This is a genomic window from Pigmentiphaga sp. (assembly GCF_033795525.1).
GTDB lineage: Bacteria > Pseudomonadota > Gammaproteobacteria > Burkholderiales > Burkholderiaceae_B > Pigmentiphaga.
Map to the genome: position 1 here is coordinate 55,854 of NZ_JARYGM010000009.1, position 54,675 is coordinate 110,528.

Below are 54,675 nucleotides of genomic sequence, written 5' to 3' on the forward strand. Positions count from 1 at the left end.
GGCGGTGAAGATCCGCGGCAACTTGAGCACCAACGACGGGGAAATCGCCGTCAACTGGGCATTGGAAGGCCACGGCATCATTTTGCGCGCCGAATGGGATGTCGGCCGTTATTTGCGGAGCGGACGCCTGGTCCGCGTCATGCCCGATTTCCACGTGCCGGATTCCGACCTCTATGCGGTCTATCCCCCGCGGCACCAGCTCGTCGCGCGTGTGCGGGATTTCGTCGAGTTCGTCGCGAAGGAATTTTCGAAGCAACGGCACTCGACCTGAAGCAGTCACAACCCGCCTGATTGGCTACGGCCGGCGTCCCCGATGGGGACACCGCGGCCTTCCTCGTACCTTCAACCCCGCGTGCCTGCGCCCCACCCGCGCATCAAGTGCACGTCCAGATGGAGAGAACTTCGTGAGAATCGTCGACGTTCGCGCAAAAACAGTGCGCGTGGAAACCAATATGTTCAATGCCCGCGGTTCGCGGGTGAACTCTGCCGCAACGGTGGTCGCAGCCATCACCGACGTGATCCGCAATGGCAAGCCCGTTATTGGCTTCTCGTTCAGTGCCACGGGTTTCCAACCCCCCACCCATCAGCTCAATGAACGCTTCATCCCCAAGCTGCTCCAGATGGGAGAAGAGGAGCTCGCGATCGACCCCCGGTACTTTGACCCAGCGGCGACGCTGAAGGCCCTGAAGAAGAACGAAAAACTGGGCGGCGATGGTGAGCGGGCCACCGCGATAGGCACCCTCGAATGCGCGGTATGGGACGTCGTGGCCAAGCTCGCCCAGGTGCCGGTTTATCGACTCGCCGCCGACCGGTATCGCGGCGGCCGTGTCGCCGACAAGGTCGAGTGCTACGTCGGCGGCGGCTGGTATAGCCCAGACAAGAACGTGAAGGATCTGAGCGATGAAGTGCAGAAGTACCTCGACATGGGTTATCGCACGGTCAAGATAAAGGTGGGTGGTGCTCCCCTTGTCGACGACCTCAAGCGGGTCGACGCCGCCTTGGCCGTCGTGGGCGACCCGGCACGCCTGGCCGTCGACGCGAACTCAGGGATAGCGCCCGGGCGCCTGCCTGAATTCGCCCAAGCGCTGAAGAACTACGGGCTGCGCTGGTTCGAGGAGCCTGTTCATCCGAACGACTACCAGGCTAATGCCGAGTTCATCGCCATGTACGGGAACCCCGTGGCGACCGGCGAAAACCAGTTCTCGTTCGAAGAGCTGCGCAACCTCGCCCGCTACGGCGGCATGCGCCCCGGGACCGACATCCTGCAGTGGGATATCCCTCATGCCTATGGCATGCACGAGGCCGCCAATATCGTGCGGATGCTGGCCGAATTCGGCTGGTCTACCGCCTCGATGGTGCCCCACGGCGGCAATCAAATATCGCTGAATGCTTCGGCCGCCTTCGGTTTCGGCGCATGCGAATCGTATCCCGATGTATTCGGCGTGCTGTCGGGGTATGCGGACGACCTCGAGGTGGTTGATGGCCATATCGCCATCGGCCAGTGGGAAGGGTTCGGCTTCGAGGGCCAAGCCGCCCTGTTCGCCAAGATGAGAGAGCTGGTTCCCGAGTATGACTGATATGCGGGCACGCTTGTGCCTCGCTCCTTCCAGCCATGCCACCACGATACAAGGAGACAAGAAATGAGGAGTGATCGAGCGTTTTCCCCGGCCCGGCGCACGCTTCTGGCCGCCGGTGCCACCACCTTGGCCAGCGGACTGGGACTGCGGCACGGCCCAGCCGAGGCCCAGTCGGCCAGCTACCCTGGCCACCCTATCACCATGGTCGTGCCTTTCGCCCCCGGAGGGGCGACCGACGTGCCCGCGCGCATCATCCAGCCCAAGCTCGGCGAAATTCTCGGGCAGCAAGTCGTTGTCGATAACCGCGATGGTGCGAACGGCATCATCGGACTGAATCAGGTGGCGCGCGCCAAGCCGGACGGATACACGATTGCGCTGACCAACGTAGGGTCGATGGCGGTCAATGAGCATATCTACAAAGACATGCCGTTCAAGCCGCTGACCGACTTGGCCGCGGTCAGCCTCGTTTGCGACATCCCCGGGATCGTGGTGGCCAGCAAGAAGTTTCCGCCCAACAGCATGGCCGAACTGCTGGCCTACATCAAACAGAATCCGGGCAAAGTCACTTTTGCTTCGCCTGGCGTGGGCAGCGTCAATCGGCTTCAAGTGGAAGAGCTGGCGCTCAGCCATGGCTTGCAACTGCTGCATGTTCCCTACAAGGGCGGCGCCGGTCCCATGACGGATCTTATGGCGGGCCGCATCGACTTCATGTTCCTGGCCCTGGCGACCGGCCTGCCCCAGATAAAAGGCGGACGGATTAAGGTCCTTGGCGCGTCCACGCGCCAGCGGCTGCCGCAATTGCCTGACGTCCCCACCCTGGCAGAGCAGGGGTTTCCCAAGAACGTCACGTCCTCGTGGCAAGGGGTGTTCGTGCCGGCTTCTACGCCGGCCCCCGTCATCCAGACGCTATACGACGCACTGGTGCGAACGGTGAACGATCCAGGTGTTCAAGCGGCCATGGCGGAGGCCGGCCTCATTCCCGTCACCAGCGCTTCGCCCAAGGCGTTCCAGGACTTCGTCGCTGCCGACAGTGCCAAATGGGGCGATGTCGTCCGGCGTGCGAACGTGCGCGCGGAGTAAGCGCATGGCCAAACTCAGGGTGACGGTTGCCACTACGGTGACCGACCGCACGCAGGCTATCCTGGACGGCCGCATTCCGATCAATGGTTGTGACGTCATCCCGCTGCCGGGCGGAGCGCAGGATATCTTCCGGCGCACGTTGAACGACAAAGCATTCGATATTGCCGAGCTATCGATGTCGAGCTACCTGGTCGCAGCCTCGCGAGGCGACCAGGACTACGTGGCGATCCCCGTCTATCTGTCGCGGGCATTCCGCCACTCATCGATCTACATCCGCAAAGATCGGGCCATTGCATGCGGAGCGGATCTGGCGGACAAGCAGGTCGGCGTCATCCAGTACCAGCAGACGGCCGGGCTATGGGTTCGCGGCATCCTGCGCGACGAGCACGGGCTGGACACGGCGCGAGTCCGCTGGCGTACCGGTGGACTGGACGTCCCCTCTACCGCCGGCGAACGGACCCGCATTCAACCGCCGCCAGGCATAGACCTGCAACCGATAGCGGCACACAAGACATTGAACGGCATGTTGATCGCGGGAGAGCTGGATGCGCTGATTGTGCCGCCCGTACCGGCTTCGATGCATACGCACCCAGAATTGGTGGGCCGTCTTTTTCCCGACCACGTGGCGGTCGAACAAGCCTATTTCCGTCGAACCGGCATTTTTCCCATCATGCACACCGTGGTGATTCGCCGCGAACTCTGTGAAGCGTACCCTTGGCTGCCGAGGGAGGTCTACGATGCCTTCACCACCGCCAAGGCGCAGGCGCTGACCGAGTTGGGGCAGGCCAATATCAATCGCGTTGCGCTGCCTTGGATTGCGGCGGATACGGCCCGCGCCCGCGAGGTCATGGGCGACAGGATGTGGGCCTATGGATTGACTGCCAGCCGGCACGAACTTGACGCCATGCTGCGCTACTCGGAAACGGACGGCCTGCTTTCGCGCACCATGAAGCCGGAGGACCTGTTTCATCCCAGTACCCACCGGCTTGCCGACCGCCATTAGGCTTTGATGTCGAAGCCGCCCGCATACGCAGCCGCGTCGCCGCCGTCCCAAATCTTGCCGTCGATCAACCGGCTCGACCGCTTGGTGTCGGCCGGCACGGCGACACCAAGCTGCGAGGCCGCTTCGCGATACAGGTCGAGCCGGTTGATGGCCCGCGCCACTGCCAGGTAGTCCGGCTCGTCCCGTAGCATGCCCCAGCGCCGGTACTGCGTCAGCAGCCACATGCCGTCCGACAGGTAGGGGAAATTGGCCTGGCCGTCGGCAAAGAAGCGTATGCCGGGGGCGCTGCCGTCCGGTGCCTTCTCCGGCAGCAGGCGCGAGGCGATGACCTCGCGCGGGGCGTCGACGAAGTCGGGCAGCGCCAGCCAGGAAGCCGCTTCTTCCCGGTGGGCGGGAACGTCGAGGTAGCGGCATGCCTCCAGCAGCGCCATGATGAGCGCTCGCGCCGTATGCGGATGGCGGTCGGCGAAGTCGCGGGTGCAGGCCAGCACCTTCTCGGGGTGGTGAGGCCAGACCTCGGAGGTCAGCGCGACGGTAAAGCCCTTGCCTTCGCTTTGCGCCAGCGCGTTCCAGGGCTCGCCCACGCAATAGCCGTCCACGTCGCCGCGACGCAGCGCATCGGCCATCTGGGGCGGCGGGATGACGACGCTGCGCACGTCGCGCAGCGGGTCGATGCCGTACGCGGCCAGCCAGTAGTAGAGCAGCATGGCGTGCGAGCCGGTCGGGAAAGTGTGCGCAAAGGTGTACCGGGCTTCCGATCCGTGGATGAAGCGTGCCAGGGACGCGCCGTCGCGCGCACGGGAAGCCAGCGCCTGCGACAGGGTGATGGCCTGGCCGCCCTGGTTGAGCGACATCAGTATGGCCATGTCGTGCCGCGGGCCGCCCAGGCCCAGCTGTATGCCGTAGCCGAGTCCGTACAGCGCATGCGAGGCATCGAGCTCGCCCGTCAGCAGCTTGTCGCGCACCGCCGCCCACGACGGCTGGCGCTGCAGAATGATTTCCAGCCCGTACTTGCGGTCATACCCCTTGGCCACCGCGATCACCAGGGGGGCGCAGTCGGTCAGTGCAATGAATCCTACGCGCACCTGCCGCTTTTCCGGCGCATCGGATCCGGCGACCGCGTGGCCCGCAGGCGTCGTGGAAGGAGAGGAAAGGGACATCGGGAATTCTCCGGTCGTTAACCCAGCAGGTCGGACATCGACAGCAGCTGCCGCGCGACGTCTCCCAGCTTGGCGCCTTGCTTCATGGCCTGGCCGCGCAGCAGCTCGAAGGCCTCGGTCTCGCTCAACCCGCGCTTGTCCATCAGCCAGCCCTTGGCGCGGTCGATATCCTTGCGGTCGGCCAGCTGCTGTTCGACATCCGCCAGCCGGCGGCGCAGCTTGTCCTCCTCGTCGAACCGGGCACAGGCCACTTCCAGGATGGGCGCCAGCTTGGCCGGCGCCATGCCGTCGACCACATAGGTCGTGACGCCGGCCCGGACCGCGGCGCGGATGATGGATTGGTCGGCCACGTCGGAGAACATGACCACCGGGCGCGGTGCGGCGGCATTCATGACCGCCAGCTGTTCCAGCGTGTCCCGGGTGGGCGATTCGGTGTCGATGATGATCACGTCGGGCCGTTGGGTCTCGACCGCATGCAGCAGCGCGCGGGCGTGCGCGACGTCGGCCATGATCTCGTAACCCGCGCGCTGCAAGGCCTCGCGCAGCTCGGCGATGGGCTTCTCGGTATCGTTGACGAGCAGGACTCGGGGCATGGGTCTGGTTCAGGCAATCGCCGGTAAATCCGGGGCGGGCGGCGCGCCGCCTCTCATGCAAATATAGCGCCCCGCGTCTCGCCGCGTGCGCGGCGGCGTGCCGCCGGCCGTCACGCGGCCTCGCGCCGGGCAGGATGGCTTTGCTTGCGGTACAGGAAGTCGATGACCGCCGCCCGGCAGGCATGGTAGTGCTCGTCGTCCGCCAGCGCGACCCGATGCCGCGGCCGCGGCAGGCGCACTTCGAGGGTCTCGCCTATGGTGGCCGCCGGTCCGTTGGTCATCATGACGATCCGGTCCGACAGCAGGACCGCTTCGTCGACATCGTGCGTGACCATAATGACCGTGCTTTTCGTCTTGGAGACGATCTCCAGCAGTTCGTCTTGCAGGTGGGCGCGCGTCAGCGCATCCAGCGCGCCGAAGGGTTCGTCCATCAGCAGCACGTCGGGCTCGATGGCCAGGGCCCGCGCAATGCCGACGCGCTGTTTCATGCCTCCGGATATTTCATGGGGCAGCTTGTGCTCGGCGTGCCCCAGCCCCACCAGCTCCAGCGCCGCCAGCGTGCGTTCCCGCAGCCGCGCCTTGCTTTCGCTGGCGCCGAACACACGTTCGACGCCCAAGTGGATGTTCTTGTAGCAGCTCAGCCAAGGCAGCAGCGAATGGTTCTGGAAAACGACCGCGCGGTCAGGGCCCGGGCCGTCGATCTCCCGGCCGGCGCACAGCAGCACGCCCGAGGTGGGGCGGGTCAGCCCTGCGACGAGATTGAGCAGGGTCGACTTGCCGCAGCCGGAATGGCCGATCAGGGATATGAACTCGCCCTTGGCGACCGCCAGGTCGATGTCGCGCAGGGCCACGAAATCGCCCTTGCGGGTCTTGAACACCTGGCCCACGTTTTCAATGCTGAGGAATCTTTCCATGAAGCGCTCCCGGGTTCAGTCGGCGTAGGTGAATCGCTTGACCAGCTGGGTCAGCATCCATTCCAGGATCAGGCCCACCGCGCCGATCACGAAAATCGCGATAACGATGTGCTCGACCTTCAGGTTGTTCCATTCGTCCCAGAGCCAGAAGCCGATACCCACGCCTCCGGTCAGCATCTCGGCGGCCACGATCACCAGCCAGGCGGTGCTGATGGAGAGCCGCACGCCCGTCAGCATGTAGGGCAGCACGGCGGGGAACAGCACCCGCGTCATGATCTTCCATTCCGACAGCTTCAGCACCCGGGCGACGTTCATGTAGTCCTGCGGCACGCGCGACACGCCGACCGCGGTGTTGATGATCATCGGCCAGATCGAGCAAATGAAGATGGCCCAGATCGCCGCCAGGTTGGCGGCCTTGAACAGCAGCAATCCAAGCGGCAACCAGGCCAGTGGCGACACCGGCCGCAGCAGGCTGATCACTGGCGAGACGACGGCGCTGACCGCGGCGAAGCGGCCGATGATGAAGCCCGCGGGAATGCCGACCAGCGCGGCCAGGCCGAAACCGATCGCGACCCGGCGCAGCGACGACAGCAGGTTCCAGCCTATGCCCTGGTCATTGGGGCCGTTGTCGTAGAAGGGGTCCGAGAACAGTTCCAGTGCGGCGCGGCCCGTGACGCCGGGCGAGGGGATCTCGGGAATGGCATTGGCAACCAATTGCCATCCCAGCACCAGCAGCGCAAAGCCCAGGCAAGGGCCCGCCACCGTCTTGACCAAGGTTTCCCAGAGGCTGCGCCAGTCGAGCCGCGCCAACAACGGCGGGCGGCTTGCGGCGGCCGGCGGAGTGGCGCTTGCGGCGGCGGAAACGTTGGCATGCAGGTCGATGACCTCGGCGACGGGCGTCGCCGCGGGGGCGGCGGTGGGAAGGGAGCGAACCGTGGCGGTCATGATGAGACTCCTGGGCGCAAGGGCTTAGGAAGCGTGGATCTTGAAGCCGTCGGCGTAGGCGGCGGGATTCTTGCCGTCCCACACCACGCCGTCGATAAGTTTGGACGAGCGCATCTCGGAAGCGGGGAGCGGTACACCTGCCGCGCTTGCCGCCTGCCTGTAGATGTCGATGCGGTTGACCTGCCGGGCCGTAGCCAGGTAGTCGGGATGGCTCTTGAGCAGGCCCCAGCGCTTTTGCTGGGTCAGGAACCACATGCCGTCCGACAGATAAGGGAAGTTGGCTGCGCCATCGTTGAAGAAGGTCATCGCGTGGGCGTCGTCCCAGGTCTTGCCCAATCCGTCGGCGTAGCGGCCCAGCATGCGGTCCAGGATTACGTCGAGCGCGGTGTTCACATAGGACTTGGCGGCAATGGTCTCGGCTGTCTTGCGGCGGTTGGCTGCGGATGCATCGATGAACTTGCCGGCTTCCAGCACCGCCGCGGTGACCGCGCGGGCGGTGTTGGGATAGCGCTGTACGAATTCCGCCGTGGTGCCGAGGACTTTCTCGGGATGGTCGGTCCAGATGGCCTGCGTGGTGGTGGCGGTATAGCCGATCTTGTCCATGATGGCGCGCGCGTTCCACGGCTCGCCGACACAGAAGCCGTCCATGTTCCCCACCCGCATGTTCGCCACCATCTGCGGCGGGGGGACGGTGATCACCTTGGCATCGCGCATGGGGTGGACGCCGTAGGCGGCCAGCCAGTAATAAAGCCACATGGCATGGGTGCCGGTCGGGAAGGTCTGCGCAAAGGTGTAGTCGCCTTTCTCGCTTTGCATCAGCTTGGCCAGCGAGGCGCCGTCGCGCGCTCCTTTTTCCTTCAGCTTGTTGGAAATGGTGATGGCCTGGCCGTTGTTGCTCAAGCTCATCAGCACCGCCATGTCCTTGCGCGGGCCCGCGACGCCCAATTGCACCCCATACAGCAGGCCGTACAGGACATGGGCCAGATCGAGTTCGCCGTTGACCAGCTTGTCCCGTACGCCGGGCCACGAGGCTTCCTTGACCGGCGTGATCTTCACGCCGTGCTTCTTGTCCAGTCCCAGCGCCGCCGCCATCACGACCGAGGCGCAGTCGGTCAAGGGAATGAACCCTATCTTGACGTCGGTTTTTTCCGGCGCGTCCGATCCCGCGGCCCACGCGCCGGCGCGCACCAGGGGATCGACCAGGCTCATGATGCCTGCCGCCGCACCGGTGCCCAGCAGCTTGCGACGCCGGTTGTCGGGGCCAGCCGGTGCGGGGGAGGCTGCCACGGCGGGCAACGCGTCGTTCGAGGTGTTCAGTTTCATCCGGCGCTCCAGGCAAAAAAAAACGTCCCGCGCGTCCAGGGCCAAGCCTTGGTCGCTGCGGAACGTCGTTGTTCCTACCACTGAGTTGTCTGCCGGCCTGCGTTGGCCGGTGATGCGCTTCAAGCAATAGGTGTGCCATTTGCAGAAAGAACGGGCGGTGGGCGGAATAACTCGTTTCTGATCAATGACTTGGAGATGCATGTCCACGTCCGCGAGCCGCCCCGCCGGCGTGCATCGGCCCCATCGGACGCGTCCAACCTTGTGCGCCGCACCAAGCAAGTGCCGCGGTGCCCCAGGCGCGTCGCAGCGGGCCGCAGCGGCGATCGGACACGGTAAACTGTCCGCCATGCGTATCCGTCCCGACTCCGCGGCGTTCGTGCTGCTTCTGGCTGCTTTGTCCGCGTTGCCGGCTCTGTCCACTGACATGGCGCTGCCCGCGCTGGCGGCCATCGGCGCCGATCTCGATGTCCCGCCTTCCAGCGCGGCGCTTACCCTCAGCCTGTTCCTCGCGGGTTTCGCCATCGCGCCGCTCGCTTATGGTCCCCTGGCCGACCGCTACGGCAGGCGGCCCATCGTCCTGTTCGGCGGCGTGCTGTTTTCGGCGGCCAGCGCGGCCTGTGCGCTGGCGCCCAACCTGGCCTTGCTGCTGGCGTTCCGGGTCCTGCAAGGCGTAGGCGCCGGCGCGGGCTCGGTCATGGCGCTGACCATCGTGCGCGACTTGTTCCAGGGCCACATTGCGCGAGCCCGGCTATCGTACGTCGCCACGATGCGCATCGTCGCGCCCATGATCGCCCCGACGCTGGGCAGCTGGGTCATGTACTTCGCGGGATGGCGCTCGATCTACGGCGTCATGGCGCTGGCCGGCCTGGCCTCGACCTTGGCGGTGTATCTCGGCATGAGCGAAACGCGGCCAGCCGGTACCATCGCGGCCCGCGGGACGGTGGGTTCCCTGCTGCGTACGTACATGCGGGTGCTGCGCAATCCCACCTGCCTGGGCAACACGCTGGTCAACGCATTGACCTTCGGTTGCCAGTTCGCCTACATCACCGGTTCGCCGCTCTTGATGATGCAGCTGCTGGGCATGTCTCCCCAGGCATTCGGCGTGGTGTTCGCGATGACAGCATTCGGGATCATGGCGGCCTCGCTGATCAATGGGCGCCTGAACGCGCGCGGCGTGGCGCCTCACAAACTACTGTCCACGGGCCTGGCCTTGTCCAGCTCGACCAGCGTGTTGCTCGCGATAATGGGGTTCACCGGGGCGCTCTCGGCCTGGACCCTGGTGCCGCTGCTGATGATCAACACGTTCTCGTTCGGCATGATTGCGCCCAACGCTTCGCATGCGGCGGTCGAGCCGCTGCCTGAAGTGGCCGGCGTTGCGTCGGCGGTGGTCAGCTGCGTGATGATGGGGGTCGGCGCGCTGTCCGGCGCCCTGGTGACTTTCCTCTACGACGGCCACAGCGCCCGCGCCATTACCGGCATCATGGCGGCCTGCGCGCTGTCGGCGCTGGCCATCTACGCGTTCTGGGTACGCCGCCTGCCGGCGCCCGCCCCGCGCGGGGCCTGATCAGCGCAGCACGAAGCCGCCGACCTTGCCTTCCTGCAGGTTCAGCGTGCCGATCAAATCGTCGCCGCCATCCTTGAAAGTGATTTTCCAGAGCGAGAACTCGTACGCTTGCTGGCGGTAGTCCCCCAGCCGCTGCACTTGGTAGCCCGCATGCAGGCGCGGGCCCAGCTGCGCAGCCACGGCGTCGAACTGCCCGCGATCGAGCTTGGCGAAATCGCTGCTGCCCACGGCTACGAACTGCTGGTAGTTCTTGGCTTCGATGGCAGACAGCAGGGTCTTGAGCATCCGGGTTTCCGTCTCCACGGCGGCCGGGTCGGCTGCCGCTGCCAGCGGGGCGTGAAGTACGGCGGCGAGCGCCAAGCCAATAATCGCATTGCGCGGGATGCTCATGCCGTCTCCGTGGATAGGGGGGTTGCGGGCTGTGCCGCGGCGATGCTGCGCAGGCAGTCTTCGGCGCCGCCATGGACGAGGGTGACGCTGCACGCCAGCATGAGGTTTACGCTCAGCCCGAAATCTTCGACGCGGAAGCCGTGGTCGTCGGCAGGGCTGCCATCGGGGCCGACGTGCGTGGCCACGCGTTGGATCAGCTCCCGTCCGTCCTCAGTATAGGCCCACACCTGTTTGCCCCGGGCCGCCGCATAGCCCACCTCGAAGGCGGTGCCGGAGTCGGGCTCGTGGCCGCGGAACGGTGCAAGGTTCGCCATGACGATGTCGGCCCCGTCCAGCAGTTGCAGGTTGGCGCGGTAGATAGCGTCCGCGGCCTCCTTGCCCGCGCCGCGGGGAGCCGGCGTATCGAGCGGGAACAGGCCCTCGAACCCATGGCGGGCGCAAAGCTGCTTGAGCCGTTCGCCGTGCGCCTGGGCGTCGGCCCGGAAGACGTCCGGCCCGGCAAGGTAGATCTTCATGGCGCCGTGCCGGGTGTGGGTATCAGGCCAGCACGCCGGCGTCGGCCAGCAACTGCTTGAGCTCGCCCGTTTCGTGCAGTTCGGCCAGGATGTCCGAGCCGCCGACGAACTCGCCCTTGATATAGAGCTGCGGGATGGTCGGCCAGTTCGAGAATTCCTTGATCCCCTGGCGCACCTCGTCGTCTTCCAGCACGTTGACGGTGGTCACCTGCCGCACGCCGTTGGCCTTGAGCAGCTGGATGGCCCGGCCGGAAAAGCCGCACTGGGGGAACTGGGCGGTGCCTTTCATGAACAGCACCACGGGATTCTCGGTAACGGTTTGTCGAATGAAATCTTGGACGTCGCTCATGGCGATCCTCGTACGGAAAGAAAGGTGATAGGTCGATTATAGGTATCCGCCGGAAATCCGCTCGATGCCCGCCAGGTCGCGCCGGCTGCCGACGCCGCAGAGTCCAGCCGCCGTCAGCAAGTCGCGCACCTGCGCCGCCTGGTCCCAGCCGTGCTCGACCCACAAGGCGCCGCCGCGGCGCAGCCACGCCGGCGCGCCCGCCACGATGGCCCGCAACGCCTGCAAGCCGTCCGCGCGATCCGTCAACGCCGTGGCAGGTTCGTAGCGCAGGTCGCCCTGGGATAGGTGGGCGTCATCCGCGGCGATGTAGGGCGGGTTGGATACGATCAGATCATAGATGGGAGCCGCATCGCGATGCTTCAAGGCCTCATACCAGTCGCCCTGGTGCAGCGCGACCGCCGCGCCCAGCCGGTCGGCATTGGCGGCGGCCACGCCCAGGGCGTCCGGGCTCAAGTCGGTGGCCTCGACCCGGGCGTCGGGCCGGGCCAGCGCGATGGCGATGGCAATGGCGCCGCTGCCCGTGCCCAGGTCCAGGACCCGCGGCGCCGGCCGGTCGCGCAAGTCCGCCAGCGCGGTTTCTACCAGCAGTTCCGTTTCCGGGCGAGGAATCAGCACTGCCGGCGTTACCTGGAAAACGTGGCCCATGAACTCGCGCTCCCCCAGCAGGTAGGCCATGGGCTCGCCCCGCAGGCGCCGGCCGGCCCACTCCCGGAAGACCGCGACCCGTTCGTCCGGCAGCGGATCGGCGTCGTGGGCAATAAGCCAGGCACGGTTAACGTCCAGCGCCCGCTCGAGCAACATGCGCGCCTCCAGCCGCGGCAATCCGCAGCCCTCGATCAAGTCGCGCGCGCAGGCCGCCATGGTCTTCAGTCGTCGCCCAGGGCCGCAAGCAGCTCGGCCTGGTGTTCCGAAGCCAGTGCCGAAATCAGCTCGTCCAGGTCGCCATCGAGCACGTTCTGCAGCTTGTACAGGGTAAGGTTGATCCGGTGGTCGGTCACCCGGCCTTGCGGGAAGTTATAGGTACGGATGCGCTCGGACCGGTCGCCCGACCCGACCAGGCTCTTGCGATGCGCCGCTTCCTTGGCCTGGCGCTCGCGCTGCTCCTTGTCCTTGATGCGCGCGGCCAGCACTTTCATGGCCTTGTCGCGGTTGCGATGCTGCGAACGGTCGTCCTGGCATTCGACCACGATGCCCGTCGGCAGGTGGGTAATGCGCACCGCCGAGTCCGTCTTGTTGATGTGCTGCCCGCCCGCGCCGCTGGCCCGGAACGTATCGATGCGCAGTTCGGCGGGGTTGATCTGGACCTCGGCCACCTCGTCCGCCTCGGGCATGATGGCCACCGTGCACGCAGAAGTATGGATGCGACCCTGCGTTTCGGTGGCCGGCACCCGCTGCACGCGGTGGCCGCCCGACTCGAACTTCAGCCGTCCGTAGGCGCCGTCGCCGGCAATGCGCGCGATCACTTCCTTGTAGCCGCCGAGCTCGGACTCGCTCATGGACATGATTTCCACTTGCCAGCGATTGCGCTCGGCATAGCGGGTGTACATGCGCAGCAGGTCCCCGGCGAACAGCGCGCTCTCGTCGCCGCCCGTGCCCGCGCGGATCTCCAGGAACAGACTGCGGCTGTCGTCCGGGTCGCGCGGGAGCAGCAAGATGCGCAGGTCGCTCTCCAGCTCCTCCAGCCTATCCTTGCCCGCGCGCAACTCTTCCTCGGCCATGGCCTTCATGTCCGGATCGTCCAGCATCTGCTGGGCCGTATCCATGTCAGTCTCGGTTGCCACGTATTGCCGGAAGCCATTGGCTACCGGCTCGATCTCAGACCGTTCGCGCGAGAGCTTGCGGAAGGTATCCATGTCGCCGGCGGTTTCGGGCGCCGCCAGCAAGGCGTCAAGTTCGGCGAGGCGTCGAGTCAGCTGCTCGAGCCGGGACCGCATCGATGCTTTCATATCAAAATTTTCCAGAGCGCTGCTTGCAACGCGCTGCGCGCGGATCGATCGAATCGACCCTGGGCACGGCGGGTCCGGCTTTGCCGGTCCGCCAGTGCCGCCCCCTCGACGGGGCGCGCGAAACGCGTAGGGGTGGGCTCAACTTTTTCGCGACGAGAACAGGCGCGGCAACCAGGCCAGCAACTGTTGGCGGTCGGCGCCTTCGCTATGGTTGAGGGCGGACAGCGGGCCATGCAGGTATTTCTGGGTCAGCCCGTGCGCCAATTGTTCCAGGACCTGTTCCGGGGCATCGCCCCGCGCGAGCGCCTTGCGGGCGCGTTCCAGCTCGGCCTGCCGCATGGCGTCGGCCGCCTGATGCAGGTCGCGGATGACCGGCACGATCGTGCGCGTATCCATCCAGTGCATGAAATTCTGGACCCGCGTCTCGATAATCGCCTCGGCCTGCACCACGGCGGCCTTGCGCGCGTCGGACGCGTTCTGGACCAGCCGGCCCAGGTCATCCACCGAATATAGGTAGATGTCGTTCAGCCGGCCCACCTCCGGTTCGATGTCGCGCGGCACGGCGAGGTCGATCATCACCATGGGGCGATGGCGGCGCGTCTTGGTGGCGCGTTCGACCATGCCCAGCCCGAGGATAGGCAGCGAGCTCGCCGTGCTGGACACCACCACGTCGAACTCGGCAAGCTTTTCGGGGAGCTCCGACAGGCGCATGGCGCCAGCCGAGAACTTCGAGGCCAGGCTCTCGGCCCGTTCCACCGTGCGATTGGCCACCACCATCTTCTTGGGATGATGCGCAGCCAGGTGCGTCGCACAGAGCTCGATCATCTCGCCTGCGCCGATCAGCAGCACATTGACTTCGGCCAGGTCGCCGAATACCCGTTCGGCCAGCCGCGCCGCGGCCGCGGCCATCGACACCGACTGCGCGCCGATTGCCGTTTGCGAACGGACTTCCTTGGCCACCGAGAACGTGCGCTGGAACAACTGGTGCAGCAGGGTGCCCATCGCGCCCGCTTCCTCGGCGGCGCGTACCGCGTCCTTCATCTGCCCGAGGATTTGCGGCTCGCCCAGCACCATGGAATCCAGGCCGCTGGCCACGCGGAACGCGTGCCGCACGGCGTCGTGGTGCATGTGGCGATACAGGTGCGGCTGTAGCGACCTGCTGTCGAACTCGCGATACTCTGCCAGCCAGGCCGGCAGGTGCTCGGCCACGGCGGGTTCTGCCGCACAGTAGATTTCCGTGCGGTTACAGGTGGACAGGATGGCCGCTTCCCGCACCGCCCCGCCGAAGGCCGACCGCAGTCCCGCCAGGGCCGGGCGGACCAGCTCCAGCGGCAGCGATACCCGTTCCCGCACCGAGACCGGGGCGGAAACGTGGTTCAAGCCAAAAGTAAGAACGTCGACGGACATGGGCAGAAAAGGCCACGAATGGAGGGCCACCCACCATTATAAGGGCTGGGGAGGGTGGAGGGTGCGACGCGGGGTCGCGTGGGACAGGTGGCGCGTAAACCCTGATTGTCCAGTTAGAGACGACCGGTCTAGTATTGCGCCATGACAACGCATGACCTTTTTTCCCGCCCCGGCGCTGGCGCCGGTCTATCCGAGCCTTCCTCGCCTGCAAAGCCGGGGCGCCGCGGCCGGCGGGCCAGCGGCGCGGCAGTGTCCGACACCCGCATGGCGCTAGTGCGTTGCGGGACCGAGATTCTGACCGAGCAAGGATTCCACGCCACGGGCATCGAAGAGGTGTTGAAGCGGGTAGGCGTCCCTAAGGGTTCGTTCTACCACTACTTCGAAAGCAAGCAGGCCTTCGGCCAAGCCGTTATCGACAACTACGCAGAGTATTTTGCGAAGAAGCTGGATCGGTTGTTTGGCGATACTTCGCGTCCTCCCATCGAGCGATTGAAAGCGTTCGTCGAGGAAGCAACGCGCGCGATGGAGCGCTATCAATTCCAGCGCGGTTGCCTGATCGGCAATATGGGGCAGGAACTGGCAGGCTTGAACGACGATTTCCGCGCCAGGCTCGAGTCAGTGCTGCAGTCATGGCAGGCGCGGGTGGCCGGCGTGCTGGCCCAGGCGCAGGATAGGGGCCAGCTCTCGGCCGACGCGGACGTCAACGCGATCGCGGAGTTTTTCTGGATCGGTTGGGAAGGCGCGATATTGCGGGCCAAGCTGACGCGAAGCGTGGCGCCTCTCGATCGATTTGCAAACTTGTTTTTCGACCGGATTTTGCCTTCGTAGACCTCGCGGCCTAAGAAGGCGCTTGAAGGCAGGGAAGAGCCGCGGATCGCTTTGGCGATCCGAGCGGGGACGTGTTTTGTTTTTTATAGACGACCAGTCTATTACTGGAAGGTGAAATGTTCAAAGCACTGTGGCTGGAAAAAACTGAATCGGGGACGCAGGCTTCGCTGCGCGAATTGGACGATGCCCTGCTGGGCGAAGGAGAGGTAGAGGTACGGGTAGAGTGGTCCACCTTGAACTACAAGGATGCCCTGGCCATTCTGGGGCGCTCGCCCGTGGTCCGGAAATTTCCCATGGTTCCGGGCATCGATTTCGCCGGTACCGTGGAAAGCAGCAGGCACGGCGAGTTTTCGCCGGGCCAGCGGGTGGTGCTCAACGGCTGGGGACACGGCGAGGCCCTGTTTGGCGGGTTGAGTACCAAAGCCCGGGTGCCTGCTGCGCATTTGATCCGCCTGCCTGATTCGCTGACCACTCGCACGGCGATGGCGATCGGGACCGCCGGCTATACGGCCATGCTGTGCGTGTTGGCGCTGGAGCGTCATGGCGTCGAGCCGTCGCAGGGCGATATCCTCGTCACGGGCGCGGGTGGCGGCGTGGGCGGCTTCGCTACGGCCCTGCTGGCGCGCAAAGGGTATCGCGTCGTGGCTTCCACCGGCCGTCCGGAAGAGGCGGACCGGCTCAAGCGCCTGGGGGCGGCGGAAATCCTTCATCGCGATGAGCTTTCCCAGCCAGGCAAGCCCTTGCAGAAAGAGCGATGGGCGGGCGTGATCGACTCGGTTGGCTCTCACACGTTGGCCAACGCCTGCGCGCAGACGCGCTACCGCGGAACGGTGGCCGCCTGCGGCCTGGCGCAGGGCATCGACTTTCCTGCCACCGTCGCCCCGTTCATCTTGCGTGGCGTGACGTTGGCGGGCATCGACAGCGTCATGGCGCCGCCGCCGGAGCGGTCGGCCGCCTGGGCCCGGCTGGCGACCGACCTGGACGCTTCCGTCATCGCCGACATGGCGACCGAAGTGCCCCTTGCCGCAGCCATCGACGGCGCTCGCGACTTGCTGGAAGGCCGCGTTGCCGGCCGACTGCTCGTGCGTGTCGAGTAGGAGATCGACGATGCTTGCGACACTGATAAGTGGCGAGCGCGTGCGCAGCGGGCAAGAGCTGGAGCGTCGTATCAAGCGCGCGGCGGCGGGTATTCGCGCACTGGGGCTCGGCCGCGGCCAGACGATCGCCATCCTGATGCGCAATGACTTCCCTTTCATCGAGATAAGCCTGGCGGCTGAGCGTGCCGGCGTGACGGCCGTACCGATGAACTGGCATGCCTCGGTCGACGAACTGCAGTACATCCTCGAAGACAGCGAAGCCCGCGCAATCTTCGCGCATGCGGACCTGTTCGAACGCGTCAGGGACCGCCTGCCGCGGGCATGCCATGCCGTGGTGGTCGAAGTGCCGGCCGAGCTCGCTGCCAGCCATCGGATCCCCGCCGAGGCGCAACGCGCGCCGGAGGGACTGGCGGAATACGAACAGTGGCTGGTCCATAGCGACGAAGACGTCGCGGACCCTATGCCGCCCGCGTTCCGGCTGCTCTACACGTCAGGCAGCACCGGCAAGCCCAAAGGCGTCGTCCGCGCGCGTGGGTCCGAAGCGCTGACCGAGCAGTTCGCGCGAACAGGACGACTGGCGCACGGGCTCGAGATACGCCCCATTCGCGCCGTGATGACGGGGCCCCTGTACCACTCCGCACCGCATACGTATGCCGCCAATTGCGTCCGCCATGGCGAACTGCTGGTGTTGCAGCCCAAGTTCGATGCCGGAGAACTGCTCGATCTTATCCAGAGGCATCGCATTTCCCATCTCCACGCGGTGCCGACCATGTTCAAGCGATTGCTGAGCCTGCCCGAAGAGAGGAAAGCGTCTTTCGATCCTTCGTCGCTGCGCGCGGTCGCGCACGGTTCGGCGCTGTGCCCGGTGGATATCAAGCGGGCAATGATCGAATGGTGGGGGCCGGTGTTCATGGAGTACTACGCGGCCACGGAAACCGGCATCATCACTGCTTGCACATCGGAGCAATGGTTGGCTCATCCCGGGTCGGTAGGCGTGCCGCCAGGGGGCGTCCAACTGAAGATCGTGGCGGATTCGGGCGAGCCGCTCGGACCGGGCGAAACCGGCGAGATCATGGTGCTGAGCGACGTCGCCCCTCTGGTGTCTTACCGCAATCAACCGGAAGCGAACAGCGAGCTCAAGCGCGGCGAATGGGTCACGCTGGGCGACATCGGCTATCGCGATGCCGATGGTTTCCTGTGGATCTGCGACCGGAAGAAGGACATGGTGATCTCCGGGGGGGTGAATATATTCCCCGCCGAAGTGGAGGAGTGCCTGATCGCCCATCCGGAAGTGCGGGACGGAATCGTTTTCGGCATACCCGATCCGGACCTGGGCGAAGCCATCGCAGCGGTCGTGGAACCGCGGCATCCCGGCGCAGTTGGCCAAGAAGAGCTGCGGGAGCATGTCCGCACCCGCCTGGGGACCCTGCGAACACCGAAACAGATCCATCTCGTCGAACAGTTGCCGCGCGAAGACAGCGGCAAGCTGGCACGGCGGAAGATGCGCGCCGCGTTTCTTGCGGCAGGACCGGCGGAGTGAGATGAGCATGGACGCCGGGATCTACATCGTCGGCTATGCCGAAACGCCCGTTGTCCACGCGTCGGGGCGCAGTGCATACGAGCTGGCGGGAGAGGCATTCGCACAGTTGCTTCAACGCACCGGCTTCGACAAAAACCGCATAGACGGCTTTTGTGCGACGGCTGCACTGAGCGAGGCCACCAATCCCTTCCACACCGCATATCTTGCCGAGATCCTCGGTCTCGAGGTGGATTGGCTGCAGACGAGCAGTATGGGCGGGTCATCGTTCCTGTCGGGGGTGGCTGCCGCTGCGCATGCCATTCGGGCCGGCCAGTGCTCCGCCGCAATGGTATTGGGCGCCGATGCGCCGAGTACCGAAAACTCGTCGGAATACCGCGGCTATCGGGCGGAGTTCCAGAATCCTACCGGCCTGGTCCGTCCGCTGGGGGCGTTCGGGCTGCTGCAGAACATCTACCAAAGCCGACATGGCGATCCCGGTGAAGCGCTGGCGCGCATCGTCGTGACGCAGCGCCGGAACGCATTGTTGAACGAGCACGCCTGTACCAAGCTCAAGCGTCCGCTCACCGTTGACGATTACCGGCACGCCCGCCTGGTCTCCGATCCGCTGCGTTTGTTGGATTCCGTGATGTTCTGCGACGGCGCCAATGCCATCCTGATGATGGACGAGCGCACGGCCAACCGGCATGGCTTCGTCAAAGGGGTGCGCATCGCCTCATATGCAGAACGCACGAATCACCGGGCCACGGATCCGACTCCCGATCCGCTCAGCACAGGCTTTGAAATAGCCGGGCCACGTGCGCTGAGCCAGGCGGGTCTGCGTACTGGCGATCTGGACATGCTGCAGCTGTATGACGACTTTTCCATCGCGCTGCTGCTGCAGCTCGAACAAATCGGCTTTTGCGCCGAAGGCCAGGGGGCGGATTTCGTCATGTCGCACGACTTCGGACCGCAGGGGGATTTGCCGATCAACACCGGCGGCGGGCAATTGTCCGTCGGCCAGCCGGGCCTGGCCGCCGGCGGATTGTCCTTGGTGGAGGCGGTCAGGCAGATGTACGGCGAAGCCGGTTCGCTGCAAGTTTCCGGAGTCTCCAACTGCCTCGTTACCGGGATCGGCGGCATACCGCATGCGCGCAACTGGATGATGAGCAACGCGATGGTGCTAGTGAAATGACCGCTGCCGCAATAGACAGGCCAGGCCGGGGCTACCGCTACTTCGACACCTCGCCTTATTGGGATGGGCTGGAATCCGGGCGGCTCGTCCTGCAGTACTGCTGCGACACCGGCCGGTTCCAGCATTTCCCCCGACCCGTCAGCGTTTACACCGGCTCGCGCAATCTGGCGTGGCGAGAGGTCTCCGGAAGCGCAACGCTGACCGCATGGACAGTTGCGCGCACGGTGGCGCCGGCGGGTACGCAAGAACCGCTGGTGCAGGCATTGGTGGATCTGGACGAACGGGTACGAATGCTCGTTCTTCTAGCCAGCGTTACCCATTCGGACCTACGCGCGGGCCAACGCCTGCGCGTCCGCCGGGACCTGATGGCAGAGCGTCCAAGGGTTCCGATCTTCTCGCTGGATCGTTGAGCCAGCGCAACCAGAACACGACAAGGAACAGGAGACAACATGGAAGCAAGAACTTCCGTCGACAGGAATCGGCGGCGTGCCGTACTTGGAATTACCGGGCTGGCCACCGGTTTGCTGCCTGGCTGGGGCAACGCGGCTTCGGCCCACGACTACCCGTCACGCGCCATCAGGCTCATCAATCCATACGCCGTGGGCTCGCCGGTCGACGTTGTCGCGCGCATCATCGCCCAAAAGCTCGACGCCGCTTGGAAACAGCCCGCCGTGGTCGAAAGCCGAACCGGAGCCGGAGGCACTGTCGGCGCAGCGTTTGTCGCCAAGTCTGCCGCCGACGGTTACACCCTGCTGGTCAGCGTGCCGACGCCGCTGACGGTCGCCCCTTGGTTGTTCAACAAGCTACCCTACGATCCCAAAACCGATCTCGTGCCGGTGTGGGGGGTGCTGTCCGGGGGATTGGCGCTGGTCGTACGCAAGGACTTTCCTGCGAACAATCTGGAAGAGTTCATTGCCTACGTCAAGGCCCATCCCAACGAAGTCCGGTGCGGTTCGGCCGGCATAGCCAGCCCGCAGCATCTGGCGGCCGAGCTTTTCATGTCGCGTACCGGAACCCGGATGATTCATGTCCCCTACCAGGGTGCCGTGCCGGCAATGACTGAACTGATCGGAGGCACGCTGGACGTGATGTACGACGCAATCGGGCATGTGACGCCCTATGTGCGTTCCGGCAAGATCAAGGCGTTGGCCATGCTGCGTCCCAAACGTTCGCCCTCCCTGCCAGACCTGCCTACCGGTGCCGAACAAGGGCTGACCGGCGTCGAGCCCCCTGGCTCCGTGGGCATCTACGCCCCGCGCGGCACGCCGGCCGAGATTCTGCAACGGCTGGAAGCGACCGTAGCGAAAGGGATGGACGACCAGGAAACCAAGCAGAAGCTGCTCGACATGGGAATGACCATCGACTATGTGCAGGGCAAGGAATTCGCCGACCTGATCGTCCGCGAACGGGAGCTTTTCGGGGACATCATCAAGGCCGCCGGCATTTCTCCGCAGTAGCAGGAAATCCGAGGCCATCCGCGTGCCAGGGCCCTTCTGGCGCCGGAAGGCCCGGGGAGCCGCCCCTTGCAAGGCCAAAAAAAAGTATGTAATATCCTGCGTTCTCTGCTGCTGGTGAACGTTGCGTTGTGCAGCAGCGGTGCAGAAGTACACGGCCTGGTAGCTCAGTTGGTAGAGCAGCGGATTGAAAATCCGCGTGTCGGTGGTTCGATTCCGCCCCAGGCCACCAGAATTCTGCAAGCAGATCAACGCCTTAGGCACCAAGCGGCCTAGGGCGTTTTTCTTTTCCGGCACGCTCAAACACGAAACCGACACGGTGCTGCGCGCCCACGTCGTGAGTTGGCTGCTGCGCCCATCTACTTGCGCTGACGCAGGTACTCCTTCTCCGTCTCCCGCACCAAGTCCGCAGCGGACACCCCGAGTGCCTGGCCGATACCTATCAAGGTCGTGATCGTCGGCTGCCTGATGCCTCGTTCGAGGCGCGACACGAACGTCCGGTCAACGCCCGCCTGAAAGGCGAGCTCCTCCTGGGACACGTTCTGCTCCGACCTGTGCCGTCGTAGAACCTCCCCGAATATCTGCCCGATGTCCGCAATCTCCGCCCTCGCCATGTGCGAAAGACTGCTTTTCTTGTAGCCTATAGTCCACGGCCTATAGGCACGGTGCCCATAGGCACATGAGGCGCAAAGCCAATAAAGACGCCGCCCACGACATCGCAAGGAGCACAAATGACAAGAACGCCCCGCAAGCTCGCCCTCGCATCGATCCTCGCCCTGGCCGCACTCGCCGGCTGCTCCACGACCTCAGGCACCGGCCCCAGGGTCAGCCAGAGCGGCTTCGACGGCGCCCGCATCGTCACCATCAACCCGCACGGCAACGCCTGCAAGTCGATGACCTGCACGGGCCTGGGCGCGCAGTGGAGCTCGAAGAACCCGACCGAGTCGGTCCTGGTCGTCAGCCTGTTCAATGAAGTGAAGGCGATCGTCGGCGCGCAGATCAACATCGACGGGAAGGTCTACGACCTGTCCAACGCGCAGCCCTTCACAAACTTCAGCGACTTCGGCGCGGCGACCAAGGAGTCGCGCAAAGGCTTCATCGTGCCGACCGATCTGATCCGCAAGATCGCGGCATCGCAGCGAACGTGGCTGCGGGTGACGACCACGGCGGGCAACTTCGAGGATGCCGTGGTCGATGGGCAGGCGGACAGCAAGGCGTTCCACGCTCTCAGGCGGTTCCTGGCGTCGGTAGATCAGGACTAAGGCCCTTTACTAAAGAAGACGATCAATACCGATGCACTGGCAAGGCTATTTTCTTGATGTGCTCGTCGCTAGACGTTGCATCGCATCCTGGATGTTATTCAGCAAGCGATCAAAGCGTTCCACATCAGAGAACTGATCTTCTGTAGCCTCTCTCGATTCGAACTCAGGGGACTCGAATGTCAATCTTTTTCCATAGTCGGTGACACGCACCGTGCATCGGCCCTGGAAGAATTTATTTGCTTTGGTGGCAGCTTGATCGGCGGTTTGCGTCTTTCTCATTTGGGCTCCTAGCCTATGAAATGCTCCGTGAAGAATCTCGCTATTGCTGCATCACTGTACTGCCTTGGAAAGCATAGAGTCGTGAGGGCATTTACACGTCAATAATCATTCGAGGGCCGTTGTCATTCGCCCACCGTCCGCAAACGATGGCAGACTGCCCTTGCAGGAAACTCGACACTCTCTCCTGTCGTGCGACGGCTGGGGGACGCCCCGGCGCCCACCAACCAACTCCCCAGGAGAGAAAGAATGACCACCCCGAACATCCTCGACAGCATCACCAACTTCGGCGACGAAATGACGACCACCGATGGCGTGCGTGCCGCGGCCGCGTGGTTTGCGATGACCGAGCCCGACGCGGACTACGCTCTGGACGACGAGGAAGCCCCCTACAAGCTGCGCGCCGTCGTCGGTGAGCGGATCGGCTGGGATGCCGCGCAGGCGGGCCTGGACCCCGAGGGCGACATCCCGCGCTACGTTGACTACATGCGCCTGCGCGATGCGTATGGCCACGCCTGGCCCTTCGCTTCGATGGAGCGGCATCTGGCCGGCTCGATGGAACTGGACGGCACGTCGCTGAAGCCGGCCCTCGTCGTCGGTACGTGGACCATGGCTGTTGCACGCTACGTGGAAGCCCGCGCGGCACACGAGGAGCAGCAGGAGGAAGCGCTCGAAGTAGCCGCCTAATAACAGCCGCACGGTCTCACCAGGCAGACCGTGCGGCGTTCGGGCAGTCCGGCCCTGATGCTGAGCCGCCGATCCATAAACGAGCCTTCGGGGCTCGTCTGGACAAAATAAAAACGCTGGTATCTGCGTCCGGCTATCTGGGGCAATATTTGACCTGTCGGCGCCACCAGCCGCCGACGTTCGGCTTTCGGTGGCCCAAACAGCCGAGGCCAGCCCTGGCGTGACGATCGGGGCAGCCCATCTCTGCGACGCACAGCAGGCACAGTCACCCCGTGGCATCCGCTGCGGTGGTCACTTCCGCCTGGAGCGCATAGATGCCCGCCTACGAACCACCCCACATCGCGAAAGAGCGGCTTGATGAGCTGCATACCCTTCACGACGACGCCCTCGCCACCGCCCAGGAGGCCGCAGCCTTCCTCCGCCTCAAGTACGGGACACTCGCGTGGTACCGCTGCCAGGGCGGGGGCCCCAAGTTCACCCGCATCGGCCCGAAACTGATCCGCTACCGCATGGGCGACCTGCGCGAGTACGCCAAGGGCCAGCCGATGGGCGAAGGCGTCCGCAAGGCCGGCGCCGCGATGCTCGCCGCCCGCACCGCCAACGCGGAGGGCTGAAACCATGGACGCAAAAGAAGACGCCCACGGCGGACAAGACCGTGGGCGCGAGGTGTCGCCCCAGGAGAAAGGGCTGAGCAAGCATGAACGCATCAATCATGCCGCCGTCACCCTCCGCGATACGCCGTCGTTTGAGGACGCCGAGTTCCTGGCCCGCGCAGGCTACGAGCTGATCCCCCTGCGCAGCGGCAGCAAGGCCCCGCGCGACAAGGACTGGCCGCGCCGCACCTATGACACCACGCAGGTCATCGCCGAGGCGCGCCGCCGCGAGGGCAATCTGGGTGTGCGCCTGCGGCCGACCGACCTCGTCATCGACGTGGACCCGCGCAACGGCGGCGACGAGTCCGTCGCGAGGCTTGCCGCCGATCTGGGCCTGGATCTGGATGCCTTCCCGCACGTCACCACGGGCGGCGGTGGCCACCACTACTACCTGCGCAAGCCTGCCGATGTTCCCACCGTCGGTGGGATCTCGGCCTACCGCGGCATCGACTTCAAGACCGTAGGTGGCCAGGTGGTCGCGCCCGGCGCCGTGCACCCCGACACGGGCAGGCGCTACGTGTCGGCCTTCTGGCTGCTCGGGCCGAACGAGACGCCGCAGGTACCGGATGCCTTGCTCGACCTGCTGCGCATCCGCCGCCTGGACAGGCCGGAGGGATACGGGCACGACCGCTGGGGCGAGATCACGCCCGAGGTGCTCGCGGCCAACCTGGAGATGCTGGACCCCGACGACTTCGACGCCCACGACGACTGGTTGACCCTGATGATGGCCTGCCACCACGCCACGGCGGGCGAGGGGCGGCAGGAGTTCATCGACTGGTCCACCGAGGGCGCGGGCTACGAGGACCACGCCGAGGTCATCGGCAAGCGGTGGGACTCGCTGCACGCCACTGCGTCGCGCGGCGGCAGGCCGGTCACTGTGGCGCACCTGTTCGGCCTCATCATCGAGCGGGGCAAGGCGCCGATCGACCGCGCCGCCGCGGGCGACGACTTCGAGACCGCAGACAGCGGCGAGCCCGCAGCGGGGCGCAAGCGCGGCAGGAAGCGCCAACCCGCGAACACCGCCGACCTGGACGCGCTGAAGTCGGCCTGGGTGTGGGTGGGTGACGCCTCCGTCTTCATCCGCCGCCACGACCTCAAGCGCTACAAGCCCGAGCAGTGGAAGTCGATGTTCGCGCACCTGTGGGAGGGCGGCGACATCCTGTCCAAGGTCTGGAAGAGCAGCGGCTTCGTGCCCAAGTTCGAGTCGCTGACCTACCTGCCTCAGGCCGCCGAGACGCCCGACGGCGAGGACGGCGGCAGGTACAACCTGTGGCGCCCCAGTGGCATCAACCCCGTGCCGGGCGACGTGTCGTGGTTCCTCGATCACATGGCCTACATCGTGCCGGACGAGAGGGAGCGCGGGCTGATCCTGGACTACCTCGCCCACCTCGTGCAGCACCCCGACGAGAAGATCCACTTCGCGCTGCTGCTGCAGGGCGTCGAGGGCACAGGAAAGAGCGCCATCGGCGAGGTCATGCGGCGCATCATCGGTGACGCGAACGTGGCCGAGCCCAAGAACGACGAGCTGCTCGAGAAGTGGACCGGGTGGCAGGAGCGCGCCCAGCTCGCGATCGTCTCCGAGCTCATGACACTGGGCCGCATGGAGGTGGCCAACCGGCTCAAGCCGGTCATCACGGACCCGAAGCTGCGCATCGAGGAGAAGTTCCAGGTCACCTACACGATCGACAACCACCTGAACCTGATCTGCTTCACCAACCACCGGGACGCGATCAAGCTCTCGTCGGGAGACCGCCGCTGGTTCGTGGTGTTCTCGCCGGCCAGGCCCCGCGATGGCGACTACTACGAAGGACTCTTCGAGCGCATCCACGGCGACGGCCCAGCCCACGTGGCGCACTGGCTCATGCATCGCGACCTCTCGGGCTTCAACGCGAAGGGCCGCGCCCCGACTACCTCGGCCAAGGGCGAGATGCTCACGCTGACGATGGGGGAAGTCGAGAACCACCTGCACGAGCTGCTGCGCGATGGCGTCGCGCCCTTCGACTTTGACCTCGTCACCATCGAGGACGTGGAGGATGCCATCCCCGAGTCGATACGTCGGGAGACGAAGCGCCTGCGCACGATCGTCAGGAAGTTCCTGATCGAGGTGGCCGAGGCCGAGCAGCACTCGCGCAACACCAACAGCCGGGGCCGCGCCGCATCGCTGCCGAACGCCCAGCTCTGGTCCATCCGCAACCACGGCCACTGGGGCAAGGTAGGCGCGACCGAGCGCATCCTGGCCCACGCCGCGCACATGGGTCTGACGGAGCAGGACCTGATCGACATGGAGGAAATTCGCAGCCGCCGCTAGCTCCAGGTAAGGCAGAAGCGACACGGTAAGTCAGCAACTATTCGAGGGGGCCACGCTGCCCCCTCGATCTTTTTCGTCGTCGTGGGGACTCTCAAGACCAAGCGGGGCGCTGACAAGGCGTATTAAGTCGTCAGCCGCCGTCTTGGCCGAAAGCCTTGTCCGGCAAGCGTTTAGGATGCTCTAAGACATTAAGACAGCTACTTCTGAGAAATAGTCAGGTAGAGAAGTAAAGCGAGATTCACGGTGCGGTCGGCGTGCTCGATGCACGTCGTGCCGTAACTTAGAAAAGTGCTCGACTTGCCTTACTTGCTGTCTTGCCCCGCGAACAAGCAAAACCCTGGCCGAGCATGACGGGCGATTCGGCGCCCGACCTCGCACATCCTCATCCTCGCGCGCGAGCCGAGAACCTGGGCCTGTCCTGCCCGCCAATCGGCAGGCAGCGCGCCGCTCGATCCCAAGCCCCTGATCCGCATGGAATAACGATGGCGTCCCGCGTGTGCATGACACGGCACGATCACGCAGAACACCATTTTTCAGGAGCGCCGACGTGGCAGCCAAGAAATTCACGCGGGCGGCCCAGGACCGATTCATCCAGGTCCTCGAGGACACCTGCTCGCCCAAGGACGCAGCTGCCGCCGTCGGCATCAGCCGCCGCCTGGCGTTCGACTACAAGCAGAAGGACACCGAGTTCCGTGCCCGGTGGGAGAAGGCCATCGAGATCGCGCTCGACGCCCTACTGGACGAGGCATACCGCCGTGCAGCCCTGGGCGTGGACGAGCCCGTCATCCACGGCGGCAAGGTCTCCATGGCGACCGACCCCGAGACGGGGGAGGAGCGGCCGCTCACTGTCCGCAAGCACAGCGACCGCCTACTGGAGGTGCTACTCAAGTTCAGGTACGGCGACCAGATGGCGGATCGCCTGCGGGTCAAGGTCGAAGAGAGCAGCGGCCTGGACGCTGCGGCGCTGCTCAAGATGCCGAGCGAGGACCGCAAGGCGCTGACGGCACTCCTGGCGAAGTACGAGTCGAACAAGGAGCGCGAAGATGGCGGAGCCTAGGAAGCTGACCGTGGCCGAAGCCCTGGAGCACGCCGAGCTGATCGAGGGCGCGCTCGACAGGTTCGAGGAGACGGCGCCGCACGCAGTGAAGGCCCTGGGCGGCCGCGACGTCCTCGCTGCGTGCTCGGAGATGACGTGCATCGGCCCTGTGCCCCGGCTCGACCAGGAGACCTGGGCCGCCATGTCCAGGGAGTTCCAGGAGCAGCGCGATTGGGAAGCTCGGGAGGCCGCTAATGGCCTGTAGCTCCAGGTCGGTGTTGCGTTGAAAACTCTTCAAGCCAAGTGAAGCAGTCCTTATAGAACTGAGTGAAATCCCCCACCATCGATGACAGCGGTGCGTCGAAGAACTGGACTCCCGACTCTAGTTTGTTGTAGTCCAGGGCAAGCGCATAAGCAACAGGTTCATCGCGTCCTATGAGGTTGATGTCTGTTTGAACGAATGAGTGCTTGTAGGCATTGGAAATTTCATTCAACAGACGGAGCATGCTTAGATGGGAATCGTATAGTGGCAATCGCTTCGGGGCATTTTTCTCTGCGAGCAAAAATCCAATGCAGTCCACCTGAATCCTCTTCGGGTAATCGCCTTCGGCTTTCCAGTCTGATAGACACGAGATCAGGGCAATAAGATCATCAGCTGCACGCCTCATCAAGTAGATCGCCTGCTCGATTGCATAGTGATGCCTCTCTGCCGCATTAGGGTGAAGCACTGGGCTGATTGCTATCGCCCAAAAGCATTCGACTTCTGCTAGCCGCCGATTCGCCTCATCAATCCGACCAATCAGCTTCATCAGTTTCAGGGTCAGGTTGCCATAGGGGGTATTGGGGGGAAGCCAGAAAGACATACAGGCGGTGTGAAAGTCGTCCGGCTGTTTGCCATTGTCGATTTGCAACATATCTTCATCCTAGGACTGGTGTAACTGGGAAATAGTAGCCACTGATTCGTTGTTCGCGGGTCAAGCACTCATAAAGCCATGATCGGCAAGGGATAGTGGCGCGGTTAGCATCGGGGGCAACACAGCCTGACAACGATGGCGTCATGCGGCAAGCCTGCACGACACATTGACGGCATCCGGTCGCGCATTGGCGTGCGGCCCTCCCGGCAGGCGTCGGGCTCGCACATGCGGCCGGAGGAACCAAGACCTCCCAGGAGCCGCAGCATGAAGATCACCCTCACCGACACGCCCCTGCTGACCACCCAGCAGATCGGCGAACTGGCGTCGAGCCTCGACGCCATCCACACCCGCGTCATCAAGGCCATCGAGCGCCTGAACAAGGACGTGGCCGCCAAGAAGGCCGAGATTGCCTCCCGCTGGAAGAACTCCTCAGGCTTCTCCGGCGCCGACGTGGCGCGCTTCACGCAGACCGAGACCCTGTCCGCCATCGGGCAGATCAAGGACAACAGCCGCGCCGAACTCGACGGCCTGCTCAAGCAGGCGGGCGCACCCCACGCCCAGCTCGTCGCGCAGCGCCCGTTCTACGACAACCCCGCCAAGGTCCTGGCACGCGCCGCCCTCGGCGATCCCAAGCGCACCGAGTACCTCCAGCAGCTCCAGTACGCAGGTCCCGCCGAGCTCGGCCACATGGCTCAGGTCGCGGTCGGCACCAAGAGCGTGGCCCTGGCCTCGGCCGTCCTCTCACTCATCGACCGGATGCCCAGCAAGGATCGCCCCGTCGGCCCGACCGAGCTCGCCGTCGCCATGAAGCTGGAGGACTACGAGAAGGTCCGCGAGTACATCAAGCTTGGCGATGCACGCCTCCAGGGCATCCTGGTCGCCGTCCGCACCTGGCAGTCGGGCCGCTCCAACCCGCTCAACACTGTGTCGCTGGCCATGCGTGAGCAGGAAATCGACCATGCCCTGATCGGTGGCGGCGATGGCGACGCATAAGCTCCCCGTCTATCCGGCAGACCACCCGGTGGCCCTGGCGTTGCGCGCGATGTTCAGCGCCCTCGAAACCGAACACAGTCTGCTTGAAGCCCTGGCCGATACGGCGGAGCGCGTGGGCGTTCCCTTCGGTTCGGAGCGCTTCGATGAAGCCGCCGCGATGGCGGGCATCCCCTACAGCCGCTCCCTCGACCTCTATCTCGACCGGCAGACCCAGCGCGAGGCTGAAGCTCTGCCGTTCCACCTGGCCCACATGGCGTTGCTGCACTGACGCTGTTCGTGCTGTGTCCAAGGGACGACCCGTGATGAGTCGTTCCCTTTAGTCTCAAGACCTTAGGGGCGGCTCCCCTTCTGACGAGATGTTGGTGGGCTTGGCCAATGCCCAAAGAAGCGGGGCTGTCGTAAAGACAGCCCCGCTTAAGTCATCTTACTTGGATCTTACGAGGAATCGCCAAGATTGATGACCATATGCCCAGGCATCAAGAATTTTGTTGCTATTCCTGACGCGCCGGAATCGGCAGTACACCCACCGAAATCCCGGCGGAGCTTGCTTCTCTGTTGTCATATATAGACTCCGGATACATCGGGAAGCTAGACGTACCCATTTGCTTGACAAAGGAGAATCCACTAGACTCATAGGCGCCAACCGTAGGCTGAGTGGGCTTCCCATTCTCCTACTGCGGAGGGGACGTGAGTCTCCTCCGCAATTCTCTACATCATGGCGTATGCCTTGATAATCGCGGCAAGGCGTGAAGCCTCGGCCTCAGTCAGATCAATCGGAAGACCTGTGATCTGGACTGTTACCCCCTCTCGAAGAGGCACCGGTACGTTCACACTGCCAGGGGTGCTGACATGCGTGGTCGTTGGCGGGGCGTGCTCTCCGCCCATCGGCTTGCCTTCTGCACGCTGATCTTCTGCCTTGCGGACAGCTTTTGCTGGCTTTTTCGCTGTTGATGATCCGTTGGATTTAAGTGCAGGCCGGAATTGGGCAGGATTTTCGACGTACTGGAAGAAATCGTTAAGGGCTGAACTGAGTCGACTACGGTAGACCATCAAGCTCTCTGGCTTGTAGTCTTTTCCGGCCTTATTCGCGAATCGCTGGAACACTAAGTCCAAGTCCAGCTGCTTGAGATCTGAAGCCTCTTGCTCATCAAGTACTCCCAAGATCTTATTCGCTGCTCCCTTGCGACTCTGCACAGTGTTCTTGTTCAGCAAGTGCTTGTTCGCCAGGTAGTCGAGGAACTCGTTAAGAGCCCGCAAGGAGTAGTCTTTGCCTGTCATGACGGCCCTTTTGATAAATTGATGGCGAGATCATAGGGGTTCTTGATTTTTCCGTCAAGGATCAAGCCATCAATTTTTGATGACTTGATGGGTTTGCCTCCCGCAGGGCTCCCGAATCCAGCGAAACACGACTTAATGGCTCCTACGTATCCAACAACAGGAGCACACCATGACGCTGGAAGAAATGAGCATGAAAGACCTGCTGACCCTGCACAACAGGATCGCCGACAAACCGGCTGGACCCAAGACCTTTGCGACCCGAGGCAAGCTGGTCGCGCGGATCGAGGCGATCGCGGTCGGCAAGAACATCGACGTCGCCTCGTTTGGGTGGCCGCAGCAGCCCGAGGCAGCCGTGCCGAGCACACAGCCGCAGGCCGAGGTCATCGAGAGCCCAGACGCTCAATCGGAGACCGTGAAGGCACCGCGTGGCAAGGGCATCGGCGCGCTCGCGCGGCAGTTCCTGATGGACCCCGCAGGCTATCCGCACGCGCTCATCGCCGCGATGGTCAATGCCCAGCTTGACGGCGCGCAGGCCACTGATAAATCGGTACGGTGGTACGCCAACGACATGCGCAAGAAGGGCATCGAGGTTCCGCCCCGTCAGAAGGTGCACCCCGCGGATATGAACGAGGAAGAATCGGCGCAGGCATTGAAGACCGTGCGGGTGGTCGAACCTGCCGCTGATGATTGATGGATGCTTTTCTGCCGTGCATAGACAAGGGCCACCGTCGCGGTGGCCCATTCGTTTAATACCCTTGGGCGCCGTGACGCCCCGACAGAGGATCAGGCAGCCACTTCTTCGTTCTTGTCTTCTTGCTCCTTAATGGCTTTTTCCGAAAGACGCGGCGGCCACAGGCCCTCGGTCCACACCAGCCCCAACCGTTCGAGGATGTGCTTCGACGCTGCATCTTGATGCCTGCGCAGGTGCTCATGGCCCACATGGATATAGCCCATCGTGACGTTGCTCGCCGCGTGGTTGAGCAGGTACTTCAGCTCCAGCAGCGGCACGCCCCGGCACGCCTTGCCGGCTCGTCAAGGTTCATCCCGAGTCGCAGCGCGTGGCCAGTGTGGCACGCATCGAAAACTGGCTGGCACGCCATCCTGTCGCCGAGGGTTTTCCACGGCACCACATATTCGCGTTTGCCGACGGCTATCCCATCCTGGTGACCAACGAGGCCTCGCTGGCCGAGCTGAACGACAGGCTGGTCGCCCAGGGCCAGCCCGCCGTGGGCATGGAGCGCTTCCGGCCCAATGTGGTGTTGAGCGAGTTCGGTGCCTTTGACGAGGACTACACCGTGCTCATCACCGTGGGCGACATTCGCATGGCGCTGGTCAAGCCCTGCGTGCGCTGCGAGATTCCCAACACCGACCAACAGACCGGCGCCCGGGCGGCCGAACCCATGGCCACATTGTCGACCTTTCGCAGCCAGCCCGAGGGCGTCACCTTCGGCATGAATGCCATCGTCAGCGCGCCGCCCGGGGCGGTGCTCAATGTCGGCGACCGGGCCGAGGTCGTACTCGACTTCTGATGCCGCTGCCGGCCGGGCCGGCGTCTCCACTATGCGCTGAAAACGGCGCGTTTTTTCCTCCCTCTTTCTCCTTCCTTTTTGTTCCAGCGGGCGGTCTTCCGGCGCGAGCGCTGTTGCCCTGCCGTCGAGGGATAACCCTCGATATAGGCTGCCGCGCGCCCAAAACAATCGATTGTTATTGACAAAAACGATTAAAGAAAAATATAAAAAATTAATCGAAGCGAAAAATAAAAATCGATTATCGGGTGGACGAGTTCCGGTTCCGCTGTACCTCGAGGGAGTTGCTCATCATGTGGCCTTACCGTGTAGTGTCCGCCGTTGCCTTGTCGTTGTGCCCGGTCTTCTTTTCCGCCGCGCATGCCCAGGCCTATCCTGCTCAGCCGATCAAGCTCGTGGTGCCGTTCCCGCCCGGCGGTGCGACCGACCTGCTGGCACGCAAGATGGCCGAACAACTCTCGCCGCGCCTGGGCCAGCCGGTGGTAGTGGAGAACCGGGCGGGTGCCGGCGGCATCATAGGCAGCCAGCAAGTCGCACGGGCTGCTCCAGACGGCTACACGCTCGTGGTCGGCGTCACGGGTTCCCATTCGATCAGCAACCACCTGACCGCCAAGCCGGCATACGACCCCGTAAAGGACTTCGAACCGGTCTCCTTGCTGGTGACGGCGCCGCTCGTGCTGGCCGTCCACCCTTCGGTACCGGCCGACGACTTGGGCGGGTTCATCGCCTATGCCAAGCGCAAGGCCGGCAGCGTGACTTACGGCTCCTCCGGTGCCGGTACGTCCTTGCACCTGACCGGAGAACTGTTCGACATCGCGGCGGGAACGCGCATGGTGCACGTTCCCTACAAGGGCAGTGCGCAGGCCATGGCCGACCTGGTTGGCGGGCAGATCCAGGCCATGTTCGTCGATCCGCCCGTGCTGGCCCCGTACCAGGGTGGCGGCAAGCTCAAGCTGCTCGCGGTGACGTCCAAGGCGCGTAGCCCCATCCTGCCTGATGTGCCCACCATGGCCGAGGCCGGGCTGCCGGATTTCGAAGTGCTGTCGTGGCAGGGACTGTTCGCCCCGGCCGGCACGCCCTCCGATGTCGTCCAGCGGCTCAATCGCGAGGTTGCCGCCGTGCTGGCCATGCCCGAAGTCTCCGGCTTTTTCGTCAAGCAAGGATTCGTCGTGGCGGGCGGCTCGCCGGCCGAGTTCCGGGCATTCGTCGCGTCCGAGGCCGAGCGCTGGGGACGGGTCGTCAAGCAATCGGGCATTTCCACTAACTGATGTTCGCCCGCGGACGCGGTCCGCGGGCACTGTCGAACCGCGATCGAGGCGGAGGTCCTCAGCATGAAAAAATTCCTGATTGGCCTGGTCCTGGCCGTACTGGCGGCACCGTTGACGCAGGCCGGTGCTGCATCCGATTATCCGAGCCGGCCCATACGCTGGATTGTTCCCTTCACCGCCGGCGGACCGGCCGACGTCATTGCCCGGCTGGTGGCGCCCAAGATTTCCGCGGAGCTGGGCCAGCCCATCGTGATCGAAAACCGCGCCGGCGCCGACAGCAATATCGGCCACGAAGCCGCTGCCCGGGCCACGCCCGATGGCTACACCATTCTGTACGTCGTGCCCAACCTGGTGACCAATCCTTCGCTCTACAAAGCGGCGGTGGATCCCATCAAGGAGCTGGCACCCGTCTCGCAATTGACAGCGCAGTCGTATCTATTGCTGGCGGGGGCGGACTTCAAGGCGAAATCCGTGGCGGACATCATCGCCCGGGCCAAGGACCGCGGCGTGACGTGCGCCTCCGGCGGAGGCTTGCCGGGATTCGGCTGCGAATGGCTGCGTTCCATGACCAAGGCGGACTTCGTGCACGTCCCGTTCAAGGGCAACGCGCCGGCGTTGACGGCGCTGATGGGCGGCCAGGTCGACATCCTGATCGATCTGTTCAACACCGCATTGCCCCAAGTGAAGGCCGGGCGGGTACAGCCGGTGGCGCTGACCCGCGCGGAGCGGGGCAACCCCTTGCCCGACCTGCCCGTCATTGCCGAGACGCTGCCCGGCTTCGTGCTGGTGGGCTGGCATGGCGTGATGGCACCCGCGGGTACGCCGGAGGCCGTCATACGCAAGCTCAATGCCGCCTTCGGCAAGGCGCTCGAGGATCCGGACGTCCGGCGGCGCATCAGCGACAGCTACATCGAGGTCGCCCATGGCTCGCCCGAGGCGTTTGGCCGGATCCTCGAAGAAGACTTGCGCAAGTACGCGCAGATTACGCAGGCCGCGGGCATTCAGAAGCAATGAGCAGCCCCGTCAATCCCGGCCGGGGGGACGATGTCGTCATGCGCGGCGGCCGCGTGCTCACCATGGCCCAGTCGTCACACGCATCGGCCTTGGCTTTCAGCGGCGGCCGCTTGACCGCCGTCGGCTCGGATCGCGATGTGTCGGCCCGCATCGGGCCGTCCACGCGAGTGATCGAGTTGGCGGGAAGGACGGTCATGCCCGGCATGACCGACGGTCACGCCCATATGGATAGGGAAGGCCTCAAGGGACTGCTGCCGTCGGTCTCCGGTTGCCGGTCGATCGCGGAACTGGTGGACAGGCTGCGCGAAGTGGCGGCCGCCACGCCGCGCGGCCAATGGATCGTGACCATGCCGCTCGGCGAGCCGCCGGAGTATCGCTGGTCTCCCGAGATGTATGCCGAAGGGCGCCTGCCGGACCGGCACGACCTGGATCGTGCCACGGGCGACCATCCTCTTTGGATACGGTGCGCGTGGGGATACTGGCCGGGCGCGGCACCGCTGGTTTCGGTCGCCAACACCGCCGCATTGCGCTTGGCGGGGGTCGGCGCCGATACGGCGTCGCCTTCGCCGCGGCTCCGGATAGAGAAGGATGCCGCCGGCGAACCGACGGGCCGCTTCTATGAAGATTCGCTGCAGCCGCTGGCCGAGTTCACCATTTTCCGCCTGGCGCCGCATTTCAATGAGCACGACCGGCTGCGTACGCTGGCGGCCTCGATGGAAGCCTATAACCGCTACGGTACGACGGCGGTGTTCGAGGGGCACGGCGCGGCGCCGGAACTGATCCGCGCCTACCGCTCGGTTCGGGCGGCCGGAAAGCCGTCGGTGCGGGTACGCCTGGTGTTTAGTCCGGGATGGAACCAGGCCTCCGGGGAAGACATCCGCAGCTGGGTGCGCGAGCATGCCCGGCGCCTGGGCGGCAAGGGCGAAGGGGACGAATGGCTGCGCCTGGAAGGGCTGTTCGCGGAACCCCAGACGCATCCGGAAGATGCCCGTTTGCGGGCTGCGTGCGCGCCGCAGACCGGGTGGGCGGGCTTTCGCTATGACTGCGGACTGCCGCCGGACAAGGTGCGCGTGCTGCTGGAGGAGGCCGCGCGGGCACGCCTGAGGGTCTGCGCCATCCAGACCGGCATGGCCGATGTATTCATCGACGTCGCCAAACGGGTGCCCATCGATGGCCTGCGCTGGGTAGTGGCCCATCCGGCCACCCTGGACCAACGGCAGATTGCCGGCATCCGCGAACATGGGATGGTGGTGACGACGCTCACGGGGGCCTACATCTGGCGTCGTGCCGCCGCCACGTTGCGGCGCGTGGGGAAGGAGCGCGAGGACACCCTGTGTCCTATCCGGTCCTTGCTCGACGCCGGCGTCCCGGTCGCCCTGGCCAGCGACAACCTGCCGGTTTCCCTGTGGAATACGGTCTGGCACGCGGTGTCCCGTATCGATCGCGAGACCGGCACCGTGATCGCCCCCGGACAGCGCATCTCGCGGGAGGCCGCCTTGCGCTGCGCGACCGTGCATGGCGCATGGCTCTGTCTTGACGAGCACGAGCGCGGGACGCTGGAAGCGGGCAAACTGGCGGATCTGCTCGTCCTGCCCGAGGACCCGCTCTCCATGCCGGAAGAGCGGCTCGCGCAGGTCGTCCCGGACGAAACCTGGGTGGGGGGGCGGCGGGTCTTTCCCCACTGAATGCATTGAAGGAAAAAGTATGGATTGGTCGTTTCCCCATCCCAGCCGGCGTTCTCCCGTGCTTGCCGACAACGTCGTGGCAGCATCCCAGCCGCTGGCGGCCCGTGCCGGCGTCGCCATGCTCGAGCAAGGCGGCAATGCGGTGGATGCGGCCATCGCCGCGGCGGCCGCGCTGACCGTGGTCGAACCGGTGATGAACGGCCTGGGCGGCGACGCCCAGGTGCTCATGTGGGATGGGCAGTCCGTCGTGGGCCTCAATGGCTGCGGCAAATCGCCGGCGGCCTGGTCGCCCGAGCGCTTCGGCCGGCACACGCGGATGCCCGACCTGGGCTGGGAGTCCGTCATCGTGCCGGGAGCGGTCGCCCTGTGGGCCGATCTGAGCGCCCGATACGGCAAATTGCCCTTCGATACCTTGCTGGCCCCGGCCATCCGCTATGCCCACGATGGCTTCCTGGTCAGCCCCATCATCGCGCGCCAGTGGGTGGTCCACGCCGATCGCCTGAAGGAGCAGCCGGGTTTTGCTGCTGCCTTCATGCCGGGAGGCCGCGCGCCGCAGGCCGGCGAACGTTTCCGCTTCCCGGCACTAGGCCGCTCGCTGGAGCGCATCGCGGCAACTCGCGGCCGGGATTTCTACGAAGGCGATATCGCCGCCGCCGTGGTCGCGGATGCCGACCGCCATGGCGCCGCCTTGTCGGCCCAGGACCTGGCTGCCCATTGCTCCGAATGGGTAGCGCCCCTTGGCCTGCGGTACCGGGGGCTGGACGTCTACCAGATGCCGCCGCCGGCCCAGGGGCTGGCGGTGCTGTCGGCACTGGGCATCATGCAGCACTTCGACCTCGGCCCCAGCCAGGATCCGGCGCTGCGCATGCACGTGCAGATCGAGGCGATGAAAATGGCTTTCGCCGATGTCTATGCGCACCTGGCCGACGCGGCCTGGATGCAGGGCGAGGCTGCCGCGCTGCTCGATCCGGAGTATCTGCGCTCACGTGCCGCGCGCATCGATCCCTCGCGGGCGGCCGCCCATCCGCCTTGCACGCTGCCGCGCCACGCTACCGTGTACTTGGCCGTCGCCGATCGCGACGGGATGGTGGTGTCTTTCATCCAGTCGAACTTCCACGGCTTCGGGTCGGGGGTCGTGGTGCCGGACACGGGCGTCAGTTTCCACAATCGCGGATCGGGATTCAGCCTCGAAGCCGGCCATCCCAACCAGGTGGCGGGCGCCAAGAAACCCTTCCACACCATCGTGCCGGGCCTGCTGGTCCGCGACGGCAGTCCGTGGGGTGCCCTGGGCGTGGTCGGAGCCGACATGCAACCCCAGGGCCAGGTTCAGATCATCTCGGCGCTGGAAGACCTGGGTTTGAACCCACAGGCAGCCCTGGATCTGCCCCGCTGGCGCATCGATCCCAAGGGCGCCGTCCGGCTCGAGGCGGCCGTGGCACCCGAGATCGAGCAAGGCCTCGCCGCGCGCGGGCATCCGGTGGTCCGGATGCCACCGGGCAACATCGATTTCGGTGGGGCGCAATGCGTGGTGCGGGTCGGCGACGGCTACGCGGGCGCATCCGACGCGAGCCGGGACGGCAGCGCCGTGGGCTTCTGAGGGCGGCGCTCAGTCGGACTGCTGGCCGGCCTCGGCTTGCTGGCCGGTCAGCCGTTCGAACTTGACCAGCAATTGGGGCCGGTCTTCCCGCCACTCCGGATTGAACTCTATGCACTCGACGGGGCACACGACCTTGCACTGGGGTTCGTCGTGATGTCCCACGCATTCGGTACAGCGGGCGGGATCGATCTCGTAGATCTCCTCGCCCATGTAGATGGCGTTATTGGGACACTCGGGCTCACAGACGTCGCAATTGATGCATTCGTCGGTAATCAGCAGAGCCATCGAAAACTTCCTTGCTACGTAAGGCGCGCTCAGGCGCTGTCGCGTCCGCCCATTTGCGCGACCTTGGCGTGCAGCCAGCGCTCGACCGAGGGGAACACGAATTTGCTCACGTCGCCGCCCAGCTGCGCGATTTCGCGGACGATGGTCCCCGAAATGAACTGGTACTGGTCAGACGGCGTGAGGAACATGGTTTCGACATCGGGAAGCAGGTATCGGTTCATTCCAGCCATCTGGAACTCGTATTCGAAGTCCGAGACGGCGCGCAGGCCGCGCACGATCACCCGTGCATTCTGCTCGCGCACGAAATCCTTGAGCAGGCCCGAGAAACTCGATACTTGCACGTTGGGGTAGTGGCTCAGGATTTCGCGGGCGATCTCGACACGTTCGCTGACGGTGAAGAACGGCGCCTTGTTGCGGCTGACCGCCACGCCGACCACCACCTTGTCGAACAGGCCGGCCGCGCGGCGGACCAGATCTTCGTGACCGCGGGTCATCGGGTCGAAGGTGCCAGGATAGACGGCAATGATCATGCGTAGGCTCCGTGTTTTATTGAATGGAGGTCGGTCTTGGGCACGCCGTGCCTCGGGCTGCATGGCAGCCGGGCGTGGGCCGGTCCGCCCCTCGCGGGATTGTTCTTTTCCCGCGGCCGGGCCGCGGTGTCCGTTTTCCCGATGATGTGATTATTTCCTTATTTGCGCGGCGCAGCAAATTGGATATTGCTCGTATCGCCGGTATCCAGCCGCTACGTTGTCCGGGGCAGCAGCCGGAACAGGTGGAAATAGACCGCCCCGGCCCGGTCCTGGCGTAGCAATTCCGTGCCGTCCGGGGGCGCGATCGACCCCTCCGCTTCGATGTACAGTATCCCTTTGTCAGTAAGTGCTTGCAATACGAGTGGCGTCACGCGTTCGAGCAAGCCTTGTCCAAACGGCGGGTCCAGCATGACGAGGTCGAAGCGGGCCCCGGGCTCCCGCCGCAGCGTTCCCAGCACGTCGCCGGCGACGACGCGTACGTTGTCCGCCCCCAGGCGCGTACGCAGCGCCTCCAGGGCGCCGGCGGCGCGGCGGTCGGCCTCGACCAGGACCGCTTGCGCCACCCCGCGCGAGGCGGCTTCCAGCCCCAGCGCGCCGGTTCCGGCGAAGGCGTCCAGGACGGTCTTGTCGCCGAACTCGCCTTCCCAGAGGTGGGTGAGCCAATTGAACAGCGTCTCACGCACCCGGTCCGGCGTCGGCCGCAAGCCGGGAAGGTCGAGGACCGGAATGGGCGTGCGCTTGTAGCGCCCGCCTATGATGCGGATCTTGTGCGGCGCGCTTCGGCTGGCGCGATGGGACGTCTGGCGGAGTGAGGGCATGGCGAGGGACCGGTAGAATTCCAGATTCTATATGCCGGCGGCGTGCCTGCCGAACGGCCGGCCGGGCCGTCGCGGCGTGATGCCGGGTGCAGTTTCATCAGACAGGTTTCCATGTTCAGTTTCTTCAAGAAAAAAGCCCCCCCTCCGTCCGATGAAGGCAAGGACCGCCCAGCCGCAGAGGCAGACGCGGCTGTCGAGGACCAGGCCGGACAGGCGCCCGCTGCCCAGGAAAGCGTGGCGGCCGCCGCATCGCCTGCGGCCGAGGCCGGCCCCCAGGCTGGGAGCCCGGACCGGATTGCCCCCAGCCCGGTCGATCAACCTACGTCCGTTCCCGCCGCGGCGGAGGCCGCCCCGCCGGCCAAGGCCTCGTGGCTGGCCCGCCTCAAGAGCGGCCTGTCGCGCACCGGCCAGAACCTGACTTCCCTGTTCGTGGGAGTCAAGGTCGATGAGGAATTGTTCGAAGAACTCGAGACCGCGCTCATCATGGCCGATGCCGGTGTGGATGCCGCCCAGTCGCTGATCAAGCAGCTGCGCGACCGGGTCCGGCAGGAGCGCATCGAGGACGGCGACCGCGTCCGCCAGGTGCTGCGCGAGGTGCTCGCCAGCCATCTGCGCCCGCTGGAGTGCCGCTTCGACCTCGATCGGCCCGCGCCTATCGTCACCATGATCGCGGGCGTGAACGGTGCCGGCAAGACCACGTCCATCGGCAAGCTGGCCCGCACCTTCCAGCAGCAGGGCCGGCGCGTGCTGTTGGCTGCCGGCGATACTTTCCGGGCGGCGGCGCGCGAGCAGTTGATGGAATGGGGCAAGCGCAACGACGTGACGGTGGTCGCGCAAGAGGGCGGCGACCCCGCCGCGGTGGCCTTCGATGCGGTCAAGTCCGGGCAGGCGCGCGGCATGGGCGTCGTCATGGTCGATACCGCCGGGCGCCTGCCTACCCAGTTGCACCTGATGGAAGAGGTCAAGAAGATCAAGCGCGTGATCGCCAAGGCCGACGCCACCGCACCTCACGAAGTCCTGCTGGTGATCGACGGCAATACCGGCCAGAACGCCCTGGCCCAGATCAAGGCCTTCGACGAAGCGCTGGGGTTGACCGGCCTGATCGTGACCAAGCTGGATGGCACCGCCAAGGGCGGCATCCTGGCGGCCGTCGCGGCGGGCGCCCAGGGCGTACGTCCGGTGCCGGTGTATTGGATAGGCGTGGGCGAGGGCATCGACGACCTTCAACCGTTCGTGGCCGACGAGTTCGCCGGCGCCTTGCTGGGTAACTGACCCAAGCGGCCGCGTGGCCGCTCCTCCATTGGCCACGGCGACTGCCGCGGCCTTCGCGAGCCGGCTGGTGCCGGCGTCGCCCTTCCCCCTCCTGATCGATCTCGAGCGCCGCGACGTCGGATGCGGCCCTCGCGGATCAATCTTCCTGCTGCCGTATATCCAATATTGACCGCATGGCCAGCTAGGCCAGAAAAAAACCTTTGATATGACTTGTTGACGGATATAAGATATTGACTGTTTGGTCAATTACAAATCCGCGCAGGCACAAGGCCGTCCCGTTGCTGCGCACCCATGGTCTCGACGCTTCCCTATGAAAAGCCTGCAATTGAGCATGAGTTGTGCAAACTACGACCGTACGTCGGCGCTGATGGACGGACGGGCCGCTATCGAAGGCGTGGAACTCGTCACGTCGCAGCTGGAGCCCGAAGAGTCGTTCCACCGCGCGTTCAAGTACGCGGAGTTCGACATCTGCGAGATCTCGCTCAGCAGTCATACGATGATGACGTCCCGCGGCGAGAACGCGTATGTCGCGATCCCCGCCTTCGTTTCGCGGCTATTCCGCCATTCGGGCATCTATATCCGTACTGACCGGGGAATCCGGTCGCCGTCGGACCTGGCGGGCAAAAAGGTGGGACTGCCTGAGTACCAGATCACGGCCAACGTCTGGATCCGCGGCATCCTTCAGGACGATTACGGCCTGGATCCCGCGTCTGTGCGGTGGCGGCGCGGCGGCGTCGAACAGGCGGGACGCGAAGAACGCGCGCCGATCAAGCTGCCGCCGGGGATAGAGCTGGAGCAGATTCCGGGCGACAGGACCTTGAGCGGCATGCTCGCCGACGGCGAGCTCGATGCCGTCATCAGCGCTCGGGCGCCATCCTGTTTCCTGCGCGGCGAGCCGGGTGTCGCCCGCATGTTCCCCAATTATCCGGACGTGGAAGCGGACTACTTCCGACGTACGCGCATCTTTCCGACCATGCACGCCATCGGCATACGCAAGGAGCTGGTCGAGCGGCATCCTTGGCTGCCCGTGAACGTGCTCAAGGCGTTCAGCCGCGCCAAGGACCTGGCCTTCACCGAGATGGGGCAGATCGGCCATCTCTATCACAGCCTGCCCTGGGGCGTCGCGGCCTACGAGCAGGCCAAGCGCGAGATGGGCGATGACTATTGGAGCTATGGCTTCGAGGCTAATCGACATGTCCTCGATACTTTCGTCCGCTATCACCACGAGCAGGGCCTGTCTGCACGCAAGGTCGCGCCTGAAGAGTTGTTTTCGCCGTCCACCCTCGACCTGACCCGGATCTGAGGCGGCGACATGAAACCGTCTCCCTTCTCTCTTCACCTGCCCGAGTCGCTGGCCGAGGCACTGGACCTGCTGGCGAGCAGTGACAACGCGCGGGTGATCGCGGGCGGCCAGTCCCTGATGCCCATGCTCAACCTCCGGCTCGCCGCTCCCGACGACGTGATCGATCTCAACGGTATCTCCGAACTGGCGGGCCTGCGTGAGGAAGGAAACGATATCGTCATCGGCGCGATGACCCGCCAGCGGGACATCGAATTCTCGCCCATGGTGGCCGAGCGTCTGCCCCTGCTCAAGGAAGCCATCCTGAACGTGGGCCACAGGCAGACGCGCAATCGCGGCACTGTGGGTGGCAGCCTGTGCCACTTGGATCCCTCGGCGGAGCAGCCGGCTGTCGCGGTCGCTATGGATGTCCGGCTGTCGCTACGCAGCGTGCGCGGCGAACGGACGGTATCCATGCGGGACTTCGCCGTGGATCTGATGACCTCCTGCCTGGAGCCCGACGAGGTCCTGGCCGCCGTTCGTTTCACCCCCTGGCCCGCGCGCGCCGGCCACGCATTCGTGGAATACGGCCGCAGACACGGCGACTTCGCCATCGTGTCGGCCGCCGCGCTCGTCCTGCTGGATGCTGGCGGCGCGGTGGAACGTTGTTCGTTGACCCTGGGGGGCGTGGCGTCGGTGCCATTCCGCGTCGAGGCCGCCGAACGCGTACTCCAAGGAAGCCGGCCGACCGAAGCGGTAGTGCGCGAAGCGTGCTCGCAGGCCGCCAAGTGCGAGGCGATCAGCGATCCCGCCTATCCCGCGTGGTACCGCCAGCGGCTGGCCCAGCGCCTGCTCGAACGCACGGTGGCCAAGGCACTCGAACGCGCCGCCGTCCAATCCTAGGAGCATCCACCATGAAGAAATTCGAAGTCGGTGAGCTGGCGCGGATATCCCTGTGCGTCAATGGCACCCGGCACACCGTCAGCGTTGAACCGCGGACCACGCTCGGCGATTGCCTGCGCAACGACCTGGGTCTGACCGGGACCCACCTGGGCTGCGAGCACGGCGTCTGCGGCGCCTGCACCGTGCACGTCGATGGGGCCACCGCGCGCAGCTGCCTGATGCTGGCGGCGCAGGCACAGCGCTACGAGATCCACACGGTCGAATCGCTGGCCCGCGATGGCGAACTCAGCGATCTCCAGCAGGCATTCCGGGAACTGCATGGATTGCAGTGCGGATTCTGTACCCCGGGGATTCTGATGAGCCTGACCGAACTGCTGCGCGACATGCCTGACGCTACCGAAGAAGACGTAAGGTTGGCGCTGTCCGGGCACATCTGCCGCTGTACCGGCTACCAGAATATCGTGGCGGCCGCTATGCGTGCCCTGGAAAGCAGGAGGGCCGCTCATGAACGCGCGTGACCGGGCCCCCGTCTCCCATATCGGCGAGCGCGCACTGCGTGCCGAGGACGTCCGCCTGTTGACGGGAACCGGCCGGTACGTGGCCGATATCGACCTGCCCGACGCGCTGCACGTAGCCTTCGTCCGTAGTCCCTACGCCCATGCATTGATCCGAGGCGTGGACGGATCGGCCGCGCTGAATGTCCCGGGCGTGGTCGCGGTCATAGACGCGCGCGAAATGGCGACCTACGTCGAGGCTATTCGCATGCCGCTCGGCTGGCCGACCAGCGATTTGCCGCCCGACATCACGCCCTACGTCCTGTGTCCCGAGGAAGTGTGCTTCGTGGGCGAGCCGGTGGCCATGGTGCTGGCCACCTCGCGCTACATCGCGGAGGACGGCGCGGCGCTGGTGATGGTGGACTACGAGCAGCTGCCGGCGGTATCCGACATGCAGGCCGCGCTGGAGCCGGACGCGCCCAAAGTGCGGCGCGAGGCACCTAGCAACGTGCTGCGGGAGTTCCGTGTAGGCTACGGCAATTGCGATGCCGCGTTCCAGGATGCGCCGCACGTTTTTCGCGAGACGATTTCGCAGCATCGCGGCGGCGCCCACCCCATGGAAGGCCGCGCCATGGTGGCGCAGTACGACAAGCACCACGGGGCGCTGATGATCTGGGCGTCGACCCAGATGCCGCACGAGCTGGCCTTCACCGTCGCCAAGGCGCTGGGGCTGCCCGACTCGCTGGTCCGGGTCGTGGCGCCTGACGTGGGCGGGGGCTTCGGCTGCAAGTACGTGGTCTATCCCGAGGAACTGGCGGTGGCCGCCGTCGCCTGGCACCACAAGCGCGCCGTCAAGTGGGTCGAGGACCGCATGGAGCACTTCCTCGGCGCTATCCAGGAGCGCGACCAGCTGTGGGAGGTGGAGGTAGCCTGCGACGAGCGGGGGACGGTCCGCGGCATACGCGGGACCATGCTTCACGACCAGGGCGCCTACACACCCCAAGGCGTCAATTGCGCCTATAACGCCAGCACGGCGGTGACCGGCCCCTATTCCATTCCGGCCTACGAGATGCGGGTTACGGTCGTGCAGACCAACAAGGTCTATGTGATCCCCATCCGGGGAGCAGGGTATCCGCAAGGGACCTTCGTGATGGAACGGTTGCTCGACCGGATCGCTTTCGAGCTGGGTGAGGACCGAGCGGCGGTGCGAGCGCGCAATCTTGTATCCCCGGAAATGATGCCCTACGTCAAGCCGCTGACCGCGCGCTCGGGCCGGCCGATCGTCCTCGATAGCGGCGACTACCTGGATGCACAGCGCCGCGTGCTCAAGCAGATCGGCTATGAGGAGTTCGAGGCGCGGCGTCTGGCGGCCAGGCGGGAAGGGCGCTACATCGGCCTGGGATTCGCGCATGCCGTCAAGGGAACAGGACGAGGGCCGTTCGAATCCGGCAGTGTCCGCGTGTCGTCGAACGGGCACGTTACCGTAGCCACGGGAGCCATGGCGATGGGACAGGGCCTGAATACCGTGATGGCGCAGATCGCCGCGGAACAATTATGCGTGCCGGTCGAATCGGTGCAGGTGATCTCCGGCGACACCGCCCACACCTCGATGGGCGTGGGCGGGTTCGCCAGCCGGCAGACCGTGACGGCCGGTTCGTCCGTGCACTACGCGGCCGTGGCGGTGGCGGCCAAGCTGCGCAAGGTCGGCGCCTACATGCTGAAGGTGGACGAATCCGCGGTTACCTTGCGCGACGGCATGGTCTGCGCGACCGGGGGGGCTGGCGGCACCGTGACCTACAGCGAGATCGCGCGCCTACTGCGTGGCATCCCCGGCTACGACTTGCCGCCCGGAGTCGGGGCGGGGCTCGAGGCGACCATCCATTGGGAGCCCACCGACATGGCGTACGCGCACGGCTTTCACGCCTGCGAAGTCGACGTCGATATCGTGACCGGCGAGGTTCGCATCCTGCGCTATGTCGCGACGCATGACAGCGGCACGCTGATCAACCCCATGACCGCCGAGGGGCAGATTCAAGGGGGCATCGTGCACGGCATAGGGAACGCCTTGTTCGAGCACATGCGCTACGACGACCAGGCCCAACCCATCAGCACGACCTTCGCGGACTACCTGTTGACGACAGCCACTGAAGTGCCGCCGCTGGAGATCTCGTTCACCGAGTCGCCAGCGCCCAGCAACCCGCTGGGCGTGAAGGGGGTGGGCGAGGCCGGGACGATTCCAGTCACTGCGGCCATTGCCTCCGCCATCGACGACGCTTTGGCGGATTTCAGTATCCGGGTATCACGGGTGCCCGTGGAGCCGGTCGAACTCGTCCGGCAGATCGCCGCGCACGAGCAGGCGGCGGGCTAACGCCTTGCCATACCGCCGGCTTCGCGCCGGCGCATTCATCGATCCAAGCAGGTCTCATTTTCCTGGGAAGGGGTTGAACAATGTCTAGCTTGAACAAGGTGCGCGGGTGCGCAGGCATCGTCGCGGGACTACTCATGGCGGCTTCGCCGCTGGGACATGCCGAGGTCCGGTTTCCGACCAAGGCGGTGCGCATTGTGGTCGGTTTCACGCCCGGCGGAGCGGCCGACCAGACCGCGCGCATAATGGCTGAAAAACTGGCGGAGAAATGGAAGCCACACGCCGTGGTGGTGGAGAACGTGATCGGCGCGGGCGGCAACATCGGCGCGCTGAACGTCTATCGTTCCCCGCCTGACGGCCATACCTTGCTGCTGGTCAGCAACACGCACGCGATAAACCGGGTGCTCTATACCGAAACGGAATTCGACATCACCAAAGACTTCGCGTTCCCGGGCATGATGACGTCCTCGGCCATCGTCATCGCCGTCAATCCCAAGGCCGGCGTCAAGACCATGCCTGAGTTGGTGGCAAAGATGGAGCGGGAAAAGGGCGAGATGAATTACCTGACCTGCGGCGCGGCAACGGCCCACCATTTCGCGATGGAACTGATCAAGGCCGAGCTCCACACCAAGGCTGTGCATGTGCCGCACCGGGGTTGCAGTCCGGCCGTGGTGGACGCGGTCGCGGGCCACGTCGACACGGTCGTGGCGACCATGCCCACGGTTCTTCCATTCATCAAGAGCGGCAAGCTGGTACCCATCGCGGTTACCTCTGCGCGGCGCTCGGAGTCGGCCAAGGACATACCTACCGTGGCGGAATCCGGCATTCCGGCCTTGAAGAATTTTTCTGTGGAAAACTACTATGGCCTCGCCGCGCCGGCGGGGACGCCCAAGGACGTCGTGGCCAAGATCGGGAGCGATGTCAGGCAGGCGTTGGAGTCGCCGGATATACGCGCAAAGCTGTCCGGCGCGGGGCTGGACGTACTTCTCCTGGATTCGGAGAAGTCGGCCGAGCTGATCAAGCGGGATGTAGCAAGCTACGGCGCGGCGGCCAAGACGGCCGGCATCAAGGCCGAGTGACTCGCAAGGTTTCCGGGACGCGGCGAGTCAGCGTCCCGGGGGCTTTCTTTGCTGCCTAAGACGGCTCGCTTTCTTTTCTGAACAGCCGCTTCCACCGCGGAACCGAGTCACCGGATTGGTCCGGGGCCGGCTCTGCCAGGCCTTGCGTATCTCTCGCGTCCGGCTGCATGAGCGCGTTGAATTTGCCGAAGAATTCGTCTGACAGCTTGCGCGCCGCGGCTTCGATCAGGCGTGCGCCCACCTGTGCCAGCTTGCCACCGATCGAGGCATCGACAGTGTAGGTCAGGCGGGTGGCACCGGCCTCGGGCGCGAGCCGGACGGCGGCCGTGCCTTTGCCGAACCCGGCCGCGCCGCCCTGGCCCTCGAACTCCAGGCGGTAAGCCGTCGGAGCCTGGATGTCCAGCAGCCGCAGCTTGCCCTTGAATTTTGCGCTGATAGGACCGACCCGTACGGCCATGTCGACCCGATAGGCATGTTCGCCATCTTCCGTAATGGCATCGCAGCCCGGAATGCATTGCCGCAGTATCTCGGGATCGTTTAGCGCTGCCCACGTCGTTTGCTGGTCCGCGGGCACCAGCTGTTCGCCAACCAATTGCATCGCTCGTTCTCCGTGTGGCGAGTCAGTTGCGGGGCTCGGACTTGAGGTGTCCGTCGCGCTTTTGAAAGAGTTCGTCGCTGGCGTATCCCATGAGTTCGGGCTGGGCGCGTCCGAGCATGACCTGGAAGTAAACGGGTTCGAGGCTGCGGTTCTCGTAGCCGTGGATGACGCCGGGCGGGCAGGCGGCGCATTCCCAGGGGCCAAGTCGCCGCCAGACCTGGTTGCCGTCTTCATCCTGGAAGAAGACGTCGAGAAAGCCCTGCAGGACGAAGAAGACTTCCTCGACCTCGTGGGTATGGGCGGCGTTTCCCTGGCCGGGCTCGACGTACATGATGCTCAGGGTGAAGCCGCGGGCGGGAATGGCGGACGGATCGTTGTGCTTGCCGGACCCGCCGGCGCCGATGAAGCGATGCTGGGCGCGCTTGAAGCCTTCGATCTTGGCGTCTTCGAAGGCGGCCCAGTCGGGGGTCTTGTCGCGGAAGCGGCCGATAAAGCGGGCGGCGATGTCCTCGAGCGAGGCGTGCTCGAGTTCGGGTGGTCGGGGGTGGCGTGCGATGGCCATCGTGGGTTCCTCTGGAATGGATGGAGGACGACGGCGCGCGGGCGGCCATCGTTCAGCCGCACGATAGGGTAAATTGACTAAATGGTCAATGTTCGCCGGCGGAAAACCGGTCGCGACGCAAGCGGGTCAATCCTTCTTCAGGTACCGGATCACCATGTCCGCCGCGTGCTCCAGCCGCTGCCGGACCCGCTGCGGCGTCATCAGTTTCTGCCGGAAAATGGCTTCGAAGGTGTGTTGGTTGTTGACGTAGTGGGCCGTCAGCGAGGTCACGGAGATGTAGAGATCGATGGGGTCGATGTCATCGCGGAAAATGCCGGTCTCGCGGCCGCGGGCAAGCAGTTGCTCTATCGTGTCCAGCAGCGGGTTGTACAGTTCCGAGATGGCCGCGTCGCTGGCAACGTGGCGGCCGCCGGCCAGGTTCTCGCTCATCAGCAGGCGCTGGAACTCGGGGAACTGCACCCAGATCTTGCCCGTCGAGATGACCAGGCGGCGCATGGCCGCTTCGGGGTCGACGGTACGCAGCTGAATGTCCTGCTGCCGGCTGCGGATGTTCTCGTAAGTGTGGGTCAGTACCGCGGCGAACAGGCCGTCCTTGTTGCCGAAATGATGGTAGAGCAGGTTCTTGTTCACGCCCGCGCGTAGCGCGATCTCGTCCACGCGCGCGCCCTCGAAGCCTTTCTGCGAGAACTCCTGAATGGAGGCCTCGATGATGGAAAGACGGGTGCGCGCGGCGCTTTCGCGAGGGCCGCTGGTTCGGCGCCGGGGTGTCGTGGAATCTGTGGTCTCTGCTTTTCTTTGTGTCATGGCGGACGTAAGGGCAAGGGTCGCCGTGCAAGTGTACATGCAGGGGGATGGCGCCTTGGCCGGGAATAGGCAGGGCGGGCCGGACTTTTTCGGATTTGCATCTTTAAAATTGACTGTATAGTCAAATAAAACCTAGAATGAGCGCTGTTTCTTCCTTGCCTCATGACCTGCGAGCGAGTCTGCCTTGAATATCCTGCATAGCTTTATCGACGGCGCGCCGGTGCCCGGGACCGGGACGACGATTACCCTGGAATCGCCCGAGCATGCCGGCCGGTGCGTTCGGCTGGCCGAGGCTTCCTACGAACTGTGCGCGCAGGCGGTTGCTTCCGCGCTGGCCGCGTTCCGCCGCCATGCGGCGGCACCGGTGGTAGAGCGTGCGGCCTTGCTGAGCAAGGCCGCGGATCTGCTGGAGGCGAGGGTGGATGCCGTAGCGGAACTCCTGGTGAGCGACGTCGGCAAGCCTATCCGGGTGGCGCGGGTCGAGGTCGTTCGCGGCGTTCAGTTCATTCGTGCCTGCGCGGTGCAACTACAGACCATGACCGGCGAAATGTTGCCACTGGATGCCGTCGCGGCCGGCGTGGGGCGGCACGGCATGGTGCGCCGCGTGCCGTACGGTGTCGTGGCCGCCATCACCCCGTTCAATGCGCCGGTCAACCTGCTGGTGCAGAAGGTGGCGCCGGCCCTGGCCGCCGGCAACGCCGTCGTGGTCAAGCCGCATCCGGCCGGCACGCGCGCGGCGTTGGCCATCGCCGCGCTGTTCGCGGAAGCGGGGCTGGCGCCGGGGCTGTTCAACGTGGTGTGCGGCGACCGCTCGCCGGCGCAGGCCCTGGTGCGCGACCCTCGGGTCCGTGTCGTTACGTTTACGGGCGGCACGGCGGCCGGCGATGCGCTGGCGCGAACTGCCGGTGCCAAGAAATTCGTCGCCGAACTGGGTTCGAACGCCGCCAATGTCGTGCTGGCCGATGCGGATCTGGCGGACGCCGCCCGCCGCATCGCCGGCGCCGCGTTCGAGGCGAGCGGGCAGCAATGCGTGTCTGCGCAACGCGTGATAGTGGAGTCCTCGGTGTACGACGCCTTCCTGCCGTTGTTCGTCGAAGCGGCCCGGGCCCTGCGGGTCGGCAGCGCGGGCGACGAAGCGACGGATGTCGGCCCCATGGTTTCGCGGGCGGCTGCGGATCGCGTCATGGCCATGGCGCGCCGGTCCGCCGAGCGGGGTGCCCGGTATGCGCTGGAACCGCAGCAGGACGGTTGCCGGGTCAGCCCCGGTATCCTGGTGGATGCCCCCGCCGACAGCCCTATCTGGACGGACGAGGCGTTCGGCCCGCTGGCCGTCGTGCAGCGCGCTGCCGATGCGCAGGAGGCGCTGCAGCTCGCGAACGATTCGCCGTTCGGGCTGCAGGGCGCGGTATTCACCCGCAGCCTGGGAAATGCCTTTCTCTTCGCCGACGGCTTCGAGGTGGGATCCCTGTGGATCAACGAGGCCAGCCGCTTCCGGCTGGACATCTATCCCTTTGGTGGCGCCAAGCAGTCGGGGTTTGGGCGGGAAGGCGTACGCTACGCGATAGACGAGCTGTCGCAGCTTCGATTCATCGGCATCCGGCCGCTATAGCGGGGGAGGCAGGATCCACTCCTTCCCCGCTGCGCCAGGTGTGCGCCGGCTAGTTGACCGTCGCCCCCGACTGCTTGACCACCACGCGCCACTTTTCGATCTCGGCTTTCAGGAAGGTCTGAAATGCCTCTGGGCTGCCGCCCATGATGTCGAAGCCCTGGCCGATCAGTTGCTGCTGCACGCCGGGCTGAGCCAGGATCTTGCCGGCTGCAGCATTGACGATATCGACCACGCTTCGCGGCGTTCCTGCAGGGGCGACCAGTCCGAACCAGGCCACGGCCTCGAATCCGGGCAGGCCGCTTTCGTTCAAGGTGGGAACGTCGGGTAGCCAGGACAGCCGGTTCCGGGTGGTCACGGCGAGCAGGTTGATGTTGCCGTTCTTGGCCAGCGCGAGCGCATTGGGGATGTTGGGAAACATCAGGGTGGTCTCGTTGCGCATGACCGCCGTCAAGGCTTCCGACGAACCCTTGTAGGGGACGTGCATCAGCTGGACGCCGGTCATGGATTTGAAGAGTTCACCCGCCAGGTGTTGCGACGTCCCGTTGCCTCCTGAACTGAAGCTGAGCTCGCCGGGCTTGGCCCGGGCGGCCTTGATGAGATCGGCCACGTTCTTGATGCCCGACGCGGGGGAGGTCACCAGGGCGTTGGGGTTTGAGGCCAGCACGATGATGGGCTCAAAATCCTTGACCGAGTCGTAGGGCATTTTCGCGTACAGCGATGGATTGATGGCGTGCGAGCTGACCGACGCCAGTAGCAGCGTATAGCCGTCCGGCGCTGACTTGGCGACGTGGTCGCCGGCGATGTTGCCGCCGGCACCCGGGCGGTTCTCGACGACGACTGCTACCTTCAGCGCCTTGCCCAGCTGTTCGGCCATGACGCGTGCCAGCATGTCCGAGGCAGCACCGGGCGGTGCGGTGACTACGATCCGTACGGGCTTGGCGGGATAGGTGTCGGCAGTGGCCGCACTCGCCATCGCAACGGTCGCGCAGACGAATGCCAATTTCATTCGATTCACAGCGGTTCTCCTGCAAATAGGCGCCGCGCGGGCATCGTTGCGCCCGGCCGGGCGTGTGGCGAGTCAGTTGCGGGGCTCGGACTTGAGGTGTCCGTCGCGCTTTTGAAAGAGTTCGTCGCTGGCGTATCCCATGAGTTCGGGCTGGGCGCGTCCGAGCATGACCTGGAAGTAAACGGGTTCGAGGCTGCGGTTCTCGTAGCCGTGGATGACGCCGGGCGGGCAGGCGGCGCATTCCCAGGGGCCAAGTCGCCGCCAGACCTGGTTGCCGTCTTCATCCTGGAAGAAGACGTCGAGAAAGCCCTGCAGGACGAAGAAGACTTCCTCGACCTCGTGGGTATGGGCGGCGTTTCCCTGGCCGGGCTCGACGTACATGATGCTCAGGGTGAAGCCGCGGGCGGGAATGGCGGACGGATCGTTGTGCTTGCCGGACCCGCCGGCGCCGATGAAGCGATGCTGGGCGCGCTTGAAGCCTTCGATCTTGGCGTCTTCGAAGGCGGCCCAGTCGGGGGTCTTGTCGCGGAAGCGGCCGATAAAGCGGGCGGCGATGTCCTCGAGCGAGGCGTGCTCGAGTTCGGGTGGTCGGGGGTGGCGTGCGATGGCCATCGTGGGTTCCTCTGGAATGGATGGAGGACGACGGCGCGCGGGCGGCCATCGTTCAGCCGCACGATAGGATAAATTGACTAAACGGTCAATGTGATTGAGCGTGGAAAAATTCTATTCCGGTTTTGCCTAGTTTTTCCGGGAAGTTTCTAGTCGATTGGTCTTAAAGCGTTGGTTTAATTGACTTTTTAGTAAATAGATGGGAGCGGGGCTCCGGCAGTCGCCTCGCCCCAAAAAAACCAGGCGTCCGCTGCGCCAGCCCGAGCCCGATGCGCCGGGCACCCGTTGCGGCAGCGAAGGCATGACAAGCGTGAAATGGTCCTAGCGGGCGAACTCGGTGGCTGCCCAGACTGCTTCGACAAGATCGGTTTGCCGCGCGCGCGGCCGATACAGGCGGACCTCGAACGGCACCTCGTCGCTGCGGTCGCCCAGCACCACCATGTTGCGGCGCTGGCAATCGGCCGCCACCATGGACCATGGGAGCCATGCCACGCCCAGGCCTTTCTTGACCAGTTCGTAGACGGCGTCGGCCGAGTCGCAGCGCAGGAACACGTTCATGCTTGCCAGCGGGTTGCGCTCGAAATGCTCGCTCATCAACCGCTCCATCGACAGTCCTATGCCATAGGCGATGAGCGGCGTGGCCTGGTTCGCGCCGATCAGGCTGAAGCGGGGCCGTCCCTGGGCGTCAGCCACGCTGACCGGCACCAGCTTCTCGGTGGACAGCGTCAGGTGACGGTAGCGGTGGCCATTGAGTGGAACCGACAGCGCCCGATGCTCGTAGCAGCACAACATGTCGACCTTGCTCTGTTCCAGCAAGGAGGCCAGGTCGTTGGTCGTGCCGGTGATGACGTCGATCTGCGCTTTGCCGCGCAAAGGGCTGCGGGGCATGTGGGTGATGCGGGCCAGCCAGTCGGCCACCAGGGTGCGCGCGAGCGTGCGGCCGGTGCCGACGCGCAGGCTCAGGCCCTGGTTGGAGCCATGGCGCTGGATCTGGGACCGCGCATTGGCCACGCTTTCGACGGTGCGCTCGGCGGTCTTGAGCATGACCTCGCCTTCGGGCGTGAGATGAACCGGTGTGCGATTGCGTTCGACCAGCGGCGCGCCCGCCCAGACTTCGAGCGCGCGGATGCGGCGCCCGAAGGCCGGGTGCGTGACGTGCCGCAGTTCAGCGGCCCGCACGAAGCTTTGCGTGCGGGCCAGCGCGATCAGGTCTTCGAAAAGTTTGAGGTCCATGAGGGCCGGATTTTACTGCCTGGAGCGCCCATCCCCCCCGCAGGCTTTCCCAACCGTAACATTTGCCGCGGTCCGCGCTCAGTGCAGGATCTGGCTCAGGAACAACCGGGTGCGTTCGTGCCGGGGATGCGAGAAGAACTCCTCGGGGGCGTTCTGTTCGACGATCTCGCCTTGGTCCATGAAGACTACCCGGTCCGCTACCTGGCGCGCGAATCCCATTTCGTGGGTCACGCACAACATCGTGATGCCGGTCTCGGCCAGCGACGTCATCACGTCGAGCACTTCCTTGACCATCTCGGGGTCCAGTGCCGACGTCGGCTCGTCGAACAAGATGATCTTGGGCGACATGCACAGCGAGCGCGCGATGGCGACCCGTTGCTGCTGGCCGCCCGACAGCTGTCCCGGATACTTGTGCGCCTGCTCGGGGATGCGGACGCGCTCGAGGAATTGCATGGCGGTGGCTTCGGCCTGTGCCTTCGGCTGCTTGAGCACCCATATCGGGCCCAAGGTCAGGTTTTGCAGCACGGTCAGGTGCGGAAATAGGTTGAAGTGCTGGAACACCATGCCGACTTCGCGGCGGATCGCCTCGATGTCCTTCAGGTTGCCTGTCAGCTCGATGCCGTCGACGACGACGCGGCCCTGCTGGTGTTCCTCCAGCCGGTTGATGCAGCGGATCAGCGTCGATTTGCCCGACCCCGACGGTCCGCAGATGACGATGCGCTCGCCGCGGCCGACGCGCAGATGGATGTCGCGCAGGGCCTGGTACTTGCCGAACCACTTGCTGACACCCTCGAGGCTGATGATGGTCTCGCCTCGCGCCAAGCGGGAGGCATCGTTATCGGAGGCGCGGGGCGTGGAGTCTGGCATGGAGATAGTCCTTACGCGGTGTGCGGTCGCGGGGCCCGGCCTCATCGCTCGCGGCCGGCCCGCAGGCGCCGTTCCAGCGATTGGCTGTAGCGCGACATGGCGAAGCAGAACACGAAGTAGATCGCAGCGATGAACAGGTAGGCCTCGACCGAGAAACCCGGCCATGCGGCATCGGCCAGCGATGCCTTGGCCGATTGGGTCAGGTCGAAGATGCCGATGATGACGACCAGCGAGGTGTCCTTGAAGACGAGGATGAACATGCTCACCAGCGGCGCGATGATGATCTTGAGCGCCTGCGGCAGGATGACCAGGCGCATTTGCTGCCAATAGGTGAGGCCGATCGAGTCGGCGCCTTCGTACTGGCCCTTGGGAATGGCCTGCAGGCCACCGCGCACCAGCTCGGCCAGGTAGGCCGCGGCGAACATGACGATGGCAATCTGCGCCCGCAGCAGCTTGTCGATGCCAAAGCCTTCGGGCAGGAACAGCGGAAGCATGACCGACGACATGAACAACAGGCTGATCAGCGGTACGCCGCGTATCAGTTCGATGTAGACCACGCACAGCGCCTTGATCGCAGGCAGGCGCGAGCGGCGGCCCAGGGCCAGCAGCACGCCCAGCGGGAAGGCCAGGCCCATGCCGAAGGTCGCCAGGATCAGTGTCAGGGGCAGGCCGCCCCAGCGCGTGTTCTCGACGTACTCCAGGCCCAGCACCCCGCCCCACATCAGGATGCCGGTGGCCACCAGCGCGGCGATCCATATCAAGGCCAGCCATTTGTTCCAGAAACGCCGCAGGCAGCTGGCCACTACTGCGCCGATCAGCAGCAGGCTGGCCACCAGCGGCCGCCATTGTTCGTCGTAGGGGTAGAGCCCAAAGAGGATCAGCCGGTGTTTCTCGGCGATGAAGGCCCAGCAGGCGCCGCCGGTATTGCGGCATTCCTGCGCCGATGAAGCCACGAATGTCGCCCGCACCAGTCCCCATTCCACCAGGGCCGGTACGATCATCAGCAGCA

The 54,675-nt window shown here is 65.0% G+C and carries 59 protein-coding genes and 1 tRNA gene (2 of these 60 running past the window's edge); 33 read left to right on the top strand and 27 right to left on the bottom strand.

The window, feature by feature from the left end:
- The 4 genes from QHC78_RS17210 to QHC78_RS17225 form a co-directional block, all read left to right on the top strand.
- Nucleotides 1-271 carry the final stretch of a LysR family transcriptional regulator gene (locus QHC78_RS17210; RefSeq protein ID WP_319746833.1) on the top strand. It extends 656 nt beyond the left edge of the window, so the window shows 271 of its 927 coding nt (coding positions 657-927); the start codon falls outside the window, past its left edge; the stop codon is at nt 269-271.
- Nucleotides 272-404: 133 nt separating this feature from the next.
- Nucleotides 405-1,577, top strand: coding sequence for an enolase C-terminal domain-like protein (locus QHC78_RS17215; protein WP_319746712.1), 1,173 nt, complete (start codon nt 405-407; stop codon nt 1,575-1,577).
- A 63-nt stretch (nt 1,578-1,640) separates the two neighbouring features.
- Nucleotides 1,641-2,657: a Bug family tripartite tricarboxylate transporter substrate binding protein gene (locus QHC78_RS17220; protein ID WP_319746713.1), complete on the top strand. Its 1,017-nt coding sequence runs from the start codon at nt 1,641-1,643 to the stop codon at nt 2,655-2,657.
- A gap of 4 nt (nt 2,658-2,661) precedes the next feature.
- Complete coding sequence (locus tag QHC78_RS17225; RefSeq protein ID WP_319746715.1) at nt 2,662-3,660, top strand: ABC transporter substrate-binding protein; 999 nt, start codon at nt 2,662-2,664, stop codon at nt 3,658-3,660.
- On the opposite strand, the gene QHC78_RS17230 is transcribed toward QHC78_RS17225, so the two are convergent.
- The 5 genes from QHC78_RS17230 to QHC78_RS17250 all read right to left on the bottom strand — a co-directional run bounded on the left by QHC78_RS17230 (nt 3,657) and on the right by QHC78_RS17250 (nt 8,595).
- Nucleotides 3,657-4,820 carry a CmpA/NrtA family ABC transporter substrate-binding protein gene (locus QHC78_RS17230; RefSeq protein WP_319746717.1) on the bottom strand — a complete coding sequence of 388 codons (1,164 nt, stop codon included), beginning with the start codon at nt 4,818-4,820 and terminating at the stop codon, nt 3,657-3,659. The two genes, QHC78_RS17225 and QHC78_RS17230, sit on opposite strands and share 4 nt — an antisense overlap.
- Nucleotides 4,821-4,837: 17 nt before the next feature.
- Nucleotides 4,838-5,413, bottom strand: coding sequence for an ANTAR domain-containing response regulator (locus QHC78_RS17235; RefSeq protein WP_319746719.1), 576 nt, complete (start codon nt 5,411-5,413; stop codon nt 4,838-4,840).
- A 110-nt stretch (nt 5,414-5,523) separates the two neighbouring features.
- On the bottom strand, nt 5,524-6,327 hold the full coding sequence (locus QHC78_RS17240) for an ABC transporter ATP-binding protein (RefSeq protein ID WP_319746721.1): 804 nt from the start codon (nt 6,325-6,327) through the stop codon (nt 5,524-5,526).
- A 15-nt stretch (nt 6,328-6,342) separates the two neighbouring features.
- Entirely contained in the window at nt 6,343-7,272 is a 930-nt protein-coding gene (gene ntrB, locus QHC78_RS17245; protein WP_319746722.1) for a nitrate ABC transporter permease, read from the bottom strand.
- A gap of 24 nt (nt 7,273-7,296) precedes the next feature.
- Nucleotides 7,297-8,595: a CmpA/NrtA family ABC transporter substrate-binding protein gene (locus tag QHC78_RS17250; RefSeq protein WP_319746724.1), complete on the bottom strand. Its 1,299-nt coding sequence runs from the start codon at nt 8,593-8,595 to the stop codon at nt 7,297-7,299.
- 199 nt (nt 8,596-8,794) lie between these two features.
- On the opposite strand from QHC78_RS17250, the gene QHC78_RS17255 reads away from it, so the two are divergent.
- Nucleotides 8,795-10,159, top strand: coding sequence for a multidrug effflux MFS transporter (locus QHC78_RS17255; RefSeq protein WP_319746726.1), 1,365 nt, complete (start codon nt 8,795-8,797; stop codon nt 10,157-10,159).
- Here the strand turns inward: QHC78_RS17255 and QHC78_RS17260 are convergent, their stop codons facing one another.
- The 6 genes from QHC78_RS17260 to hemA form a co-directional block, all read right to left on the bottom strand.
- The gene (locus QHC78_RS17260) at nt 10,160-10,549 is read right to left on the bottom strand and encodes a hypothetical protein (protein ID WP_319746728.1); all 390 of its coding nucleotides are present in this window, start codon (nt 10,547-10,549) and stop codon (nt 10,160-10,162) included.
- Nucleotides 10,546-11,064: a nucleoside 2-deoxyribosyltransferase gene (locus QHC78_RS17265; RefSeq protein WP_319746730.1), complete on the bottom strand. Its 519-nt coding sequence runs from the start codon at nt 11,062-11,064 to the stop codon at nt 10,546-10,548. The genes QHC78_RS17260 and QHC78_RS17265 overlap by 4 nt, the downstream gene beginning before the upstream one ends.
- A 22-nt stretch (nt 11,065-11,086) precedes the next feature.
- Complete coding sequence (grxD, locus tag QHC78_RS17270) at nt 11,087-11,413, bottom strand: Grx4 family monothiol glutaredoxin (protein ID WP_319746732.1); 327 nt, start codon at nt 11,411-11,413, stop codon at nt 11,087-11,089.
- A 36-nt stretch (nt 11,414-11,449) separates the two neighbouring features.
- Complete coding sequence (prmC, locus tag QHC78_RS17275; RefSeq protein WP_319746734.1) at nt 11,450-12,274, bottom strand: peptide chain release factor N(5)-glutamine methyltransferase; 825 nt, start codon at nt 12,272-12,274, stop codon at nt 11,450-11,452.
- A 5-nt stretch (nt 12,275-12,279) separates the two neighbouring features.
- Nucleotides 12,280-13,359, bottom strand: coding sequence for a peptide chain release factor 1 (prfA, locus tag QHC78_RS17280; protein ID WP_319746736.1), 1,080 nt, complete (start codon nt 13,357-13,359; stop codon nt 12,280-12,282).
- A gap of 138 nt (nt 13,360-13,497) precedes the next feature.
- Nucleotides 13,498-14,766 (bottom strand): glutamyl-tRNA reductase, encoded by a 1,269-nt coding sequence (gene hemA, locus QHC78_RS17285; RefSeq protein WP_319746738.1) that lies wholly within the window; start codon nt 14,764-14,766, stop codon nt 13,498-13,500.
- Nucleotides 14,767-14,907: 141 nt separating this feature from the next.
- Between hemA and acuR the strand changes: the two genes are divergently transcribed.
- The 7 genes from acuR (at nt 14,908) to QHC78_RS17320 (ending at nt 21,088) form a co-directional block, all read left to right on the top strand.
- The gene (gene acuR, locus QHC78_RS17290) at nt 14,908-15,594 is read left to right on the top strand and encodes an acrylate utilization transcriptional regulator AcuR (RefSeq protein ID WP_495886039.1); all 687 of its coding nucleotides are present in this window, start codon (nt 14,908-14,910) and stop codon (nt 15,592-15,594) included.
- Nucleotides 15,595-15,710: 116 nt separating this feature from the next.
- A complete protein-coding gene (gene acuI, locus QHC78_RS17295; RefSeq protein ID WP_319746742.1) occupies nt 15,711-16,691 on the top strand; it encodes an acrylyl-CoA reductase (NADPH) in 981 nt (326 codons plus the stop codon).
- 10 nt (nt 16,692-16,701) lie between these two features.
- A complete protein-coding gene (locus tag QHC78_RS17300; RefSeq protein ID WP_319746744.1) occupies nt 16,702-18,231 on the top strand; it encodes an AMP-binding protein in 1,530 nt (509 codons plus the stop codon).
- Between the two features lies 1 nt (nt 18,232).
- Nucleotides 18,233-19,402, top strand: a complete 1,170-nt coding sequence (locus tag QHC78_RS17305) for a thiolase family protein (protein WP_319746746.1) — start codon at nt 18,233-18,235, stop codon at nt 19,400-19,402.
- Nucleotides 19,399-19,812 (top strand): Zn-ribbon domain-containing OB-fold protein, encoded by a 414-nt coding sequence (locus QHC78_RS17310; RefSeq protein ID WP_319746748.1) that lies wholly within the window; start codon nt 19,399-19,401, stop codon nt 19,810-19,812. The genes QHC78_RS17305 and QHC78_RS17310 overlap by 4 nt, the downstream gene beginning before the upstream one ends.
- A 39-nt stretch (nt 19,813-19,851) precedes the next feature.
- Nucleotides 19,852-20,859 carry a Bug family tripartite tricarboxylate transporter substrate binding protein gene (locus tag QHC78_RS17315; RefSeq protein WP_319746751.1) on the top strand — a complete coding sequence of 336 codons (1,008 nt, stop codon included), beginning with the start codon at nt 19,852-19,854 and terminating at the stop codon, nt 20,857-20,859.
- A 153-nt stretch (nt 20,860-21,012) separates the two neighbouring features.
- Nucleotides 21,013-21,088, top strand: a tRNA-Phe gene (locus QHC78_RS17320).
- Nucleotides 21,089-21,215: 127 nt separating this feature from the next.
- Here QHC78_RS17320 and QHC78_RS17325 read toward each other — a convergent pair.
- Nucleotides 21,216-21,470, bottom strand: coding sequence for a helix-turn-helix domain-containing protein (locus QHC78_RS17325; RefSeq protein WP_319746753.1), 255 nt, complete (start codon nt 21,468-21,470; stop codon nt 21,216-21,218).
- A gap of 117 nt (nt 21,471-21,587) precedes the next feature.
- On the opposite strand from QHC78_RS17325, the gene QHC78_RS17330 reads away from it, so the two are divergent.
- Nucleotides 21,588-22,118: a hypothetical protein gene (locus QHC78_RS17330; RefSeq protein WP_319746755.1), complete on the top strand. Its 531-nt coding sequence runs from the start codon at nt 21,588-21,590 to the stop codon at nt 22,116-22,118.
- Between the two features lie 45 nt (nt 22,119-22,163).
- On the opposite strand, the gene QHC78_RS17335 is transcribed toward QHC78_RS17330, so the two are convergent.
- Nucleotides 22,164-22,397: a hypothetical protein gene (locus QHC78_RS17335; protein ID WP_319746757.1), complete on the bottom strand. Its 234-nt coding sequence runs from the start codon at nt 22,395-22,397 to the stop codon at nt 22,164-22,166.
- A gap of 246 nt (nt 22,398-22,643) precedes the next feature.
- On the opposite strand from QHC78_RS17335, the gene QHC78_RS17340 reads away from it, so the two are divergent.
- From QHC78_RS17340 to QHC78_RS17360, 5 genes are all read left to right on the top strand, one after another.
- Complete coding sequence (locus tag QHC78_RS17340; RefSeq protein ID WP_319746759.1) at nt 22,644-23,081, top strand: hypothetical protein; 438 nt, start codon at nt 22,644-22,646, stop codon at nt 23,079-23,081.
- A gap of 314 nt (nt 23,082-23,395) precedes the next feature.
- Nucleotides 23,396-23,695, top strand: a complete 300-nt coding sequence (locus QHC78_RS17345) for a helix-turn-helix domain-containing protein (RefSeq protein ID WP_319746761.1) — start codon at nt 23,396-23,398, stop codon at nt 23,693-23,695.
- Between the two features lie 4 nt (nt 23,696-23,699).
- The gene (locus tag QHC78_RS17350) at nt 23,700-26,042 is read left to right on the top strand and encodes a bifunctional DNA primase/polymerase (protein ID WP_319746763.1); all 2,343 of its coding nucleotides are present in this window, start codon (nt 23,700-23,702) and stop codon (nt 26,040-26,042) included.
- 547 nt (nt 26,043-26,589) lie between these two features.
- Entirely contained in the window at nt 26,590-27,099 is a 510-nt protein-coding gene (locus QHC78_RS17355) for a hypothetical protein (protein WP_319746764.1), read from the top strand.
- Nucleotides 27,086-27,343 carry a hypothetical protein gene (locus QHC78_RS17360; protein WP_319746766.1) on the top strand — a complete coding sequence of 86 codons (258 nt, stop codon included), beginning with the start codon at nt 27,086-27,088 and terminating at the stop codon, nt 27,341-27,343. Before QHC78_RS17355 ends, QHC78_RS17360 begins: the two co-directional genes overlap by 14 nt.
- Here QHC78_RS17360 and QHC78_RS17365 read toward each other — a convergent pair.
- The gene (locus QHC78_RS17365; RefSeq protein ID WP_319746768.1) at nt 27,330-27,992 is read right to left on the bottom strand and encodes a hypothetical protein; all 663 of its coding nucleotides are present in this window, start codon (nt 27,990-27,992) and stop codon (nt 27,330-27,332) included. The two genes, QHC78_RS17360 and QHC78_RS17365, sit on opposite strands and share 14 nt — an antisense overlap.
- Nucleotides 27,993-28,256: 264 nt before the next feature.
- Between QHC78_RS17365 and QHC78_RS17370 the strand changes: the two genes are divergently transcribed.
- Together QHC78_RS17370 and QHC78_RS17375 are read left to right on the top strand one after the other, a co-directional pair.
- Nucleotides 28,257-28,985, top strand: a complete 729-nt coding sequence (locus QHC78_RS17370) for a hypothetical protein (RefSeq protein ID WP_319746769.1) — start codon at nt 28,257-28,259, stop codon at nt 28,983-28,985.
- Nucleotides 28,972-29,253: a hypothetical protein gene (locus QHC78_RS17375; protein WP_319746771.1), complete on the top strand. Its 282-nt coding sequence runs from the start codon at nt 28,972-28,974 to the stop codon at nt 29,251-29,253. The genes QHC78_RS17370 and QHC78_RS17375 overlap by 14 nt, the downstream gene beginning before the upstream one ends.
- A 440-nt stretch (nt 29,254-29,693) precedes the next feature.
- On the opposite strand, the gene QHC78_RS17380 is transcribed toward QHC78_RS17375, so the two are convergent.
- The gene (locus tag QHC78_RS17380) at nt 29,694-30,263 is read right to left on the bottom strand and encodes a site-specific integrase (protein ID WP_319746773.1); all 570 of its coding nucleotides are present in this window, start codon (nt 30,261-30,263) and stop codon (nt 29,694-29,696) included.
- 169 nt (nt 30,264-30,432) lie between these two features.
- Here QHC78_RS17380 and QHC78_RS17385 point away from each other — a divergent pair, with 169 nt between their 5' ends.
- Nucleotides 30,433-30,954 (top strand): hypothetical protein, encoded by a 522-nt coding sequence (locus QHC78_RS17385; RefSeq protein ID WP_319746774.1) that lies wholly within the window; start codon nt 30,433-30,435, stop codon nt 30,952-30,954.
- A gap of 92 nt (nt 30,955-31,046) precedes the next feature.
- On the opposite strand, the gene QHC78_RS17390 is transcribed toward QHC78_RS17385, so the two are convergent.
- Complete coding sequence (locus QHC78_RS17390; protein ID WP_319746776.1) at nt 31,047-31,271, bottom strand: hypothetical protein; 225 nt, start codon at nt 31,269-31,271, stop codon at nt 31,047-31,049.
- Between the two features lie 50 nt (nt 31,272-31,321).
- On the opposite strand from QHC78_RS17390, the gene QHC78_RS17395 reads away from it, so the two are divergent.
- The 5 genes from QHC78_RS17395 to QHC78_RS17415 all read left to right on the top strand — a co-directional run bounded on the left by QHC78_RS17395 (nt 31,322) and on the right by QHC78_RS17415 (nt 37,353).
- Entirely contained in the window at nt 31,322-31,792 is a 471-nt protein-coding gene (locus QHC78_RS17395; protein ID WP_319746777.1) for an MOSC domain-containing protein, read from the top strand.
- A 290-nt stretch (nt 31,793-32,082) separates the two neighbouring features.
- Entirely contained in the window at nt 32,083-33,057 is a 975-nt protein-coding gene (locus tag QHC78_RS17400) for a Bug family tripartite tricarboxylate transporter substrate binding protein (protein ID WP_319746779.1), read from the top strand.
- Nucleotides 33,058-33,120: 63 nt separating this feature from the next.
- Nucleotides 33,121-34,071 (top strand): Bug family tripartite tricarboxylate transporter substrate binding protein, encoded by a 951-nt coding sequence (locus QHC78_RS17405; RefSeq protein ID WP_319746780.1) that lies wholly within the window; start codon nt 33,121-33,123, stop codon nt 34,069-34,071.
- Nucleotides 34,068-35,756: an amidohydrolase gene (locus QHC78_RS17410; protein ID WP_319746781.1), complete on the top strand. Its 1,689-nt coding sequence runs from the start codon at nt 34,068-34,070 to the stop codon at nt 35,754-35,756. Before QHC78_RS17405 ends, QHC78_RS17410 begins: the two co-directional genes overlap by 4 nt.
- A gap of 19 nt (nt 35,757-35,775) precedes the next feature.
- Nucleotides 35,776-37,353: a gamma-glutamyltransferase family protein gene (locus QHC78_RS17415; RefSeq protein ID WP_319746783.1), complete on the top strand. Its 1,578-nt coding sequence runs from the start codon at nt 35,776-35,778 to the stop codon at nt 37,351-37,353.
- A gap of 9 nt (nt 37,354-37,362) precedes the next feature.
- Here QHC78_RS17415 and QHC78_RS17420 read toward each other — a convergent pair whose 3' ends face one another.
- The 3 genes from QHC78_RS17420 to rsmD all read right to left on the bottom strand — a co-directional run bounded on the left by QHC78_RS17420 (nt 37,363) and on the right by rsmD (nt 38,986).
- Nucleotides 37,363-37,638 (bottom strand): YfhL family 4Fe-4S dicluster ferredoxin, encoded by a 276-nt coding sequence (locus QHC78_RS17420; protein ID WP_319746784.1) that lies wholly within the window; start codon nt 37,636-37,638, stop codon nt 37,363-37,365.
- Between the two features lie 29 nt (nt 37,639-37,667).
- Nucleotides 37,668-38,168 carry a pantetheine-phosphate adenylyltransferase gene (coaD, locus tag QHC78_RS17425; protein WP_319746786.1) on the bottom strand — a complete coding sequence of 167 codons (501 nt, stop codon included), beginning with the start codon at nt 38,166-38,168 and terminating at the stop codon, nt 37,668-37,670.
- Between the two features lie 212 nt (nt 38,169-38,380).
- The gene (gene rsmD, locus QHC78_RS17430) at nt 38,381-38,986 is read right to left on the bottom strand and encodes a 16S rRNA (guanine(966)-N(2))-methyltransferase RsmD (protein ID WP_319746788.1); all 606 of its coding nucleotides are present in this window, start codon (nt 38,984-38,986) and stop codon (nt 38,381-38,383) included.
- Between the two features lie 111 nt (nt 38,987-39,097).
- On the opposite strand from rsmD, the gene ftsY reads away from it, so the two are divergent.
- From ftsY to QHC78_RS17460, 6 genes are all read left to right on the top strand, one after another.
- Nucleotides 39,098-40,258 (top strand): signal recognition particle-docking protein FtsY, encoded by a 1,161-nt coding sequence (gene ftsY / locus QHC78_RS17435; protein WP_319746790.1) that lies wholly within the window; start codon nt 39,098-39,100, stop codon nt 40,256-40,258.
- A 310-nt stretch (nt 40,259-40,568) separates the two neighbouring features.
- On the top strand, nt 40,569-41,561 hold the full coding sequence (locus QHC78_RS17440; RefSeq protein ID WP_413816485.1) for a substrate-binding domain-containing protein: 993 nt from the start codon (nt 40,569-40,571) through the stop codon (nt 41,559-41,561).
- A 9-nt stretch (nt 41,562-41,570) separates the two neighbouring features.
- On the top strand, nt 41,571-42,440 hold the full coding sequence (locus QHC78_RS17445; protein WP_319746794.1) for an FAD binding domain-containing protein: 870 nt from the start codon (nt 41,571-41,573) through the stop codon (nt 42,438-42,440).
- A gap of 11 nt (nt 42,441-42,451) precedes the next feature.
- Nucleotides 42,452-42,958, top strand: coding sequence for a (2Fe-2S)-binding protein (locus QHC78_RS17450; RefSeq protein WP_319746796.1), 507 nt, complete (start codon nt 42,452-42,454; stop codon nt 42,956-42,958).
- The gene (locus tag QHC78_RS17455) at nt 42,945-45,302 is read left to right on the top strand and encodes a xanthine dehydrogenase family protein molybdopterin-binding subunit (protein WP_319746799.1); all 2,358 of its coding nucleotides are present in this window, start codon (nt 42,945-42,947) and stop codon (nt 45,300-45,302) included. Before QHC78_RS17450 ends, QHC78_RS17455 begins: the two co-directional genes overlap by 14 nt.
- An 80-nt stretch (nt 45,303-45,382) precedes the next feature.
- Nucleotides 45,383-46,378 carry a Bug family tripartite tricarboxylate transporter substrate binding protein gene (locus QHC78_RS17460; RefSeq protein ID WP_319746800.1) on the top strand — a complete coding sequence of 332 codons (996 nt, stop codon included), beginning with the start codon at nt 45,383-45,385 and terminating at the stop codon, nt 46,376-46,378.
- A gap of 55 nt (nt 46,379-46,433) precedes the next feature.
- Here the strand turns inward: QHC78_RS17460 and QHC78_RS17465 are convergent, their stop codons facing one another.
- The 3 genes from QHC78_RS17465 to QHC78_RS17475 form a co-directional block, all read right to left on the bottom strand.
- A complete protein-coding gene (locus QHC78_RS17465; RefSeq protein WP_319746802.1) occupies nt 46,434-46,976 on the bottom strand; it encodes an SRPBCC family protein in 543 nt (180 codons plus the stop codon).
- Between the two features lie 22 nt (nt 46,977-46,998).
- Nucleotides 46,999-47,538, bottom strand: a complete 540-nt coding sequence (locus QHC78_RS17470; protein WP_319746803.1) for a cupin domain-containing protein — start codon at nt 47,536-47,538, stop codon at nt 46,999-47,001.
- 126 nt (nt 47,539-47,664) lie between these two features.
- The gene (locus QHC78_RS17475) at nt 47,665-48,342 is read right to left on the bottom strand and encodes a TetR/AcrR family transcriptional regulator (protein WP_319746804.1); all 678 of its coding nucleotides are present in this window, start codon (nt 48,340-48,342) and stop codon (nt 47,665-47,667) included.
- A gap of 184 nt (nt 48,343-48,526) precedes the next feature.
- On the opposite strand from QHC78_RS17475, the gene QHC78_RS17480 reads away from it, so the two are divergent.
- Nucleotides 48,527-49,951 (top strand): aldehyde dehydrogenase family protein, encoded by a 1,425-nt coding sequence (locus QHC78_RS17480; RefSeq protein WP_319746806.1) that lies wholly within the window; start codon nt 48,527-48,529, stop codon nt 49,949-49,951.
- A gap of 49 nt (nt 49,952-50,000) precedes the next feature.
- Here QHC78_RS17480 and QHC78_RS17485 read toward each other — a convergent pair whose 3' ends face one another.
- The 5 genes from QHC78_RS17485 to QHC78_RS17505 all read right to left on the bottom strand — a co-directional run.
- Nucleotides 50,001-50,957 carry a Bug family tripartite tricarboxylate transporter substrate binding protein gene (locus tag QHC78_RS17485; RefSeq protein WP_319746835.1) on the bottom strand — a complete coding sequence of 319 codons (957 nt, stop codon included), beginning with the start codon at nt 50,955-50,957 and terminating at the stop codon, nt 50,001-50,003.
- A 72-nt stretch (nt 50,958-51,029) separates the two neighbouring features.
- Nucleotides 51,030-51,569, bottom strand: coding sequence for a cupin domain-containing protein (locus QHC78_RS17490; RefSeq protein ID WP_319746803.1), 540 nt, complete (start codon nt 51,567-51,569; stop codon nt 51,030-51,032).
- A gap of 318 nt (nt 51,570-51,887) precedes the next feature.
- Nucleotides 51,888-52,799 carry a LysR family transcriptional regulator gene (locus QHC78_RS17495; protein WP_319746807.1) on the bottom strand — a complete coding sequence of 304 codons (912 nt, stop codon included), beginning with the start codon at nt 52,797-52,799 and terminating at the stop codon, nt 51,888-51,890.
- 78 nt (nt 52,800-52,877) lie between these two features.
- Nucleotides 52,878-53,666, bottom strand: a complete 789-nt coding sequence (locus QHC78_RS17500; RefSeq protein ID WP_319746808.1) for an amino acid ABC transporter ATP-binding protein — start codon at nt 53,664-53,666, stop codon at nt 52,878-52,880.
- 41 nt (nt 53,667-53,707) lie between these two features.
- Nucleotides 53,708-54,675: the 3' portion of an amino acid ABC transporter permease gene (locus QHC78_RS17505; RefSeq protein ID WP_319746810.1), read on the bottom strand. Its footprint extends 181 nt past the window's final position; only the last 968 of its 1,149 coding nucleotides appear in the window; its start codon lies beyond the right edge, outside the window; the stop codon is at nt 53,708-53,710.

Coding starts and splice junctions, on each gene's coding strand:
- grxD (WP_319746732.1), bottom strand. CDS start 11,413: ATGAGCGACGTCCAAGATTTCATTCGACAAACCGTTACCGAGAATCCC.
- prfA (WP_319746736.1), bottom strand. CDS start 13,359: ATGAAAGCATCGATGCGGTCCCGGCTCGAGCAGCTGACTCGACGCCTC.
- QHC78_RS17325 (WP_319746753.1), bottom strand. CDS start 21,470: ATGGCGAGGGCGGAGATTGCGGACATCGGGCAGATATTCGGGGAGGTT.
- QHC78_RS17380 (WP_319746773.1), bottom strand. CDS start 30,263: ATGACAGGCAAAGACTACTCCTTGCGGGCTCTTAACGAGTTCCTCGAC.
- QHC78_RS17445 (WP_319746794.1), top strand. CDS start 41,571: ATGAAACCGTCTCCCTTCTCTCTTCACCTGCCCGAGTCGCTGGCCGAG.
- ftsY (WP_319746790.1), top strand. CDS start 39,098: ATGTTCAGTTTCTTCAAGAAAAAAGCCCCCCCTCCGTCCGATGAAGGC.
- coaD (WP_319746786.1), bottom strand. CDS start 38,168: ATGATCATTGCCGTCTATCCTGGCACCTTCGACCCGATGACCCGCGGT.
- QHC78_RS17315 (WP_319746751.1), top strand. CDS start 19,852: ATGGAAGCAAGAACTTCCGTCGACAGGAATCGGCGGCGTGCCGTACTT.
- QHC78_RS17500 (WP_319746808.1), bottom strand. CDS start 53,666: ATGCCAGACTCCACGCCCCGCGCCTCCGATAACGATGCCTCCCGCTTG.
- QHC78_RS17405 (WP_319746780.1), top strand. CDS start 33,121: ATGAAAAAATTCCTGATTGGCCTGGTCCTGGCCGTACTGGCGGCACCG.
- QHC78_RS17420 (WP_319746784.1), bottom strand. CDS start 37,638: ATGGCTCTGCTGATTACCGACGAATGCATCAATTGCGACGTCTGTGAG.
- QHC78_RS17265 (WP_319746730.1), bottom strand. CDS start 11,064: ATGAAGATCTACCTTGCCGGGCCGGACGTCTTCCGGGCCGACGCCCAG.
- QHC78_RS17440 (WP_413816485.1), top strand. CDS start 40,569: ATGAAAAGCCTGCAATTGAGCATGAGTTGTGCAAACTACGACCGTACG.
- QHC78_RS17350 (WP_319746763.1), top strand. CDS start 23,700: ATGGACGCAAAAGAAGACGCCCACGGCGGACAAGACCGTGGGCGCGAG.
- ntrB (WP_319746722.1), bottom strand. CDS start 7,272: ATGACCGCCACGGTTCGCTCCCTTCCCACCGCCGCCCCCGCGGCGACG.
- QHC78_RS17365 (WP_319746768.1), bottom strand. CDS start 27,992: ATGTTGCAAATCGACAATGGCAAACAGCCGGACGACTTTCACACCGCC.
- QHC78_RS17410 (WP_319746781.1), top strand. CDS start 34,068: ATGAGCAGCCCCGTCAATCCCGGCCGGGGGGACGATGTCGTCATGCGC.
- acuI (WP_319746742.1), top strand. CDS start 15,711: ATGTTCAAAGCACTGTGGCTGGAAAAAACTGAATCGGGGACGCAGGCT.
- QHC78_RS17370 (WP_319746769.1), top strand. CDS start 28,257: ATGAAGATCACCCTCACCGACACGCCCCTGCTGACCACCCAGCAGATC.
- prmC (WP_319746734.1), bottom strand. CDS start 12,274: ATGGCGGCCTGCGCGCGCGACTTGATCGAGGGCTGCGGATTGCCGCGG.
- QHC78_RS17345 (WP_319746761.1), top strand. CDS start 23,396: ATGCCCGCCTACGAACCACCCCACATCGCGAAAGAGCGGCTTGATGAG.
- QHC78_RS17495 (WP_319746807.1), bottom strand. CDS start 52,799: ATGGACCTCAAACTTTTCGAAGACCTGATCGCGCTGGCCCGCACGCAA.
- QHC78_RS17235 (WP_319746719.1), bottom strand. CDS start 5,413: ATGCCCCGAGTCCTGCTCGTCAACGATACCGAGAAGCCCATCGCCGAG.
- QHC78_RS17360 (WP_319746766.1), top strand. CDS start 27,086: ATGGCGGAGCCTAGGAAGCTGACCGTGGCCGAAGCCCTGGAGCACGCC.
- QHC78_RS17260 (WP_319746728.1), bottom strand. CDS start 10,549: ATGAGCATCCCGCGCAATGCGATTATTGGCTTGGCGCTCGCCGCCGTA.
- QHC78_RS17330 (WP_319746755.1), top strand. CDS start 21,588: ATGACAAGAACGCCCCGCAAGCTCGCCCTCGCATCGATCCTCGCCCTG.
- QHC78_RS17485 (WP_319746835.1), bottom strand. CDS start 50,957: ATGAAATTGGCATTCGTCTGCGCGACCGTTGCGATGGCGAGTGCGGCC.
- QHC78_RS17460 (WP_319746800.1), top strand. CDS start 45,383: ATGTCTAGCTTGAACAAGGTGCGCGGGTGCGCAGGCATCGTCGCGGGA.
- QHC78_RS17490 (WP_319746803.1), bottom strand. CDS start 51,569: ATGGCCATCGCACGCCACCCCCGACCACCCGAACTCGAGCACGCCTCG.
- QHC78_RS17455 (WP_319746799.1), top strand. CDS start 42,945: ATGAACGCGCGTGACCGGGCCCCCGTCTCCCATATCGGCGAGCGCGCA.
- QHC78_RS17475 (WP_319746804.1), bottom strand. CDS start 48,342: ATGACACAAAGAAAAGCAGAGACCACAGATTCCACGACACCCCGGCGC.
- QHC78_RS17305 (WP_319746746.1), top strand. CDS start 18,233: ATGAGCATGGACGCCGGGATCTACATCGTCGGCTATGCCGAAACGCCC.
- QHC78_RS17300 (WP_319746744.1), top strand. CDS start 16,702: ATGCTTGCGACACTGATAAGTGGCGAGCGCGTGCGCAGCGGGCAAGAG.
- QHC78_RS17255 (WP_319746726.1), top strand. CDS start 8,795: ATGTCCACGTCCGCGAGCCGCCCCGCCGGCGTGCATCGGCCCCATCGG.
- QHC78_RS17310 (WP_319746748.1), top strand. CDS start 19,399: ATGACCGCTGCCGCAATAGACAGGCCAGGCCGGGGCTACCGCTACTTC.
- QHC78_RS17240 (WP_319746721.1), bottom strand. CDS start 6,327: ATGGAAAGATTCCTCAGCATTGAAAACGTGGGCCAGGTGTTCAAGACC.
- rsmD (WP_319746788.1), bottom strand. CDS start 38,986: ATGCCCTCACTCCGCCAGACGTCCCATCGCGCCAGCCGAAGCGCGCCG.
- QHC78_RS17250 (WP_319746724.1), bottom strand. CDS start 8,595: ATGAAACTGAACACCTCGAACGACGCGTTGCCCGCCGTGGCAGCCTCC.
- QHC78_RS17415 (WP_319746783.1), top strand. CDS start 35,776: ATGGATTGGTCGTTTCCCCATCCCAGCCGGCGTTCTCCCGTGCTTGCC.
- QHC78_RS17450 (WP_319746796.1), top strand. CDS start 42,452: ATGAAGAAATTCGAAGTCGGTGAGCTGGCGCGGATATCCCTGTGCGTC.
- QHC78_RS17465 (WP_319746802.1), bottom strand. CDS start 46,976: ATGCAATTGGTTGGCGAACAGCTGGTGCCCGCGGACCAGCAAACGACG.
- QHC78_RS17225 (WP_319746715.1), top strand. CDS start 2,662: ATGGCCAAACTCAGGGTGACGGTTGCCACTACGGTGACCGACCGCACG.
- QHC78_RS17230 (WP_319746717.1), bottom strand. CDS start 4,820: ATGTCCCTTTCCTCTCCTTCCACGACGCCTGCGGGCCACGCGGTCGCC.
- QHC78_RS17375 (WP_319746771.1), top strand. CDS start 28,972: ATGGCGACGCATAAGCTCCCCGTCTATCCGGCAGACCACCCGGTGGCC.
- QHC78_RS17470 (WP_319746803.1), bottom strand. CDS start 47,538: ATGGCCATCGCACGCCACCCCCGACCACCCGAACTCGAGCACGCCTCG.
- QHC78_RS17340 (WP_319746759.1), top strand. CDS start 22,644: ATGACCACCCCGAACATCCTCGACAGCATCACCAACTTCGGCGACGAA.
- QHC78_RS17220 (WP_319746713.1), top strand. CDS start 1,641: ATGAGGAGTGATCGAGCGTTTTCCCCGGCCCGGCGCACGCTTCTGGCC.
- QHC78_RS17385 (WP_319746774.1), top strand. CDS start 30,433: ATGACGCTGGAAGAAATGAGCATGAAAGACCTGCTGACCCTGCACAAC.
- hemA (WP_319746738.1), bottom strand. CDS start 14,766: ATGTCCGTCGACGTTCTTACTTTTGGCTTGAACCACGTTTCCGCCCCG.
- acuR (WP_495886039.1), top strand. CDS start 14,908: ATGACAACGCATGACCTTTTTTCCCGCCCCGGCGCTGGCGCCGGTCTA.
- QHC78_RS17335 (WP_319746757.1), bottom strand. CDS start 22,397: ATGAGAAAGACGCAAACCGCCGATCAAGCTGCCACCAAAGCAAATAAA.
- QHC78_RS17400 (WP_319746779.1), top strand. CDS start 32,083: ATGTGGCCTTACCGTGTAGTGTCCGCCGTTGCCTTGTCGTTGTGCCCG.